62 protein-coding genes and 1 other annotated feature (1 of these 63 running past the window's edge) are annotated in these 57,671 nt (G+C 39.0%); of the genes, 23 read left to right on the top strand and 39 right to left on the bottom strand.

Going from position 1 to position 57,671, the window contains the following annotated elements; translation table 11 throughout:
* The 3 genes from J7E52_RS07870 to J7E52_RS07860 form a co-directional block, all read right to left on the bottom strand.
* Positions 1–892, bottom strand: partial view of a CitMHS family transporter gene (locus J7E52_RS07870; RefSeq protein WP_214744709.1) — the 5' portion only. Its footprint begins 401 nt before the window's first position; 892 of the gene's 1,293 nt are visible here — the first part of the coding sequence; its start codon is at positions 890–892; its stop codon lies beyond the left edge, outside the window.
* A 343-nt stretch (positions 893–1,235) separates the two neighbouring features.
* A complete protein-coding gene (locus J7E52_RS07865; protein ID WP_214744706.1) occupies positions 1,236–1,925 on the bottom strand; it encodes a response regulator in 690 nt (229 codons plus the stop codon).
* Between the two features lie 11 nt (positions 1,926–1,936).
* The gene (locus tag J7E52_RS07860) at positions 1,937–3,514 is read right to left on the bottom strand and encodes an ATP-binding protein (protein WP_214744704.1); all 1,578 of its coding nucleotides are present in this window, start codon (positions 3,512–3,514) and stop codon (positions 1,937–1,939) included.
* Positions 3,515–3,646: 132 nt separating this feature from the next.
* On the opposite strand from J7E52_RS07860, the gene J7E52_RS07855 reads away from it, so the two are divergent.
* Complete coding sequence (locus J7E52_RS07855; RefSeq protein ID WP_214744702.1) at positions 3,647–3,895, top strand: hypothetical protein; 249 nt, start codon at positions 3,647–3,649, stop codon at positions 3,893–3,895.
* Here the strand turns inward: J7E52_RS07855 and J7E52_RS07850 are convergent.
* The 3 genes from J7E52_RS07850 to J7E52_RS07840 form a co-directional block, all read right to left on the bottom strand.
* The gene (locus J7E52_RS07850) at positions 3,892–4,080 is read right to left on the bottom strand and encodes a hypothetical protein (protein WP_214744778.1); all 189 of its coding nucleotides are present in this window, start codon (positions 4,078–4,080) and stop codon (positions 3,892–3,894) included. The genes J7E52_RS07855 and J7E52_RS07850 overlap by 4 nt on opposite strands.
* Positions 4,016–4,399, bottom strand: a complete 384-nt coding sequence (locus J7E52_RS07845) for a collagen-like protein (protein ID WP_286197556.1) — start codon at positions 4,397–4,399, stop codon at positions 4,016–4,018. The genes J7E52_RS07850 and J7E52_RS07845 overlap by 65 nt, the downstream gene beginning before the upstream one ends.
* A gap of 181 nt (positions 4,400–4,580) precedes the next feature.
* Positions 4,581–5,507: a DNA-3-methyladenine glycosylase family protein gene (locus J7E52_RS07840; RefSeq protein ID WP_396020256.1), complete on the bottom strand. Its 927-nt coding sequence runs from the start codon at positions 5,505–5,507 to the stop codon at positions 4,581–4,583.
* A gap of 211 nt (positions 5,508–5,718) precedes the next feature.
* Here J7E52_RS07840 and J7E52_RS07835 point away from each other — a divergent pair, with 211 nt between their 5' ends.
* Both J7E52_RS07835 and J7E52_RS07830 read left to right on the top strand, forming a co-directional pair.
* Complete coding sequence (locus J7E52_RS07835; RefSeq protein WP_214744765.1) at positions 5,719–6,315, top strand: bifunctional transcriptional activator/DNA repair enzyme AdaA; 597 nt, start codon at positions 5,719–5,721, stop codon at positions 6,313–6,315.
* Positions 6,305–6,829 (top strand): methylated-DNA--[protein]-cysteine S-methyltransferase, encoded by a 525-nt coding sequence (locus J7E52_RS07830; RefSeq protein WP_214744698.1) that lies wholly within the window; start codon positions 6,305–6,307, stop codon positions 6,827–6,829. Before J7E52_RS07835 ends, J7E52_RS07830 begins: the two co-directional genes overlap by 11 nt.
* 61 nt (positions 6,830–6,890) lie before the next feature.
* On the opposite strand, the gene J7E52_RS07825 is transcribed toward J7E52_RS07830, so the two are convergent.
* The 3 genes from J7E52_RS07825 to J7E52_RS07815 form a co-directional block, all read right to left on the bottom strand.
* Positions 6,891–7,376, bottom strand: a complete 486-nt coding sequence (locus J7E52_RS07825; protein ID WP_396020255.1) for a DUF2690 domain-containing protein — start codon at positions 7,374–7,376, stop codon at positions 6,891–6,893.
* A gap of 42 nt (positions 7,377–7,418) precedes the next feature.
* The gene (locus J7E52_RS07820; RefSeq protein ID WP_396020254.1) at positions 7,419–7,880 is read right to left on the bottom strand and encodes a YjfA family protein; all 462 of its coding nucleotides are present in this window, start codon (positions 7,878–7,880) and stop codon (positions 7,419–7,421) included.
* Between the two features lie 866 nt (positions 7,881–8,746).
* Entirely contained in the window at positions 8,747–9,013 is a 267-nt protein-coding gene (locus J7E52_RS07815) for a transporter suffix domain-containing protein (RefSeq protein ID WP_286197555.1), read from the bottom strand.
* A gap of 262 nt (positions 9,014–9,275) precedes the next feature.
* On the opposite strand from J7E52_RS07815, the gene J7E52_RS07810 reads away from it, so the two are divergent.
* Positions 9,276–9,959, top strand: coding sequence for a copper homeostasis protein CutC (locus tag J7E52_RS07810; RefSeq protein ID WP_214744695.1), 684 nt, complete (start codon positions 9,276–9,278; stop codon positions 9,957–9,959).
* 697 nt (positions 9,960–10,656) lie between these two features.
* Here J7E52_RS07810 and J7E52_RS07805 read toward each other — a convergent pair.
* Both J7E52_RS07805 and J7E52_RS07800 read right to left on the bottom strand, forming a co-directional pair.
* A complete protein-coding gene (locus tag J7E52_RS07805) occupies positions 10,657–11,394 on the bottom strand; it encodes a MerR family transcriptional regulator (protein WP_214744693.1) in 738 nt (245 codons plus the stop codon).
* A 447-nt stretch (positions 11,395–11,841) separates the two neighbouring features.
* The gene (locus J7E52_RS07800; protein ID WP_214744691.1) at positions 11,842–12,696 is read right to left on the bottom strand and encodes a pentapeptide repeat-containing protein; all 855 of its coding nucleotides are present in this window, start codon (positions 12,694–12,696) and stop codon (positions 11,842–11,844) included.
* Positions 12,697–12,906: 210 nt separating this feature from the next.
* Between J7E52_RS07800 and yyaC the strand changes: the two genes are divergently transcribed.
* Positions 12,907–13,479, top strand: coding sequence for a spore protease YyaC (yyaC, locus tag J7E52_RS07795; protein ID WP_286197554.1), 573 nt, complete (start codon positions 12,907–12,909; stop codon positions 13,477–13,479).
* 175 nt (positions 13,480–13,654) lie between these two features.
* Here the strand turns inward: yyaC and J7E52_RS07790 are convergent, their stop codons facing one another.
* The 6 genes from J7E52_RS07790 to J7E52_RS07765 all read right to left on the bottom strand — a co-directional run bounded on the left by J7E52_RS07790 (position 13,655) and on the right by J7E52_RS07765 (position 18,778).
* Positions 13,655–13,801 (bottom strand): hypothetical protein, encoded by a 147-nt coding sequence (locus J7E52_RS07790; RefSeq protein ID WP_214744689.1) that lies wholly within the window; start codon positions 13,799–13,801, stop codon positions 13,655–13,657.
* A 51-nt stretch (positions 13,802–13,852) separates the two neighbouring features.
* On the bottom strand, positions 13,853–15,163 hold the full coding sequence (locus tag J7E52_RS07785) for a CitMHS family transporter (RefSeq protein ID WP_214744687.1): 1,311 nt from the start codon (positions 15,161–15,163) through the stop codon (positions 13,853–13,855).
* Between the two features lie 190 nt (positions 15,164–15,353).
* The gene (locus J7E52_RS07780; protein ID WP_214744685.1) at positions 15,354–16,058 is read right to left on the bottom strand and encodes a response regulator; all 705 of its coding nucleotides are present in this window, start codon (positions 16,056–16,058) and stop codon (positions 15,354–15,356) included.
* A 2-nt stretch (positions 16,059–16,060) separates the two neighbouring features.
* The gene (locus J7E52_RS07775) at positions 16,061–17,665 is read right to left on the bottom strand and encodes an ATP-binding protein (protein WP_286197552.1); all 1,605 of its coding nucleotides are present in this window, start codon (positions 17,663–17,665) and stop codon (positions 16,061–16,063) included.
* 13 nt (positions 17,666–17,678) lie between these two features.
* Positions 17,679–18,149, bottom strand: a complete 471-nt coding sequence (locus tag J7E52_RS07770; protein WP_214744681.1) for a VOC family protein — start codon at positions 18,147–18,149, stop codon at positions 17,679–17,681.
* A 131-nt stretch (positions 18,150–18,280) separates the two neighbouring features.
* Positions 18,281–18,778 carry a GNAT family N-acetyltransferase gene (locus J7E52_RS07765; RefSeq protein WP_309476862.1) on the bottom strand — a complete coding sequence of 166 codons (498 nt, stop codon included), beginning with the start codon at positions 18,776–18,778 and terminating at the stop codon, positions 18,281–18,283.
* Positions 18,779–19,152: 374 nt separating this feature from the next.
* On the opposite strand from J7E52_RS07765, the gene J7E52_RS07760 reads away from it, so the two are divergent.
* The 3 genes from J7E52_RS07760 to J7E52_RS07750 all read left to right on the top strand — a co-directional run bounded on the left by J7E52_RS07760 (position 19,153) and on the right by J7E52_RS07750 (position 22,477).
* The gene (locus tag J7E52_RS07760; protein ID WP_214744679.1) at positions 19,153–19,719 is read left to right on the top strand and encodes a sigma-70 family RNA polymerase sigma factor; all 567 of its coding nucleotides are present in this window, start codon (positions 19,153–19,155) and stop codon (positions 19,717–19,719) included.
* Positions 19,716–20,855, top strand: coding sequence for a DUF4179 domain-containing protein (locus tag J7E52_RS07755; RefSeq protein ID WP_214744677.1), 1,140 nt, complete (start codon positions 19,716–19,718; stop codon positions 20,853–20,855). The genes J7E52_RS07760 and J7E52_RS07755 overlap by 4 nt, the downstream gene beginning before the upstream one ends.
* A gap of 233 nt (positions 20,856–21,088) precedes the next feature.
* Complete coding sequence (locus J7E52_RS07750; protein WP_214744675.1) at positions 21,089–22,477, top strand: L-cystine transporter; 1,389 nt, start codon at positions 21,089–21,091, stop codon at positions 22,475–22,477.
* Between the two features lie 142 nt (positions 22,478–22,619).
* On the opposite strand, the gene J7E52_RS07745 is transcribed toward J7E52_RS07750, so the two are convergent.
* The 4 genes from J7E52_RS07745 to J7E52_RS07730 all read right to left on the bottom strand — a co-directional run bounded on the left by J7E52_RS07745 (position 22,620) and on the right by J7E52_RS07730 (position 27,904).
* Positions 22,620–23,822 carry a hypothetical protein gene (locus J7E52_RS07745; RefSeq protein WP_214744673.1) on the bottom strand — a complete coding sequence of 401 codons (1,203 nt, stop codon included), beginning with the start codon at positions 23,820–23,822 and terminating at the stop codon, positions 22,620–22,622.
* 145 nt (positions 23,823–23,967) lie between these two features.
* Positions 23,968–24,624, bottom strand: coding sequence for a phosphatase PAP2 family protein (locus J7E52_RS07740; RefSeq protein ID WP_214744671.1), 657 nt, complete (start codon positions 24,622–24,624; stop codon positions 23,968–23,970).
* Positions 24,625–24,854: 230 nt separating this feature from the next.
* Entirely contained in the window at positions 24,855–26,204 is a 1,350-nt protein-coding gene (locus tag J7E52_RS07735) for an amino acid permease (RefSeq protein WP_214744669.1), read from the bottom strand.
* 58 nt (positions 26,205–26,262) lie between these two features.
* Positions 26,263–26,499 (bottom strand) — a binding site (T-box leader).
* Between the two features lie 454 nt (positions 26,500–26,953).
* On the bottom strand, positions 26,954–27,904 hold the full coding sequence (locus tag J7E52_RS07730; RefSeq protein WP_214744667.1) for a hypothetical protein: 951 nt from the start codon (positions 27,902–27,904) through the stop codon (positions 26,954–26,956).
* 89 nt (positions 27,905–27,993) lie between these two features.
* On the opposite strand from J7E52_RS07730, the gene J7E52_RS07725 reads away from it, so the two are divergent.
* The 3 genes from J7E52_RS07725 to J7E52_RS07715 all read left to right on the top strand — a co-directional run bounded on the left by J7E52_RS07725 (position 27,994) and on the right by J7E52_RS07715 (position 29,762).
* Positions 27,994–28,218 (top strand): hypothetical protein, encoded by a 225-nt coding sequence (locus J7E52_RS07725; protein ID WP_214744665.1) that lies wholly within the window; start codon positions 27,994–27,996, stop codon positions 28,216–28,218.
* Between the two features lie 246 nt (positions 28,219–28,464).
* On the top strand, positions 28,465–28,872 hold the full coding sequence (locus J7E52_RS07720; protein WP_214744663.1) for an HTH domain-containing protein: 408 nt from the start codon (positions 28,465–28,467) through the stop codon (positions 28,870–28,872).
* Between the two features lie 512 nt (positions 28,873–29,384).
* The gene (locus J7E52_RS07715; RefSeq protein ID WP_214744661.1) at positions 29,385–29,762 is read left to right on the top strand and encodes a hypothetical protein; all 378 of its coding nucleotides are present in this window, start codon (positions 29,385–29,387) and stop codon (positions 29,760–29,762) included.
* A gap of 146 nt (positions 29,763–29,908) precedes the next feature.
* On the opposite strand, the gene J7E52_RS27360 is transcribed toward J7E52_RS07715, so the two are convergent.
* Positions 29,909–30,115, bottom strand: coding sequence for a hypothetical protein (locus J7E52_RS27360; protein ID WP_396020253.1), 207 nt, complete (start codon positions 30,113–30,115; stop codon positions 29,909–29,911).
* Positions 30,094–30,327 (bottom strand): hypothetical protein, encoded by a 234-nt coding sequence (locus tag J7E52_RS07705; RefSeq protein WP_214744659.1) that lies wholly within the window; start codon positions 30,325–30,327, stop codon positions 30,094–30,096. Before J7E52_RS07705 ends, J7E52_RS27360 begins: the two co-directional genes overlap by 22 nt.
* Positions 30,328–30,515: 188 nt before the next feature.
* Here J7E52_RS07705 and J7E52_RS07700 point away from each other — a divergent pair, with 188 nt between their 5' ends.
* Complete coding sequence (locus J7E52_RS07700) at positions 30,516–31,676, top strand: MFS transporter (protein ID WP_214744657.1); 1,161 nt, start codon at positions 30,516–30,518, stop codon at positions 31,674–31,676.
* Between the two features lie 520 nt (positions 31,677–32,196).
* The gene (locus J7E52_RS07695) at positions 32,197–32,382 is read left to right on the top strand and encodes a hypothetical protein (RefSeq protein WP_214744655.1); all 186 of its coding nucleotides are present in this window, start codon (positions 32,197–32,199) and stop codon (positions 32,380–32,382) included.
* A 512-nt stretch (positions 32,383–32,894) separates the two neighbouring features.
* Here the strand turns inward: J7E52_RS07695 and J7E52_RS07690 are convergent.
* The 6 genes from J7E52_RS07690 to J7E52_RS07665 form a co-directional block, all read right to left on the bottom strand.
* Positions 32,895–33,536, bottom strand: coding sequence for a response regulator transcription factor (locus tag J7E52_RS07690; protein ID WP_214744755.1), 642 nt, complete (start codon positions 33,534–33,536; stop codon positions 32,895–32,897).
* Positions 33,529–34,575: a sensor histidine kinase gene (locus tag J7E52_RS07685; protein WP_214744653.1), complete on the bottom strand. Its 1,047-nt coding sequence runs from the start codon at positions 34,573–34,575 to the stop codon at positions 33,529–33,531. The genes J7E52_RS07690 and J7E52_RS07685 overlap by 8 nt, the downstream gene beginning before the upstream one ends.
* Positions 34,572–35,318 carry a cell wall-active antibiotics response protein LiaF gene (liaF, locus tag J7E52_RS07680; RefSeq protein WP_214744651.1) on the bottom strand — a complete coding sequence of 249 codons (747 nt, stop codon included), beginning with the start codon at positions 35,316–35,318 and terminating at the stop codon, positions 34,572–34,574. Before liaF ends, J7E52_RS07685 begins: the two co-directional genes overlap by 4 nt.
* Before the next feature lie 158 nt (positions 35,319–35,476).
* The gene (locus J7E52_RS07675; protein WP_137018631.1) at positions 35,477–36,112 is read right to left on the bottom strand and encodes a PspA/IM30 family protein; all 636 of its coding nucleotides are present in this window, start codon (positions 36,110–36,112) and stop codon (positions 35,477–35,479) included.
* Positions 36,113–36,131: 19 nt separating this feature from the next.
* Positions 36,132–36,479, bottom strand: a complete 348-nt coding sequence (locus tag J7E52_RS07670) for a lmo0954 family membrane protein (RefSeq protein WP_063232490.1) — start codon at positions 36,477–36,479, stop codon at positions 36,132–36,134.
* A gap of 479 nt (positions 36,480–36,958) precedes the next feature.
* On the bottom strand, positions 36,959–37,573 hold the full coding sequence (locus J7E52_RS07665) for a TetR/AcrR family transcriptional regulator (RefSeq protein WP_214744649.1): 615 nt from the start codon (positions 37,571–37,573) through the stop codon (positions 36,959–36,961).
* Positions 37,574–37,746: 173 nt separating this feature from the next.
* Here J7E52_RS07665 and kynU point away from each other — a divergent pair, with 173 nt between their 5' ends.
* The 6 genes from kynU (at position 37,747) to J7E52_RS07635 (ending at position 43,855) form a co-directional block, all read left to right on the top strand.
* Positions 37,747–39,024: a kynureninase gene (kynU, locus tag J7E52_RS07660; RefSeq protein WP_214744647.1), complete on the top strand. Its 1,278-nt coding sequence runs from the start codon at positions 37,747–37,749 to the stop codon at positions 39,022–39,024.
* Positions 39,025–39,113: 89 nt separating this feature from the next.
* Positions 39,114–40,535 carry an amino acid permease gene (locus J7E52_RS07655; protein WP_214744645.1) on the top strand — a complete coding sequence of 474 codons (1,422 nt, stop codon included), beginning with the start codon at positions 39,114–39,116 and terminating at the stop codon, positions 40,533–40,535.
* Positions 40,536–40,593: 58 nt separating this feature from the next.
* Positions 40,594–41,439 (top strand): tryptophan 2,3-dioxygenase, encoded by an 846-nt coding sequence (gene kynA, locus J7E52_RS07650; protein ID WP_396020257.1) that lies wholly within the window; start codon positions 40,594–40,596, stop codon positions 41,437–41,439.
* 39 nt (positions 41,440–41,478) lie between these two features.
* Positions 41,479–42,105, top strand: coding sequence for an arylformamidase (gene kynB, locus J7E52_RS07645; protein ID WP_214744641.1), 627 nt, complete (start codon positions 41,479–41,481; stop codon positions 42,103–42,105).
* Between the two features lie 177 nt (positions 42,106–42,282).
* Positions 42,283–42,915 carry a LysE family translocator gene (locus tag J7E52_RS07640; RefSeq protein WP_214744639.1) on the top strand — a complete coding sequence of 211 codons (633 nt, stop codon included), beginning with the start codon at positions 42,283–42,285 and terminating at the stop codon, positions 42,913–42,915.
* A 286-nt stretch (positions 42,916–43,201) separates the two neighbouring features.
* Complete coding sequence (locus J7E52_RS07635; RefSeq protein WP_214744638.1) at positions 43,202–43,855, top strand: zinc metalloprotease; 654 nt, start codon at positions 43,202–43,204, stop codon at positions 43,853–43,855.
* Positions 43,856–44,051: 196 nt separating this feature from the next.
* Here the strand turns inward: J7E52_RS07635 and J7E52_RS07630 are convergent, their stop codons facing one another.
* Together J7E52_RS07630 and J7E52_RS07625 are read right to left on the bottom strand one after the other, a co-directional pair.
* On the bottom strand, positions 44,052–44,903 hold the full coding sequence (locus J7E52_RS07630) for an MBL fold metallo-hydrolase (RefSeq protein ID WP_214744636.1): 852 nt from the start codon (positions 44,901–44,903) through the stop codon (positions 44,052–44,054).
* A 132-nt stretch (positions 44,904–45,035) separates the two neighbouring features.
* A complete protein-coding gene (locus J7E52_RS07625; protein WP_214744634.1) occupies positions 45,036–46,463 on the bottom strand; it encodes a phospholipase D-like domain-containing protein in 1,428 nt (475 codons plus the stop codon).
* A 210-nt stretch (positions 46,464–46,673) separates the two neighbouring features.
* On the opposite strand from J7E52_RS07625, the gene J7E52_RS07620 reads away from it, so the two are divergent.
* Positions 46,674–47,102, top strand: coding sequence for a hypothetical protein (locus J7E52_RS07620; RefSeq protein WP_214744631.1), 429 nt, complete (start codon positions 46,674–46,676; stop codon positions 47,100–47,102).
* A gap of 507 nt (positions 47,103–47,609) precedes the next feature.
* Here the strand turns inward: J7E52_RS07620 and J7E52_RS07615 are convergent.
* Both J7E52_RS07615 and J7E52_RS07610 read right to left on the bottom strand, forming a co-directional pair.
* Positions 47,610–48,170 carry a peptidoglycan-binding domain-containing protein gene (locus tag J7E52_RS07615; protein ID WP_214744629.1) on the bottom strand — a complete coding sequence of 187 codons (561 nt, stop codon included), beginning with the start codon at positions 48,168–48,170 and terminating at the stop codon, positions 47,610–47,612.
* 212 nt (positions 48,171–48,382) lie between these two features.
* The gene (locus tag J7E52_RS07610) at positions 48,383–48,565 is read right to left on the bottom strand and encodes a hypothetical protein (RefSeq protein ID WP_137018620.1); all 183 of its coding nucleotides are present in this window, start codon (positions 48,563–48,565) and stop codon (positions 48,383–48,385) included.
* Between the two features lie 263 nt (positions 48,566–48,828).
* On the opposite strand from J7E52_RS07610, the gene J7E52_RS07605 reads away from it, so the two are divergent.
* Complete coding sequence (locus tag J7E52_RS07605) at positions 48,829–49,602, top strand: alpha/beta fold hydrolase (protein ID WP_214744627.1); 774 nt, start codon at positions 48,829–48,831, stop codon at positions 49,600–49,602.
* A 44-nt stretch (positions 49,603–49,646) separates the two neighbouring features.
* Positions 49,647–50,291, top strand: a complete 645-nt coding sequence (locus tag J7E52_RS07600; protein ID WP_396020252.1) for a DUF2238 domain-containing protein — start codon at positions 49,647–49,649, stop codon at positions 50,289–50,291.
* A 97-nt stretch (positions 50,292–50,388) separates the two neighbouring features.
* On the opposite strand, the gene J7E52_RS07595 is transcribed toward J7E52_RS07600, so the two are convergent.
* The 4 genes from J7E52_RS07595 to J7E52_RS07580 form a co-directional block, all read right to left on the bottom strand.
* Positions 50,389–50,841: a DinB family protein gene (locus J7E52_RS07595; protein ID WP_214744623.1), complete on the bottom strand. Its 453-nt coding sequence runs from the start codon at positions 50,839–50,841 to the stop codon at positions 50,389–50,391.
* A 168-nt stretch (positions 50,842–51,009) separates the two neighbouring features.
* The gene (locus J7E52_RS07590; protein WP_214744621.1) at positions 51,010–51,159 is read right to left on the bottom strand and encodes an FbpB family small basic protein; all 150 of its coding nucleotides are present in this window, start codon (positions 51,157–51,159) and stop codon (positions 51,010–51,012) included.
* On the bottom strand, positions 51,152–51,319 hold the full coding sequence (locus J7E52_RS07585; protein ID WP_214744619.1) for a Fur-regulated basic protein FbpA: 168 nt from the start codon (positions 51,317–51,319) through the stop codon (positions 51,152–51,154). Before J7E52_RS07585 ends, J7E52_RS07590 begins: the two co-directional genes overlap by 8 nt.
* Positions 51,240–51,851 (bottom strand): flavodoxin domain-containing protein, encoded by a 612-nt coding sequence (locus J7E52_RS07580; protein WP_214744617.1) that lies wholly within the window; start codon positions 51,849–51,851, stop codon positions 51,240–51,242. Before J7E52_RS07580 ends, J7E52_RS07585 begins: the two co-directional genes overlap by 80 nt.
* A gap of 285 nt (positions 51,852–52,136) precedes the next feature.
* Between J7E52_RS07580 and J7E52_RS07575 the strand changes: the two genes are divergently transcribed.
* Positions 52,137–53,078: a hypothetical protein gene (locus J7E52_RS07575; protein WP_214744615.1), complete on the top strand. Its 942-nt coding sequence runs from the start codon at positions 52,137–52,139 to the stop codon at positions 53,076–53,078.
* Between the two features lie 164 nt (positions 53,079–53,242).
* Here the strand turns inward: J7E52_RS07575 and J7E52_RS07570 are convergent, their stop codons facing one another.
* Entirely contained in the window at positions 53,243–53,893 is a 651-nt protein-coding gene (locus J7E52_RS07570; RefSeq protein WP_214744753.1) for a DsbA family oxidoreductase, read from the bottom strand.
* Between the two features lie 255 nt (positions 53,894–54,148).
* Entirely contained in the window at positions 54,149–57,184 is a 3,036-nt protein-coding gene (locus tag J7E52_RS07565; RefSeq protein WP_214744613.1) for an efflux RND transporter permease subunit, read from the bottom strand.
* Positions 57,185–57,671 lie beyond the last annotated feature (487 nt).

The raw sequence follows: 57,671 nt of genomic DNA, 5'->3' as shown, positions 1-57,671 counted from the left end.
AGACACCTGCTGCAAAAATCATCGAAATGACAGATAAAGCATTGTCCGCATAGTTTGCCACACGCTCTTTTTGATCACTGAGTTTCGGATAATTAACCGTAATGGCAATCGCAAAACCTATCATGAATAGAACCGCTGAAGGCATAAGTTCCATGATCAGCGCAACCAGCAGTGTAAGAGTCAATGCGTAATTGAATATTATCAATTTAGGACGCTTAAGATAAGCATCTTCCGTTGCAGCCGCCTGCTGTGCCATAACATGATAATCGACTTCTATGATCCCGATTCTTTTTCTTTCTTTTTTACCCAGGCAATATGCCATGAAAAGGACGAATAGGACTCCGCCGATCATCGCTGGAATGACAGGGGTGAAAACATCGGACATTTCAAGTTTTAAAGCGGTCATCACCCGTGCTGTAGGGCCTCCCCAAGGAAGAAGGTTCATGACTCCAGATGACGAAACGGCAATGCCTGCCAATACAAGCGGTCTCATTCCAATCCGTTTATATAGCGGAAGCATGGCTGAAATCGTTATCATATATGTGGTTGTACCATCTCCATCCAAGGAAATCAGCAAAGCCAGGACGGCCGTACCGATGGCAATTTTCACTGGATCTCCTTTTACGACTTTAAGGATCGTATTGATGATCGGGTCAAAAACCCCAGCATCGATCAAAATGCCAAAGAAAAGGATCGCAAATAAAATCATGATTCCCGTTGGCGCAACGTCTTTGATCCCTTCCAGCGCCATCTCACCCATTTTACCGCCAAACCCGCCAATAAGTGCAAAGGCACTTGGAACTGCAATCAATGCTATCATGGCTGAAAGTCGCCCTGTCATAATTAATATCATAAACGCTACTATCATCAAGTATCCTAATAAAGCGAGCATATCTATCACTCCTTATCTTCTAATAAGATAAATTGTATATGAAATCGCTTTATTTGTAAGCGTTCTCAATTTATTGTGTTTTAAAACTATTTTGTTAATTTTGTTCATTGTGTTCACGGAAGGTGTTCACGGAAGCGTTTTTTCGAGGCTGAACCAGCGCCACTCCCCGGGTAGAATGGCGGGTTCTTTAGGAGATGATTATGATTATTAAGAAAACTTCGACTATATCCTTATTGCTGGCAAAAGAATTGCTACACTAACTCGCATTGCTTTTTTTGAAATCTTTCAATCCATGCATGCATAAAAAAACACCTCCAATCTTGAAGGTGTTTCACACTTAATTCTATTGAATCTTATAATATCTTCGCTCAGGTCTTCCCACTACCCCATATACGACTTCCGCTTTACATTTCTTTACGGATATCAAGTATTCCAGATAGCGTCTCGCGGTTGTCCTGGAAGCGCCGATTTGGCCGCTCACTTGCTCAGCCGATAAACCGATATCGCTTGCTTTGAGCACCTCGATCACTTTCGCCAAAGTGATTTCGTCGACCCCTTTCGGTAAGGCCGGCCCATCGTTCGTTTCCGAAACCGCAGATCCCTTTTTCAAAATGAGATCAACAAAATCCTGATCTATCTCTTGTTTGGATTTCATCAGATGGACTTTCTTCAAATACTCTTCGATAACTTGGTTGAAGCGCTTCATTTCCACTGGTTTAATTAAATAATTCTCAACACCATAGTGAAGCGCCTTTTCAAGTTGGTCTTTATCCGTTGCCGCGGTAATCATGATGATATCCACATTCGGGAATTTTTTCCGTATGTCCGGAAGGAGGTCTGTACCAAGCTGATCTGGCATATAAACATCAAGCAAAAGCAGATCCGGGCTTTTTTGTTCCAAGATCCGAAGCGTTTTTTTGGCATTGACAGCTTTTCCGACCACTTCTATTTCATCAAAGTTTTTCAAGAATTTTTCATGGATATCCGCTACACGAAAATCATCTTCTGCGATGACTGCTCTTATCTTCAGCATTCTTTCCCTCCTCACTGTTCTTTAGGAAGATACACGGTGAATATGGTGTTTCGATCCTCGCTGTGAACTTCGATGATGCCGCCCAGCTCTTTGACGACATGATCAGCATTTGAAAGTCCATAACCACTCGGACTTCCGCTGTTTTTCGAAGTGAAACCCCGATCGAAAATATGGGCGATGGCATCCTCAGGTATTCCTTTTCCGTTATCACTCACTTCAAATACCATATCATTTCCGATATCTGTGGCGAAAAATTTCACGAGCGGCTCTTCCATGCCTGAAACCGCTTCAAGTGCATTATCGATAATGTTGCCTAGAATCAATGTTAGCTGTGACAATTTTATATGATCCGGGAGTTTCTCTAGGTAGCTTTGTGCGTCTATTTCAAAGATGATCTTCTTCTCCGATGCTTTCCCTATCTTACCAAGTAAAAGGGCTTGTACCTTTGTATCCTTTATCTGTTCGAACACGACACGGTTCAGGGAATGCAATTCGGATGTTTCGCTTTGAATCATTTCTATTGCTTCATCGTATTCCCCTAATTGTATCAATCCTGAAAGGACGTATAGTTTATTGGTGAATTCATGGGTTTGTGCCCTTAAATCCTCTGAATGCATCTTCACTTCCGATAATGTGTTGAGCATTTCCTCAATTTCCGTTCGATCTCGGAACGAAGCGACAACACCGCTTACACCTTCACTATCGAAGATTGGCGTACAATTGACAATGATGGATTTGTCTTTCCATGAAATCTCCTTATCCATTCGCGGTTCACCGGACTTCAGCACTTCGAATAAATATTTCGAAGGAAATAGGCCATCCACGTTCAAATGGCGAACGGACTCTTTAATATCCAGCAATTTTTTCGCCGGCTGATTCATCGAGGTAATCAACCCATTTTGGTCAATGGCCAGAATCCCTTCTTTCACCGATTGAAGCACTGCATTTTTTTCCTTATATAAATTGGCGATCTCAAATGGTTCCAGTCCCAGTGTATCTTTACGTATGCTTCTTGCCAGCATATAACTGCCAATGATCGATATCAGGATGGCCACTAAAGATACAACCATCTCTCTGGACAAATCCTTGAAAATTTGGGCGCGGACATCGTCGACTAAAAAACCGACGGAGACGATACCAATTATTTTTCCATCCTCATTGAATACCGGTGACTTCCCCCGAATGGAAAGCCCGAGTGATCCTGCCGCTTCGGAGACATAATATTCGCCTTCCCGAATGGCCCTGCTATTATCTCCGCCTTCCATCCGCTTCCCGATTTCGGAAGCCAGCGGATGGGAATAGCGAATTCCCTCTCTATTCCCTATAACGATGAACTCAGCCCCTGTTTCCCTGCGGATCTTTTCGGCAATCGGCTGGATTGTGGCAGCGGGATCATCCGTTTCAAAGGCCTCTGTAATTGTAGGCATGAAGCTAATCGTCTTTGAAAGTTCCAACGCCAATTGACCTTTATCCTTCGCTATTTGCCTTCCTTCCATATAGGAAAAAGAAGTCGTCAATAAAAGAATCAAAAACAGGCTCAACGATAAGACTAACCCGAGAATCTTGGTTTCCAGCGATACTTTCCTCATATTCAACAGCATCCTCTATTTTCATTTTCATTCACTAAATTTTATAGGAGCATAATGATTTTACCATTTCTATTAAATATTGAACATTGTTGGCCGTTTATTTCGCCACATTAACAAAAAAGGGAGTGCGAAATGAATTTCTGGATTCCTTTTCAAATGATTTATATGATCATCATCACCCTTTTGCTTATTTATGATTTCTTTCCAGTCTTTTTTCTGATATCGTTTCAGGGTTTATTTCGCAGTGTCCTTTTTAAGAAAGATCTTCACACCGATCATGGTGTGAGGATCAAGTCGCAATTGTTTTACACCATGTATCTCCTTTCCCTAGTCGGAGTGTTGACCGCTTTAGGGGGACGATCCACGGTAGGCTACCTTTAATAATGTTTTTCTTTGGATAGTGCTGCTTTTTTCTTGCTACCATATCTTTTCGTATTGAAAGAAAGCAAGGCAATCGGAAACATAAAATGCTCAAAGGAGACATTTCCTTTGAGCATTTTTTCAAAAACAGCTAAATGAATTGATTTGTCTTGAATCGATACCAAAAATTGTCCAGAACCTGCCATTCCACCTGAAGCCTGCAACAGAACGCGGACCGACGAAAATGGGATAATACCAGAAACGCGCACCATTGTTTAGCCATATAAAAGTATTCCTGAACAGACAAAACGAAATGGCACCTGGATCTACGGCAAATGTTGAAGCCGATTGCTGGTGGGGGATAAACGCTGGCGGGGGAGCTGTTGGTGCTTGCGAACCCGGCGGCGGCCCTGGCTGACCTGGAAATTGAGGTAATCCAGGTATGCCCGGAAAGCTGGATAGACCGGGAAACTGCCGTTCAAGAAAAGCTTGATCTTCATAATGATACGTTGGGTACATATACATGGTCATTCACCTCTATAAGATAAATGTAATAAGGTATGTTCCATGGACTTAAGGTGTGTTTGGGCTGGAAATGCATTTATCTCCGGAGATAGGAATATATCGACGAAACTTACTATTATATCTCCGAAAATAGAAATATATCGACGAAGTCTATAGTTTTATCTCCGAAAATTAATTCAAGTCAATATAGCATTCTCCATAAATAGAAGGTTGCATAGGATTCCCAATCGGCCCACGCTTCCGATAGTTTCAGGATTTCCGCTTTCGTTGGTTTTGCTTCCGTTTGCATGACCAGTTTCATGGAATTATGCAGACCGACGTCATCGATTGGAAAGGCTGATGGAAAATGTAAACAGCGCATCAAGACATAGTTCGCTGTCCACGGACCGATTCCCCGTATTTTGGTCAGCATTTTTTCAGCCTCTTTTACATCCTTTGCATTCAACAGCTTTTCTTTTGTAAGTTCCCCTTCTGCAATCAGTTGAGCTACACCTATTAAATATTCACACTTCTTCACCGTCATCCTCAAATCGGCAAAATCTTCGACCGTTAATTTCGCGATCACATCAGGCTTCGGAAACAGCCAATATTGCTTTCCTTCGAATTCAACAAAATCGCCAAATCCCTCAACAAGCCTCCGTTTCAAGGTATAGGCATAAGTCAAGTTAATCTGCTGTCCAAGTATTCCCCAGGCAATCGCTTCAAATAAATCAGGGATGCCCATATTTCTCAAACCGAAGAATTGGCTTACCGGCTTTTGCAATAAAGGATCATATTGCGCCAGCTCATAAAAAGGAAGCAGATTTGTCTCAAGATCGAACCAGTGACGAACGTATTGCGAAACAGCATCCTTTACCTGATTATCCATCGGTGCTGTTCTTCCTGGAAACCGAACGGTCAGCTCCGTTTCATTCATCGCACTGATTTCTACTAAAAGTGTCTCGTTTTCGACAACAAGTGCACGATAAATCTTTTGATCCACAATATCGAACAGACATTCATTGGAGGATCTTGATAAGTATTTAAGATTTTCCGAAAAACTAAACTCTTTTGGTGCACGAATTTTCAATTCAGTCATGCCTTCATCATTTGATAATGTCTCTTTCATTCCGCTTCCTCCTTTAGCTTTATACTAAAGAAAAATGGGTACGTTATCTTGCTCTTTTCTTTTTCATTCAACTCCCTTCAACTCCTTATTTTAACCAGCCAAATAGTCATCTTCCCTAACTTTATTAAATAATTACGTTATCTTGCTTTTATATTATCAAAATGTTTGTATATCAACCCTTTCTTGTATACTAAAAGGTGAGGTGAATGTGGTGAATCCGAAAAAAGCAGATTTCCCGAATGAATATTGGAAAGCTATTATAGATTGTGATGCCGCATATGATGATCATTTTTTATACGGAGTAATTACGACGGGCGTCTTTTGCAGGCCTTCCTGTAAATCCAGGGTACCTAATAAGGAAAACGTGAAAATTTTCAAAAATGCCATGATGGCTTTGGAAGAAGATTTCCGGCCTTGTAAACGATGTAAACCTGAAGGACTTAATTTGCCGACAGAAGAATGGGTTGAACAAATAGCCGAATGGATCGACATCCATTACAGGGAACCCATCACATTGAACAAATTGGCTGATATTTCCCACGGCAGTCCCTATCATTTACAACGATCATTCAAGCGTGTGAAGGGGATATCGCCCACTGAATACATTCAAAGGCTTCGCCTTGAAAAGGCAACGTGGCTGCTGGAAAACTCTGAACAGCCGATTACTGAAATAGGCTTGGCTGTCGGGTTCTCTAGTACACCCTATTTCATGACGCTATTCAAAAGAATCATGGGGAATACCCCTTCAGGATATCGGAAAGCTTATCTCGAAACTCGAGATTTGGAGCGTGAAGAAAATGAAGAATGAAAAAGAACAAACCATTGACTGGGCCATCTTGAATTATGATAAGTGGCAATTATATGTGGCCAAGACGGAAAAAGGACTTTGCTATGTTGGCTCTCCCGGTCAAACGTATGAAGAACTGAAGTCTTGGCTACAAAAACGCTTTCCAATGGCGAGCCTTGTTGAAAATGAAAAAACATTAACACCATATCTAAAAGAATTACAAGAATATTTCGAAGGAACCCGGCAGACTTTCTCTCTTCCGGCAGATGTAAAAGGCACGCCCTTTCAACAAGAAATTTGGTCAGCGCTGAATCAAATACCTTACGGAAAAACCTGTTCCTATTCCGATATTGCACAAATCGTCCAGAGACCTGCAGCTGTTCGGGCAGTCGGTACGGCCATTGGTGCCAATCCTGTTCTGATCACGGTGCCATGTCATCGGGTTATCGGAAAAAACGGAGCCATTACCGGTTACCGGGGAGGTACGGAGATGAAACGATATCTGCTTCAATTGGAAGCGGAAATGAAAGCATGAGTTAATTTGACAGCAAAAAAAGCATCCGACTATAAGGATGCTTTTTTTGCACTTTTGTTTTTTAGTACCAAATGGTCACCGCTTTTTTATATGCATCACTATTAGGGATCGCATGTATCCCTTGGGCCTGTGCTTTTCGCGGGTCATAATCATATACCATTGGTGTATAGCATGAGGTCTGCCCGATATTCACAACACCATTTCCCCCGGAACTGGAGCATGTATAGGCCTTACCATCAGTACTTCGGACGATCCTGGCATCCGCTTCATGGTTGTATACGGCGGGGCGTGTTACGGTCACTTTTGCCCAGGCGGTTTTACAGACAGTACTGAATTTCAACTCTACATACGAATTGGAATCGATCCATTTTTTATCCTTCGTTACCGCCGAACTTGCACAACTATTATAGAATGGACTTTTCCCATCATAAGTATGTGTTTCGGCCAGTGCCTGATTTTTTCCAAATCCAAAGTCGACAAGAAACATCGACAGTGTCATCAACATGGATAAAACTATCATTTTAAGCTTTTTATTCAATTCATTCATCCTTTCTTTCCATAAAAATAGATGAAGGCTTTTCCTGTTTCATTAATACCAGTCGGTTTCACCTGCTGTATATGGCCAAAAAGCGACCGCTTTTGCTTTTCGCGGATCCAAATCATATACCATTGGTGTATAGCATGACGTTTGACCTTTATTTATTTCACCATTTCCTCCAGGAGATGCACAGCTAAATTGTTTATTATCAGTATTTCGGACAACCAATGCCGTTGCCTCCCCATCTGCTTTAGCCGGTCTGCTTAGAGTGAGCTTTGCCCAAGCCGTTTTACAAGTTGTGCTGAATTTCAACTCCAGATTGGCAGAAGCACCGTTGGCATAAATTTTCACGGCCTTCTTTGTTACTGCGCTATTCGCACAACCATTATAGTAAGGACTTTTTCCATCATAGATGTGTGTTTCTGCTGATGCTTTGCTGGCAAAAAGATCAAGGGAGCCAAAAAGGACTAAAGAAGCTACAAAAAATGAAATGATTAAAACCATTTTTTTCATTATTTCACTCATCCCCTTAACAAAATTTGTACACTGTTCATCTTACAATTTTGTCATATTCTTACAAGTGATAAATTCCCTAGTTCATGAAAAACTACATCCCCACCTTTAACTTGCAGGCCTGACATCACTATTACAGTCTGGTATGTCTCGCTTTATCAACTGAATCACCACAGAGACAAAGTCATTATCCCTATGAGCAATTCAGGACAAATAAGGTAACAACTAAGGACATATTCGTGTCTCGCTGAAACAAAACGAGCCAATAGGCTGCCGTTGACCGGGAAAGATACAGGTCGATTTACTTAATGTTTTTTCAAGAAAAAAGAAAAGCCCCAACAAAACTCGAATCGTTTTGTCGGGGCTTTATTTTCATTTAGCATGGTTTTCTCTGATCAATCTAATGATGCTTCTAAAATAGGAAAGATAATGTATCATCGCGTCCAACAAACCGGTCGATCATCCTATAGCCTTCGTGATTCATTTCAAATCCCTTAATATTCACTTTGTCCTTCGCTTCGATCCAAAAAGCTCTTCGAAGTCAATCAGTACAACCTTCACCATCCCGAAAACCTCTTCTTGCTGCAGGGTGAAATCATCGAAGCCATGTGCACTTTCATATAGTTCTTTGTCGATGTAATCTCAAAGGAAACGTCAATGCCTATTTGTTCTTTAGTCTCCCGACTCCTTCGTATACCGTTCATGAGCCAGTAAATGGCCGGCAGCCGTAAATTCGGATAATCTTTTTTCATCCACACCGATGTTTGTCCCAATCTATACACTTCATCATGCACGATCTGAATCGAATACTTTCAACACCTCAGTTTCCATGGAGCTTCACACCTAGCAATTTATATAAAACTGCTTCACCCTTTTTCTTTTCTCCAATTTTTCGGGTTTAAATAGCCTTTATATTTAGCTGCCACTTCTTTCCCAACCAAAAGCGCGCCTGCCCAAAACATGACTTCCGCAAAGACGATCGCACCTGTTATGACCCCTGCTTTAACCGCAGTCGAAAATGGCGTAAAAGGTGCTACGACAGGAATGATCCAAGTAAGAAGGGAAATGATCAGGAATCCCATCCCTACTTTGTAAAACTTCGATTTCTTTACTTCCTTACTTTCTTTATCCAATTAAATAACCTCCGTCATGATGATTTTCATTTAATTACCCCGCCAATCATTCCACTTTCAAATATACCATTGAATATATTCTTTTTTTATACGTTTGAATGTTCATTTCGTTTCATAAATATGAGAAATAAATAAATTCCATTTGAGGAAAACTAGAGAAGGTTTTTGATAGGAGGTCATTGTATCTATTAATGAATTGACTTTACTATTCTTAATGGATTTAATAATCTTATAACACTTGCATACAGGAAAGGAAAATCCAATGTACATTGAATTCATTGCCACAACGATAGAGGATGCCATATTAATCGAAAAATCGGGAGCAGACCGAATCGAGCTTGTCAGTTCTTTAGCCGAGGGGGGATTAACTCCCAGCCACGCCCTAATAGAAGCTGTCGTCAATTCGGTAAGGATACCAATCAACGTAATGGTAAGGCCTCATAGCCAGTCGTTTTGTTATACGCAAAATGATTTGGAAATAATGAAAAAAGATATCGAAATCATTCGATCACTGGGAGCGAACGGGGTTGTATTGGGTGCATTAAATGAAAATAATGAAATCAATCTTCCATACCTCGAAGAACTATTGACGGTATGTGAAAGTTTGGAGATTACATTCCACCGAGCCATCGATGACACAAACGACCCAGTCATTTCAGCTGAAATGCTAGCACAATATCCAGAAATCACAACGATATTGACCTCAGGTGGACATGGTGATTTCCCCAGCCGCATGAAAACGATTCAACAAATGAAAAGAGTCTGCGGCGACATAGCGATACTGGTTGGAAGCGGCCTAAATAAGGATAATATCCTTCCTATCCATTCCGAACTGCATACCGGTCACTATCATTTCGGTACGGCTGTTCGAAAAAATAACAGTATCATTGAAGGAGTTTCATTAGAAAAAGCTAAAGAAATCGTAAACATGCTAAAGAAAAAATAATGTTGGAAAGGGACCACATCACTGGTCCCTTTCATGATTCAGATTTCTTTTTTTGTAAAAAGACTGAGTCCCAAAACCAAAAAACCAGTGCCGCAGAAAGGCTTATTGCATAGTAACACGATAATGCCAAGCACTCCCCAGGAACCCCAGCTAAAAATAACCAACACCGTAGAAAGCGATAGAGACAGGATGAGACTAGACTAAAAAAATAATAAGGAATCACATCGCTTAGCTCCGATACCTTTTGACTCATTTTCCAAGTTCCATTTTAACCAGCACCTCGCTATAACGCAGACGGACAACACAGCCTACAATAATATAATGGGAATTTTTACATATTCATTATGCTATATAATTACCACTAAAAATTAAATCGATAAACAGTATGAGAATATCTCTCCTGTGCCTGACGCATACTGGGATAAAAATTCAGCCTGGGTTGACACTATGACTGATTATTATTTATGGTCCTTTTTAATAATTCTCCTATTCATCTATTTTAAATGGTTCACAAGTGTAGAAAGTAAGGAAGCGAAGGGATGAGTGATAGTTAGCTTCATTCCATCAATGGCCCTTTTTTTACTTTTCATTTTCATACGGGTACAGGCCATAGGGGTTGGATATTGCCTGACAATCAGCTCCAAAATAAGAAGGTTGCCGCAGCAACCTTCCATCATGAAATTTCTAATCTTGGGATTTAATTTTTGTTAGCGTCAGCAAAATGACCCATCGCATCACACATGAATTTTGCTAAACCATCACCATATTGGTCGATATTTTTGGTGAAGCGTTGATCATCCACGTACATTTGACCTAATCCTTTGAAAGCCTCCAGTGAGTATGTGCCGAAGTTATTGTTCAAACAATCATACCATTCTTTAATTAACTCTTGTGCCTCCGCCGATTTGGGCGAGGCAGTACGGATTGTCGCAAGTTTTAAATAGATCTCCGATACAACTTTCTGTGCATCTTTGGACATTCCCGCCACTTTAGCCTTCGACTCATCGACAGCCTTATCCCCCCAAAGCTTGCGAGCTTCTTCTTCATATGGATTCTGACTGAAGTCAAATCCTTCAAATTTTTCTTTGTCCGTCATTTCAATTTCCCCTTTCATATGTTTAATCGATTTTTCGACCGTCTTAATTAATTTATCGAGCTGACTTCGTTTCTCCAGTAATATTTTTTGATGTTGCTTTAATGCTTCTTGTTTATCAAACGAAGAGCTGCTTATCATTTGTTTTATTTCCTTTAACGGCATGCCAAGTTCCCTGAAAAACAGGATCTGCTGCAACATTTCAAGATTATCATTCGAATAAAGGCGATAACCTGCATCGGTTATTTCCTCTGGCGATAATAACCCGATTTCATCATAATAATGCAGTGTCCGCACACTAATGCCAACTAAATCGGCTAGCTCTTTCACTTTCATCGCCACTGCTGCTTACCTCCTTTCGATATCTTTTACTCTAAGGCATTACGCAACGTCAGAGTCAAATGGTAAAATGAAAATTTCCCGCCCAATTTTAAAAGACGATCCTTCCTAATGAAGAATCGCATGTTAGTCAGTGTTCAATCTTTGTAAAAGCTTTGGATTAAAGCAAATCTATGTATTAAAATTTCCAATTACTTGTGATTTGGATGTATTTACTTGTGAGTTTGGCGCTTTTACTCGTAAATTTGGGCTTTACTCGTGAGTTTAGTGCTTTTACTCGTGAGTTTAGCACTTTTACTCGTGAGTTTAGCACTTTTACTCGTGAGTTTTACGCTTTTACTCGTGAGTTTTACGCTTTTACTCGTGAATTTAGTGCTTTTACTCGTGAGTTTAAACAATTATCTTATTTGAAGCCTTTCATGAAAGCTAGCTCCGATCTTAGCTATACTTCTACCTCCAATGATTGGGAATGCTTAATGAAAGCGGTAATTTTGTCTTCATATCGCCTTTAGCCGAATTGATCTGTGCTTGTGTGATAAAGAAACTTCCGGTGAGATCGGCACCGCTTAAATCAGCGTCCCTAAAGTCTGCACCGATAAGGTCAGTCACTCTCATGTCAGCCTCTCTGAGGTCAGATGCAATAAACAAAGCTCCTCTTAAGTTCGCTCCCCTAAGGTCAGCACCTCTCAATTTTGCACCGATAAGGTCACTTCCCCTACCTATTTTGTTCTGTTTTTTTGAATTTTTATTTTTCTTAATTGGAACCTTTGCACGTACGAGTTCACTTGTGCGCAGAAGTAAATCATTTATGATCGCTCTATGAGCTGGTACATTCAGGTCCATGATAGACTTTGGACTTTGCTTAGTGAGATATTCCGTGTCTTCAAAAGCAGCCTGCAATTCTCGGTGAAGAGGTTGCGCATCTTCTAAATTCAGTGCTTCATTTAAGTAACAAAGCATTTCATGAAGTTGTTGCATAATAGGAAATACCTCGAACATCTCCTTTGCTGACGCTGGGTTGTCTCTCCAGTCTTCTCCATTATAAGTAAGTTGAGATACTTTTTGACCGGCCCCGAAGCATTCATATACCGTGCAGCCTCGAAATCCTTTTGCTCTGAGATTTTCATGGATGCCGCAACGATAATCTGATTGCAGGTTGGAACATGGTGTACCTCCATCTTTATCAAATGCAAAATCAGCAGATTTTGCATAAGGCAAAGCTACACAGCACAAACCAAAACAATTCTCACAGTCTGCACGTAAATGATCAAGTATACTATCGTTATTCGTTAATTGATTAAACAATACTTACACTTCCTTCTATTAAAAATTGGTTCTATAAAACCAATCGGTTCATACTAGTAGATTTTTTGTTCTCTTCTATTTTATCAAAAATTCCAGTAAATCTATATATTAACAAAATACAAGTAAACAAACGAGATAATGAAATTAATCATGTTATAATTTCTACAAGATGTCACAGGACTCTAGTGAATAAGATAAGGGAGTGTAGGCATGAATCCTTTTAATGGCAGAAAAAAAGGGGAGACAAAAAAAGAAATGCAGTATTGCAACTACACGTTGGAAACAGAGGCAGAAGGAGATATAGACGAAATGTCTTTTCAAATCGCAAGAATTCTTCGGGCAACTTCCAATGAGATCATTTTTTTATGTATTGGTACAGATCGTTCTACAGGAGATTCATTCGGCCCTTTAGTGGGGACGATGCTAAGAGAAAAACAAGTCCCTTATCATGTCTTTGGAACACTCGCAGAACCTGTTCACGCCCTTAATTTGAAAAGTGTTTTAAAAGAAATAAAAAGGCAATTTAAAAATCCCTTTATTTTTGGCATCGATGCTTGTTTGGGTGGTTATCATCAAATCGGTTCCATTTTTCTGACAAAAGGTCCTTTTAGCCCTGGCGGAGCCATGAATAAATCCTTACCTGAATTGGGTGATTATCACCTAAAAGCCGTCGTGAATTATTTAGATCCCCTTTTCCCCCAACAATCCTTAAATGATACGAGACTGGATTCAGTCATGAATCTAGCGAAGATTACCACAAGAATCATTGTTAAAACCGTCTAAAATAATAGTAAAACCCCAATAAAGCCTAAGCTTTTTCGGGGTACACTTAAATGCATAGTCTTGAAGGATACTCGGAGGTTTTGTGTTTTAACCATCATATAAAGTTCCGCTTCCAATTTCGAATAACCCTTTATTGTCAACTAGCCATAAATACCTCTACGATTCATTGCTATCACTATGCTAAACCTGGGTCATTAAAATAAATGATTTCTGAAAGAACCTTATTGCCCTGAATATTCCAAAAAACTTCCCTTGCTGCTTTTTCTGTTTCAAATTCATACATTACAATATCTCTGTTTTTATAGAGTGTGATGACCCACATTGAAAATCCTCCAATTTAAAAAATATCGTTGCATGATCGGCAAGATAGTGACTATATGACTCCCAAGATTATCGCTGCTATTGTCATAACAGTGACAGTCCCTAATGCCCATTTCACGGCAAACCGCTGTAAATCCCCAAAGTCAGTGCCCACTAAACCTATTAGCAAATGTGCTGCAGCTACCAAAGGACTCAATACGTGTATCGGTTGCCCTATTAACGAGGCGCGCCCTATTTCTGCCGCGCTTATTCCATAAGCATCAGCGGCCTGAGCGATAATTGGAAGTACGCCAAAATAGAATGCATTATTAGACATAAAGAAAGTAAAAGGGGCACTTGCATACGCTACAATAACCGGTAAAAATGGTCCTAAAGGTTCTGGAATTAGCGAAACCAACGTAATGGCCATTGCATCAATCATTTTCGTTCCAGACATGATGCCGGTAAAGATCCCGGCTGCAATGACAATTGAAACAACGGCCAATGCATTTTTCGAATGAACGGCGATTCGATCCTGCTGATCTTTCAAATCAGGATAATTGACCAATAACGCAACGGCGAACGCAATCATGAATAAAATGGTCAAAGACATAAAATCAATGATTAATGAGGTCATGAGCACAATCGTTAAAATGAAGTTGAACCAAACCAATTTCGGTCTGCGATAATCACGGGAGACCGTTGTTGCGGCTAATTCAGAATTAGCCTCCGAATTCATTTCTTTTGTGTGATTATGCTGGATCTCCACTACGCCTAATCTCTTTCGTTCCCCTTTTCCCAATATAAAAGCCGCGACCAGAACCCAAATGAGGCCGAAACCCATGACCGGAAGCATTGGCAAGAACAATTCCGATGCATCAAGATTTAACGAAGCCATTGCCATGGCGGAAGCTCCCCCCCACGGTGTCATATTCATTACACCCATGGATAACATGGCTACAGTCGCTAATATTATTTTGTTCATGCCCAGACGCTTATAAAGGGGTAAAAGCGCTGAGACGGTAATGATGTAAGTAGTTGTCCCGTCCCCATCTAATGCAACAGTCATTGAGAGAATAGCGGTTCCCAACACTATCTTTAAAGGATCTCCTTTTACTATTTTTAATATTTTGGAAATTAGAGGATCGAATAAACCGGAATCTATCATTATTCCAAAATATAAAATCGCAAATAAAATCATTATGGCTGTGGAAGCTATTCCTTCAACACCATCCTGCATCATGGGTCCCAGTTCTGTAAAAAATCCTCCGATCACTCCAAATATGATTGGAACGAGCATAATGGCCACTAATGCCGATAGCCGCTTCGACATAATTAAGTACATGAATACTGCAATCATGGAAAATCCTAAAATGGATAACATCTTCTAGCTCCCTTCTGTTTTCCACCATCTTATTTGACAGCGCTTTCTTTAGAGACTATCATCCAATAAACCTTATTCACATATAAAGAAAGTAATAAGAGTTTTTTTTATAAATGGAGTTTTATTCATTTTTTTCACGCCTGAAAAAGAAAAACCCCTGTTGATGAAAGCAAATTTCATCAACAGGGATTTATAGTTGTTTTATTTTGTATTTTCTTTCAGGCCTACCTACACTGCCATACAAAACCTCGACTTCCATTTCATTACAGGAAACTAAATACTCCAGATATCTGCGCATGGTCGAATAGCTAATTCCAACGAGTTGACCAAGTTCATCAGCGCTTAAACTGCCATTGACGTTTTGAATCTTACTTCTGACCATTTTCAAGGTATGTTTGTCAATTCCCTTGGGAAGAGGATTTAAGTGGACATCATTTGCTTTAATTGGGTTACTTATGGTCCGAAAAAGAGTATCCACATTATCTTGATTTACTAAGTTGTTATTATGCAGCTGCTGTCTAGTCAGGTCGTATTGGTTGAGCGTCGCTAAAAGCTTATCGATAATGATGGGTTTTATTAGGTAACCAAAAGCCCCACCCCTAATCGCTTCACTGACTGTTTCGGTATCATTCGCGGCTGTGATCAGAATTACATCAATCCCCCGGTATTCCCTTCTAATTTCCCGAAGAAGGTCAATTCCATTCATATCCGGTAAAAAGATATCCAATAAAATCAGGTCCGGCTGTGCGGCATGTAATATATTTAATGCTTGCTTGCCAGTGCTGGCTGTAGCAATGACAGTAAATTGATCTAGTTGATTCGTAAAGTGTTTATATATATTCACTGCATTCTCGTCATCTTCAACAATGACGACTGTAATCGGTCCTTTGGACATTCTTACGCCTCCTTTTCAGCTTTTAAATCCTTCGGGAAGACGATAGTAAATCTTGCTCCGCCCAAATAACTGTGATCAATATAAATTTCACCACCTAAAAGACCAATGGAGTTTTTTACAATGGCCAAGCCGATCCCATGATTATCCCCATTTTTAGTCGTATAACCATCTATAAAAATAATATCTTCCATTGCATGAGGGATACCTGGACCGTTATCCTCGATATCAAATATAATTTCGTTTCCTAAATCCGTAAACGAAACTTTGACCTTTCCCTCATTTTTGTTTTTATGCCGTGCTGCCTCCATCGCATTATCGATGACATTACCAATAACGGAAACCAAGTGATGGGAATCCTCAGGCTTTAATGAACTGTTTAAATTGCTTTCCTGTTCTATTTCTAATATAACCTGCAATTCTTTTGAACGGTTTATCTTTCCAAGTAAACAGGCGGCGATTAACGGATCTTTAACAGATGACATAAGAAACGAAATGATATCTTGCCTCTCCCTCACTTCAGAAGAGATGATATTCAATGCCCTATCATATTGTTTTAAACTAAGTAATCCATAAATGGTATTTAATTTATTTAAAAACTCATGGTTTTGTGCCCGCATATTTTCTGAAAAGGCCTTGATTTCTGAAAATTCATCTGTTAATTGTTCAATTTCGGATACTGTTCTTATTGTTAAAACGATGCCCCTGACGTCATTATGATTTAGAATTGGGGATAAATCCAAAATGTATAGCTGTTGGCCTAAAAGTAACTTACGATTGAACTGCCCCTCCTTTGTGCTGATTACCATTTTGATAAGTTGTACTAAATGCTCATTCACAACCCGCTTTCCCACCATAAGCTGATGATCATGAAACAATTCACGTGCTCTTTTATTCATGGAAGTAACCTGTTTTTCTATATTGATCGTAATGGTAGCATATCGGATGGCATCAAGTGTCGCTTCCCTTTCTTGAAAAAGAAAAGAAATTTCCTCCGGCTCCAAACCTAAAATAAGCTTTTTTAAGCGTCGTGCTATAAATATTGCCCATACGATTCCTACACCGATTGGGATAAGTGACAAATGAATGATCTTCATTTTATAATTGGATAGTTGATCTTGCACATTCTCTACCAAAAACCCTACAGATGAAACACCGATAACTTCGCCTTTATCATTCCAGATGGGCGCCTTAGCTTTAATCGCTGGACCCGATATCCCATTTCCTTCATAAATAATTGATTTGTGTTCATTGAGTACTGCATCATTACTAGTAGCCGTAGGCTTCCCAATATAGTCTGGATTAGGATGAGAGTAGCGAAGTCCTTTATCGTTCGCAATGGTTACATAATCGGCACCCGTTGTTTTACGAATCATTTCTGATGCGGGTTGAATCACCTCTGATGGCTGATCATCGTTAAAACCCTGGATGATGGTTGGATTTTGAGCCGCTAATTTTGCCACCGTCATTGCTTGCTTTCCCATATTTTTTTCGACGATGTCTTCGAGCAGTGTAGAGAATAGAATGCTCACAAGCAAGGTACTGATAAAAACAACGAATATGATAAGTAATGTTATTTGAGTTAATAAGTTCACTCTAATTTTAAACATCCGCATTTATGCTCTAAGCCTTTCCGTATTGAGTTAATAGTTCTTCCCATTCTTCAAGTGAAAGTTTTTCGTTCATATGCTTATATGCATCAGGGACTTTTACCGAACACATAAGTTCCAGACTATTGCCATCAGGATCATTGAAATAGACGGAAGCGTTTCCTTGGTTCGGACGCACAAAAGGTTCAATCGTTGTCCTTTTTCCAAAAGGGACGACTTCAATTTTTAGAGATTGGAGCCAAGTTAATGCATTTTTCATATTATCATAAGTTACCCGAAATGCGATATGCCTTAGTGAAGGGTGGTATGTAGTTTGATATTCCTTCCCTTCCCACAAGCCTACCCAGCTTTTGTTTTCCTCCATCCAAAAGAAGGCCGTATCTTCATCCCTCCAAGCTAGTTTCAAGCCTATTTTCTTATAAAAATCCATTGAGATGGCCAGGTCCTTGACGGGTAAATGGGCTTCATATAAACCTTCTATCATATTACATTCTCCTTTTTCCGTTTAAGTAAATGAACTCTTTTGTCGGGAAACTATCTCGCGATTATTTCTTCATTGCTATATCTCTTACATCCTTTGCAATTTATGCGGTATATTAATAGAAGAAAATGGATTTATAAGTTCTTACTATAATGGTAGAATATTAGCTTTTGACCCGTATCCGCACTATTTTCCTCATTAATCGAAATCCGTTCAAAACCGTTTTTCACCAATACCTTTTGGGAGGCAATATTGTCGATTGTCGTTTTGGCATGTATTTGAGTCACATTCAATTCCGGCGCCAGAGTCACCAAAAGCCTTAAAGCTTCATTCGCAATCCCTTTTTGCGTAAACGCTTCACCGATTCTATAGCCGACAGAAGCCGTACCATTAATGGGGTCAATATCCACAAGATTGATCCTGCCGACGAAAATGCCTGAACCATCCTTAATCAAATAAAAAGAGGAGATAGCATCTTCTTGTTCTTTTAATAATTCCTTATGCCTGATCTCAAACGTTCCAAAGCTATAATAATCATCTCCCCGGCCTGGGACCGTTTGCTCGAAAAACCTTCTATTATTGCATTCAAATGCAAATAACGCTTGTGCATCCTGTTCATTAAGCCTGTCAATATATATCCATCATTCCTTCACCCTTTCAAAAAAAACGCTAAGCATATACCGCCTGATATATCATTCAAGAAAACCAAGGGCTTATCCTTCCTGATGAATATTTCTTCATTCAACAGTCTTTAGCAGCAATCAAGTGTTTTTGTTAAGGAATCTATTTTTAATCGTTCGATTTTTGCCAACAAACCGTTTATATGGATAACACTGTCGCATACTGATAAAATTTGATACCCTCAATACCGTATCATTCCAAGTGCGAATGGAACCATCATACCCACTAATTTCTATAAAAACCCAAAATTAGTTGAGAATAAATCTTTTTACACACGTTGTATTAAGTGTAAAAGCTTTTACAAAAAAACAAGGGGAATCATGTCATGAAGTCTACTGATATAAATTTTATCGAGCGGTTGCAACGCCAAGAAGAAGACGCATTGGAATTTATAGTGGATACCTATTTGCCACTAATCAAGGGGGTTACATATAAGGTTCTCTCTCCTCTTAGGAACGACGGTGTCATGGAAGAATGCATCAATGATATCTTTCTTTCAATCTGGAACAATTCAAAAAAGTTCCATGGGGATACATCAGATTTCAGAAAATGGATTTGTGCGATCGCTAAGTTTAAAGCGATTGATTATTACCGAAAAGCCATGAAGAAAATGGAGCTTACATCAGGTTACACAGAAGTAGATACAGAAAAATCTGCAGAAGACGAACTAATTATACTGGAGGACAGAAAAGAACTACTTCAGTTAATTGACCTTTTAGAGCCTGTAGATCGGGATATTTTTATCATGAAGTACTTTCTTGGTATAAAAAATGAGGATATTTCGATAAAACTTGGGTTGACCAAAGCATCAATAGATAATCGAATTTATAGGGGAAAAAAGAAGCTAAGTCAAAAAGCTACGAATCTTAAGTTAGGAGGCAGTGTCGTATGAAGGATATTTATGAATTATTAAATGATATAGACATAGACGAAACTGAATTTAAGGAAATGGAAGTATCCGAACTAGAAAAAGCTAAAGTCAAAAGGTCCCTAAAAAAATCAATAAGCAAGAAGAAAAAAATGAAACGTTGGCAAAAGAATGTTCTGGCTGCTTCGATTATATTCGGGTTATCCACCGCAACGATTGGTTTATCGTTCACGGCTTCTGCTAAAAGCATTCCTTCGATGGGAGATATTTTCAGCTATTTTAGTAATGAAAACTCAGGTCTCTCCGAGGATATCAAGAATAATGGAAAGGGTCTTTATAGTGATTATAAGGCCTACTCTAACGAAATTGGCTTTACCGAAGAAAGCAATGGACTTACTTTCACGATAAATGACGCCATTTATGACGGAAAAACGGTAACCATCACTTATACTATTGAAAGCGAAGAAGATTTGGGTGACGGATCATTCTATGTTCCCAGCCCGAATATAAAAGAAATGAAAGCACAAGGAGGATCGGATGGAATTTCAAAAGTAGCTGATAAAAAATATGTAGGCTTATTAACGGTTAGTAACTTAGAAGATCTTAAAGTAGAAAAGGTAAATATAGACTGGAATATAAACAGCATTAGTATTACCGACATGGATAAAGAGATAAAAGGAAATTGGGACTTTGCCTTCTCTCTAAAGGCAATTGAAAGTAACGAGAAGGTCATCAATAAAAGTGTGAATCAACATGGTGTAAAAGTATCCGTCGAAAAACTATCGATCTCGCCAATGTCCTTTGTGGTTGATTATCATCAAGAAGTGTCCGACTCAGTTAAAAACAAATGGCATGAAGCCTATGTGGAGTTGTCCATTAAAGATGACTTAGGAAATGTGTATGCTGGTCAAGGTAACGGAGGAAGCGGTATCGATTCTTATAATTTGAACTTCAGCAAAACATTTCAAAAAATCGATCCAAACGCTACGAAACTGATTGCGACACCACATGTAACATTACGTAATTTCACTTCAGAGAACCACGGAGAAGTAACCATAACGGAAGATGGTGAAGAAAAGGTGTCATCTTTCCCAACAAAACCGAGTAGTGCTCCAAAAGAGTTGGTATTGGATGATATCGTGATTGATTTGAAGAAATAACAATATTACCTTCAAGAGGTATACTGAACCCTAGATCCCAGAGTGGAGAAAGGTTCATGTATATCTCTTTTTTGTGACTTCTTATTCAGTCCATGAATAGAGATAAATACATGAATTCCTTCAAAAGTCAAAAATAAATTATTTTCTTCTGGTAAAAAATCAACGGATGATGTATCATAATCATCAGATATTTATTATTCTCATTTGGTTAATCGGAATTAGGAGGAATATATATGATTGGTTATGTGTTTTTAAATCTTGCCATAATGCTCGTTCTTTTAGGCGTTTTATTTTACATGAATAAGAAGCATGTTTCCTTTACAAAAAGGGTCTTTACTGGACTTGGTTTAGGGATTGTATTCGGACTTCTTTTGCAGTATTTCTATGAACCTCAGTCAGAAGCGATCGTTAAATCGGTCGATTGGTTTAACATTGTAGGTTCAGGCTATGTCAAGTTCCTGCAAATGATCGTTATGCCGCTTGTCTTCATTTCGATCTTATCAGCATTTACAAGATTGAAACTAACCAGCAATATCGGAAAGATCAGTGTCCTGATCATCGGAATCCTGCTTGGAACGACTGCGATTGCAGCAGCCGTCGGGATCACCTCGGCAACTGTGTTCAATTTGGAAGCCGTTCAAATTGACCAAGGGGATGCAGAGTTAAGCCGCGGGGATGAAATAACGGAAACTTACGGTACGATTCAGGATAAAACGATGCCGCAGCAAATCCTTGAATTGATTCCGTCCAATCCGTTCCTTGATTTAACGGGAGCACGACCGACATCAACCATTTCAGTTGTGATTTTTGCCGCATTTCTTGGGATTGCCTATTTAGGGGTCAAAAGGAAGCAGCCTGAACAAGCTGAATTTTTTGCTAAAATAGTAGATACATTGCACAGCATCACCATGCGCGTAGTCACATTGATCCTTCGTTTAACACCATACGGAATCTTGGCGATCATGACGAAGACAGTAGCTACGAGTGATTTGGATGCCATCCTGAAATTGGGGAAATTCGTCGGTGCCTCTTATGTCGCCCTGATTGTCATGTTCCTCATCCATTTGTTATTGCTGACGATTTCAGGATTGAATCCAATCGTATATTTGAGAAAAGCTTTCCCGGTATTATCGTTTGCCTTCACTTCGAGAACAAGTGCAGGAGCACTTCCATTGAACATCCAAACACAGAAACAACTAGGGGTGTCCGAAGGAATTGCCAACTTTGCCGGATCCTTCGGCTTGTCGATCGGTCAAAATGGCTGTGCCGGCATCTATCCGGCCATGTTAGCGGTCATGATCGCTCCAACGGTAGGAATCGACCCACTATCGCCTTCCTTTATAGCCATGTTGATTGCCGTCGTGGCCATTAGCTCTTTCGGGGTTGCAGGTGTAGGTGGAGGAGCAACATTCGCTGCCATTCTAGTATTATCTGCAATGAACTTGCCAATCGCTTTGGCTGGTATTTTGATTTCCGTCGAGCCATTGATCGATATGGGAAGAACAGCTGTGAATGTCAGCGGTAGCATGACTTCCGGTATTCTGACAAGTAAAATAACTGGTGACCTGGATAAAGAACAATTCAGCGAAGAATCATCTTTGAAAATTGAAGCAGAAATGTAAAATAAAAAAGCATCGGACTTCCTGTCATGGGAGGTTCGATGTTTTTTTTTTCATGGGCTGAACATTCAATTCAGCCAAAATTCTTGGTGCAAAAAATAATACGGGAATGATGATTGAAACCCAAGTTAAGATAAAATTCATTTTAAATAAGTATATGCAAGATATTTTCTTGCTTCTTATATCTTCCCTTTATTTCTCCAACACCATCAATTGTAAGCGAATCAATGTTTTCAATGGGTTTATTCTCTAATATAAGGTGTAATTTATTTATGTTTTGAACTCCATCATCGACATGGTCAATAACCTGTTGTTGAATAAGAAAATCTTGATTGTTCATTCTTACTTTTATAAAGCTCTTATGTAACAGTCTATCTTCTAATGGGATGATATTCATCGGGTCAAAGGATACAGCAGTTATTTCCCCTTCAATATATAGATGAATACCTGCTTGTTTATTAAACTCATTAAATGCTTTAATTCTCTTTTCTATAGCAAAATTAATGACTTCCTCTGTTTCAGAACTTATTTGCACATCAGCTATTGAATAATCCATATAATCACAGGACTGCTGTTTTAATAGGTCATATAATATATCTTCTCTATCAAAAAAACATTCCATCCAGCCTGGTGAAAGCTCCTCCAGTAACAAACACATAAGCAAACCGGAACTATAACAACTTCTTCTAATACTAGAAGTAGATTCATATTTGTTTATTAGTTGTTGTGCATACTTTTTTAAAACTGAATGGTAACCAAGCGGGCTTTTTTCCGAGTAAGCCCTCAATTCGACATACCACGCAGGTCCCTCAATGGTTTCAATCAATTTCTCATATGTTAGGTACTCTTCAATCATGGCTGCTCTTTTTTCCCTTAGGACAATGAAAGCATTAAGGTATTGTTTCTTCTTAATTATGTTATTTTCCAACAAGGCACGATAAAGATTTGTTCGTTCCTGATTTCGTAATTCCACATTTTCTTTTGACAACGGATATGTGATTCCCATCATTTCATCAGGAAACCGTTTTTCATCCTTTATATACTGATAGCCGTGAAATATTTTATGAACCAGTATTGAATACAAATCTTCATATTCCTCATAGTAATCCATATTAACAATTGCAGTGGGATATTCTTCATACATAATGATTGTGTCACCAGTAAACTGTACATCCCAGCTTAAAGTATGATATGTACATTGTGAATTGTTACTTAATTTAGGATGATTGAATAGATAAACATTGCTCTTATCATATAATGCATACGCAACAAGTTCAAAACCCGGCCAATAATTTTTCAACTTTGCTTTAACCAAGTCTTCAGCAATCCGATTAAGATGATGAGGCATTCTTTTTCTCCCCTCCATTAGGTTAAAAACATAATACCATATATAATTTAACATAAATATCCAATTTTCGATTGAAACAAAAAAAGCCACTGTAACATATCAGCTCATGGGAGCGAATATTCTTACGGTGGCTTTTTTCATATGGTCACTTTTTAATTTGCCTCGCTGCGTAATGATTGGCCTGAAAAGCCGATAGCGCTTGGAACATATACTGGACAGCTGCATATACGCCACATGCAAGGAGTATTCCTGCGAGTACATCCAATACAGCATGCTGTTTCGTAAATAGCGTGGAGAGGATGATCAGTGTTCCGAAGGCAGTGACACTGGCATACTCCCATTTGTGCTGTTCTTTCCGCTTATGGGCGACGATCATCATGATGAATGTAGTCAGTACATGTATGCTGGGAAGACAGTTGACAGGTTGATCATGACTATAGACGAATCGCATTAACTGGGCAAAGATATCATTGCCCACCACTTCTGGACGCGGAACTGTCGTTTGCCAAAGGCAATATACAAGAAAACAGAAAAGTTTCCCCGATATCAAGCAGCCTAATCCTATGAAATACTGCTTTCGGTCAACGAAACAGTAGTAAATCAGCAATCCATAAATATACGGATACCAAAGTAAATAAGGAACAACAAATTCTTTAATAAAGGGAATCTCCCCATCTATTACAGTCGTAACATCGACAGCATGACCTGAAGATTGATTGATGATTGAATAGATGGAACTAGTAATCACCAAAAGTATTAAATAATATAACGGGTGAAAGGATAGTAAGGAATTGTTTTTCATAGCTCGCTCCGACTTTTCAATATATTGGTTTTTTCCAAAGATTATTATACAACATTTTTCACTAGATTAACTCTTTAATTGCTAAAGTTAATGATTCCCATGAACTAGTAAAATGGTTATCTCTTACTTTTCATGAGGCCAAGAATACATGAAGAAAGCCGTGGCAAACATACCACGGCTTGAAACGGAAACTTATATGTGAGAAGGCAAAAGTATTATCGCCGCTTTCTCTAGATTTGGTTATGGCGTTTTTTCCATACAAACGTTAAGGAAATGAAGATGTAGATGCAAAGTGTAATGACCGTAACGATTATGGAAGTCGTGAAAATGATTCCGATCAGAATCGTTATTAAAGCGATGATCGCAGCCCAAGTCGTATAAGGGAACCATTTTACCGAATAGGCACTTGTTTTTCCGGACTGTTGTTTACGTGATTTCAAATGGGCGAAAGCAATGATCAACCAGATGAATAACACGGTATATCCCAGCGAACCCATTAGGAAATCGAAGGTCTTGCTTCCAGCAAATAAGGAAATCAATACACCGCCATATAAAGCGGAAGTACACATCAATATTGCGGGAACAGGTACTTTCTTCTTGGATAAACGGGAAAAGATTTTCGGAACGCGACCATCCACGGCTTGTGTATACAGAACGCGGGATGAACCATACAACCCGGAGTTCATCGATGATATGATCGCTAATAGAACAACGGCATTCATGATATGGTCGGCACCTGGAATCCCGATCATTTGAAAGACCATTACAAACGGGCTTTCCTTCACCCCGTTTACTTCGTTCCAAGGAATTAAGCTAACGATGATGAAAAAAGGAATGATATAGAAAGAAATGATCCTGACCAATGTACTGCGAACGGCCTTTGGAACCACTTTTTCAGGATTTTTCGTTTCAGCTAATGTGACCCCGATGATTTCCGTACCGCCATATGAATAGATTACCACCAGCATCGCCGTGATCAAACCTGTCGATCCATTCGGAAAGAAACCGCCATGTTCGGTCAAGTTAGAAAAACCGACCGCGGTATGATCACCAAAAGTAACGAGCAGCAACAATAATCCAGCCATGATGAACACAATGATGACCGTAATCTTAATTAAAGCAAGCCAGTACTCCGTTTCAGCAAAAACCTTTACCGACAGCAAGTTAACCGCAGTAACTAAAACCGAAACAGCTAATGCCAGTATCCAGATTGGATATCCAGGCAGCCAATATTGAATGAAAATCGCTGCAACCACTGATTCGGCCGCGATATTCAATACCCACATTTTCCAATAGATCCAATCCAGGAAATAGGCAGGATACTTTCCTAAGATCGATTGGACCAAATCCCTGAATGTTCGTGCACCGCTATTGCGGACCGCCATTTCAGCTAAACCTTGCATGATGAATAATAGGATGATTCCTCCTATCAAGTACGCAATGATTACGGAAGGGCCTGCCATATCAATGGCTGAACTGCTTCCTTTAAATAAACCTGCCCCGATTGCACCGCCTAATGCCATCATCGTAATATGCCTTGAAGTCATTGTCCTCTGTAAATTCCGTTTGTCCGTTTCCATATCCTTACCTCCCAAAAATCAAAAAAGCATATCGTCTCTTCCTTCATAATCAAATGAAGAAAGAGACGATATGCCTTAAGCTTACCGCGGTACCACTCTTATTGGCTCTTTAATGAACCCTGCTTTAAAAACCTTGTAACGAAGGTTAATCGTTAAAACAAAAGAATGGAATCATTCCTATCTTTCGCTTTACCACTCCCAGGCAAGTTCAAAGTATCATTGGACTGCGTTGCACCAACCCGCAGCTCTCTTCACCGAATAATGAGCTTTTACTACTCCTGTTCATTGCGTTTCAAAAATTATATCTGAATATTTTTAATAATATCCAATACTATACGGACTCAAGGTAAATTTGTCAATAACTTTCTTAGGATAATATTTTTAAAGAAACAAATCATGGGAAATCGTGGTGATCCGGCCATATGGAATTAGAAAATTCTATTTAAAAGAAAGCCACTTTCCGTCTTTCTTATTGCGCTAATGCACCCGTTAGTTTAACAATGTTGACCTCTGGTATAATTGGTATAAAAAATAAGAAAAGTACGAAAAAAAAATCAATAAACTAAAATCCACCATCATTAAATCGGTGTTTTTTTTATAATTTTTTTCCTTTTTTTGAAGGTTATTTAGTCACCTTTCTATATTCCAACTACCTCTCATTCGCAAAAGAATTCAAAAAGAAATAGACTCCCTTCCTTTGAGGAGAGAGGTCTATTCTTTGGTTAGATCTCGTATTACTTATTTAATAGTTACTTTCTCTTTATAAATTTATTACACGCATAAAGCCCTGCGACACCAGTTATTTCTGCTGCTAATGATTTAAGAGCAGATCCACCTACTCTCAGTTTTTCCTCCCAAGTTGTAGCTCCTGTAATAAGCTTTGCTGTTTCTTTGAAACCACCTAATGCATTTATATATTTTTTTACTTTAATAATCTTTGCCGCCACGAAAAGATTTGAACCCACAAACCATGTTAAAGCCGCAGCACAAGCCCCAATTGCAACCCAATCAGGATCTGCTAATACAGGAAACGCTGTATTTTTGTTAAATTCAACTACTTGTATTAAAGAATTATCTATAATTTCATAATGAGTAGGTACATCATTACCATTAGCATCTTTAGCCCATGCTTCTCCAAATATACTTTGAATGATATTATTTTCATCAACTACAAAAACCTCTTCAATATCATCTTCCATTGCTAATTCTTCTCCATAATAGTCGGAAGAGAATACTAATTTATGACCTTCTGGTAAATCTAGTTTAAAATCATATTTATTAGGTGCATTCTCATTATTAATACTAACAATACTTCTTACTCCACCTTCAGTAGGTTGAATTACTAAGTCTACATTCTCTTCACCATTATATTGATAGCTGCCATCCTTTGTTACTACTGGATTACCAAGCTTCATTTCATTTGGTATACCAATTTTAATATCTGGTTCATTTTTAGGGTCACTACTTACAACAATTTCATTAAGAAATTGATCTGGTAGTTTAATAGTATTAATTTCATTATTAATAGAACCATCATCATCTGCTTTTACTAATTGTTCTGTTCCAGTAATTTCTTCAGCTGCTTTTGCTGCATCAATTCCATCAGCTGTTATTGCTTGTACATTTGAATGAATAGAGACTATCGCTGTAAATAATACTAAACTCAGGAATACCATAAAAATCCGATTGGAATTTTTCATTACTCAAAATACCTCTTCTCATGTGTTTGTTTTAATTGTATAATAATGGATGTATGATGTAAATATTTCCCTTAGAAAAGGTGGTAAATATGAATAGAATTTTTAATTACACGACTGTATTAACATTCTTTCTTTTAATTTTATTTAGTGCGAATATGATTAAACAAACAACTTTTGTAGTTCTATTTATTCCTTTAGGCCTTTGTATGTTAGGAGTTGGAATAATTCAATTAAAAAAAACTATAAAAAATAGAAATAATATTGAAGAAGAAGCAAGTACATTTAAAGCTTTATTAGAAAAAAGAATAAAATAACCACACCTAAAAAAAGTGGAAGAAACCACACCCTTTTTTAGGTGTGGTTTTTATTTTTCCACCTTTGTTAACTACCTGGTCTCAATAGTTAAAATAAGGGTATTTTTCAGGATTTTTCTTGTTATTCCAAGAAAAGAAGAATCGTACATTTTGTTGTAAGGCCTCTGGAGAACTGCTGTTTCACGGTTTATTGATTCTTACTCTTAAAAGTATAATAGAGTTAAAAGTGAAAGAGGGTTATTCAAGATGATTGGTCATGAACCTAAAGAGTTATTAAGGACTCTGCTAAATGATTATAAAATGCCCGCAGCATCATTAAGTAAAATTACCAGAATATCTGAGCAAGTCATACTAGATTTTGCAAATGGTGAAAATATTCAACCCGCGATAACTCAAACAGAAATGATGGACCTAATAGATATGGCCGGCCTTTTAGTTATCGGGGTGCCTTCAACCGATGCAAATGAAAGGGTCTCCGCCATAACTCAAGCACTGAACAATGAACTTGGTATACCAGTGGAGACGATTTCCTTATTCTCTAATCTTGACTGTGAAGATATCGAAGAATTCATAAAAGAAAATGATTCTCTGTCAATTGAGAAAAGATACAACCTTGCAGTAACAGTCCTTTTTTTGCAATATATATTTAAATGATGATTTATTTATATATGAAACACTTACCCGGGTTTGGCTTTTACGCAACGGAGCTTTTCCAGGGCTAACAAAACGTTTCAGTATAATGCTTAAGTAACTCCCCCTTTTCACTATCTGAATATTCACAAAACCACAACACCCCAATGCTCGATACATGAGGGTGACAACTGCAAGAGTGAGCAATCACTTTTCTAATCAGTTTAATCTTGGTCAGAACCAAGAACCACTACTATTTTGGGAGGATGAGTGGTTCTTTTTCCGTTTCTTGGCGAACGCAGACAGGATTAGATTGTTTCTACTGTAATAAATATCTCTTTACCATTTCTGAATTAAGTTCAATAAGAAATGTATCATATGGTCTCCTTCCCCATCTATTATTAGATGGAAAGGCAAAACCGTGACCTCCCACTCTATCCTATTTGTCACTCTGTTTTATCATATATTTCCTGTTATAGTATTTATATGAAGAAAACAAATCTAACGTATAACTTAATATCTGATTGGAGGACATAATGAAAAAGACGTTAATTATTATGATTATTTTATTATCTGTTTTGGTTGGGTGTAGTAACGGTGATAAATACATAAAACTTTCTGGGGAGAGCAATAATTGGAAGGGAGAGTATGTTGCAACCGCAACCGAAGATTCGGAAAATGGAACTTTCACTTTTAAATATAAAGATCTAGATAGCGAAGTGTTTTTCAAGAATTTGGAGATTTCAATTAATGATGGTGAAACTAAGCAGAAAACGACAAACCATAAAGAACCAACCGTTGAAATTCAAACTTCATGTAGCGGCTGTTCAGTTACTAATGAGAGTATGCCGATACATATAACAATTAATTGGGATGGTAATGAAGAAATCTTTTATTTGGAGCAAAGCAAATAAAAAGAGTGCGTAATTGCCCACCTTCAACTCTAGCCGAAATTAATTCCCGCAAGTGCAGCTAACATCTGAACTAGACCACCGAAATGAGTAGCCAACGTATAAGCAATGACGAAAAGGCTTCCCCAATAACAACTAAAGACACCGTTCTATTTCAATATAGGATATACAACTTCTAATATCCTATATTGAAATAGAACCGATATATCCGGAATGACGCGGCCTTTAAAGGTCATTTTCCTATCCATCATCAATAATTCCGGCTGAAAAAACCCCACAATTAACACAACTCCTGTTTGCCTAATCAAATCAATATATTCATAAAAGCCTAGGCTTAAAACTCCTTCCCTAACCATGATGCAGCCACCATCAGAACACCAACGACAATCACTATAACCGGTCCTACAACAATTAATCCAAATAGCAGTGAGCCTACTGCGTCCAGGAAGATTCGAAATGGTCCTGCTTTTTCCTTTTTATTCTGTTGCTGCGTTAATAAGTCTTCAAGATGACCTACTTTTTGATTCAATTGCTGCAACTCTTGAATCACTTTTGTGTCCTGGTCCATGAATTACCACCCTCTCAAATTAACAATAAGTGTCAATTCTATCATTTACATCCATTTTTTAAAAGTGAGATTTAACCTCGAAACCAAATCTATTTTAAAACTATTTTTTCAAATTCTGTCATCAATGATACAATAACATGGTCTGAAATCAATCCACTCTATAGAACACGTGAGGTATCATATTTTTTATGAAAGCAATACGATTATTAAAGAGTTTTAACTTTTTATATTTTGGACTGCTTGCCATTTTCATTCCGTTTCTCCCAGTCTATCTGGCTGATCAAGGTTTGCGTCCAGCCCAAATCGGATTCATCATCGGTACAGGAGGTTTTGTCACCCTCATCACCCAGCCTTTATGGGGAATGATCAGCGATAAAACAAGGACTATACGAAAAGTCCTGCTGTTACTCATCTTTTTCTCGAGCGTAATCGGTTATTTCCTCTATGATTCAAGCAGTTATCTTCAGCTCATCCTGTTTGCCATGCTGCTATATTTCTTTCTGATGCCGATCGATCCCCTGACGGAAAGCCTCAATTTTACGATGGCAGAGAAATCCGGGATCAGCTACGGCTCCATCCGGACATATGGTGCATTGGGTTATGCGGTCATATCGCTGATCACCGGCTATGTTATGTCATATTTCGGAGCGAACAGCCTTGCGTTCCTTTTTGCAGGCATAGGTTTGATCAGCTTCATTGTCAGTTGGATGATGCCTGATGCTCCCGTTTCAGGGAAACCTGTCACCTTAAGCAGCCTTAAGCATTTTTTCAGCAATAAAGAGACGCTTCTCTTTCTGTTATTGGTCTTTATCTGTGCTGTTCCAGCAAGGATGAACGATACCTTCCTTGGAGTATATATCCGGGAACTTGGGGGAAGTGCCAAGCTTGTAGGCTTGACCTGGTTCTTGGCTGCGGGAAGTGAAATCGTTGTATTCGCCCTAAGCTTTTGGTGGCTGCGCAAAGGTAAGGAAATCATCATCATTTCGTTTGCAGCAGCGTTTTTCTTTATCCGTTATTTCGTCTCTGCGTGGATTACCGATCCACAGCTATTAGCTTATTTGCAAGTCATGCAGCTATTGACTTTCCCGATTTTCTACTCGGCGGCCATCCAATATCTTTACCGGATTGTTCCGGTGGAATGGCGTGCCACAGGCCAGACCGTACTGGCGCTGCTATTCTTCGGGGTTTCGGGAATCATTGCTTCTTATATAGGTGGAGCCATATATGGAGCATATGGCGGGAAGACCCTTTACTTGTTCATTTCCTCCATCTCCTTTATAGGAATGGTATTCGCTTTGGTTCTTTATCGGATATACGGAACGAGGCTCGATACCGCAGAGGAAGCTTGATTTAATTCTACGGATTCTCTGAAACAGAGTCATTGTAGAAAACACTGAATTGTCTACACTTATCTGGCCAGATATTTTAAGGGCAGTTACAATAACTAACTACAAATAAGTCTAGACGATTCAAACCATCCAACTAGTTCGTGAGGTAGACGGTAAGCAATAGCTTTTCCATTCAACAAATAAATAAGCATCTCAAAACAGCAACGCCCCATTTCAAAATTGGAATTTCGTTCCTCTCACTTTGTATTACTATAAAGTTATGAATTAAAATATCTATTAAACACAAAGTGAGCTTAAACTTGCCTTTGGAAGGGGAATGTTCGTGAGAAGTAAAACTTTAAAAGCCTTATTGTCCGTTATCCTATTAACCAGCATGTTTAGTATTACATCACTGGCAAAACCATAACCGGCAGCAGCATGTTATCCTGCATATAAATGTATGAAAGTACCTCCAAAAGACTATTCATTGGTCTACCAAAATTCAGATAGGCGTAAAGGTCTGATTATTGGTGGGGTTGTATTGGGTGGTGTAGGATTTTTAGGGACTACTGCAGGTGTCGGCTCTTTTGCAGTTGCTACATATACTAGTTGGAAAGAGTTATATCATGGTAGTCTTTCATTTAGAAACTACATTAAGAAAAGTGACCTTAAAGCTTATAAATTTAAGTCAAAAACAGTATACTATGAAATTCAACTACAAAGGTAAGACTACGACTAAGTACAAGTATCACAACTAAATAAAAGAGGTGTTTTGATGTCAAAATATCGTTTATTCCACACTCTTATCGTGGTCATGTTCTTCGAATGCTTTCTATATGGTGTCACCACCAGAACACCTGAAAGTTTCACAGTAACCATTATTGGTGGGTTTGTTGGAATAGGTTTATTGTTGGCTAATCATAAGATGAATAAAAAGTGTGAAACATAAAGACTGGGGCTACAAGGTAATGTCCTTTTGAGACCCCAAGAGGGTCTTGGTACAGCAGCGAGTCTATCAACTCCTTATCCTCTCCCGTTCACAGACGTAATATGGCGATTTCTCGCCTTCTCTAGTCTCTGCCCAGAACCATAGAAAAAGGGGGCTGTCTCATAAGTCCAATTTAGACTTATTGACACCCCATCTTTAAAATCAAGATGTTGATTTAACAGCATTCTTGATTTTTTTATTTGCTTCTTTTTGGCTGGTTTTATCCTTTTGGGACAGCCCCTTTTTTTGCATCATTGTTCGTCATGAACGAGCGAATGCTTAAATGCGTAAATCACTGCTTGCGTGCGGTCCTGTACCGCAAGCTTGCTTAATATATTGCTGACATGCACTTTGGCGGTTTTCAGGGCTATGTATAGTTCATCGGCAATTTCCTGATTCGTCTTCCCTTGTGTCATCAGCAGTAAAATTTCCATTTCACGGTTTGTCAATTGATCATGAAGCTGGGTGATTTTTGGGCGACGCAGCTTTTCCATCATTTTTCCCGTCACTTCAGGTTCAAGTACGCTTTGACCCTGGAAAGTGGAACGGACGGCTCTCGCAATCTCGCTGGCCTTTGATGTTTTCAGCATATAGCTCGTCGCTCCGGCTTCCAATGCCGGGTACACTTTTTCATCATCCAGGAAGCTTGTCACAATGATGATCTTTGCTTCAGGCCATTTTTCGATAATTCGTTTCGTCGCTTCTATGCCGTCCATTTCCGGCATCACCAAATCCATCAAAATGATATCCGGACGCAATTCCATTGCCAGTTCGACAGCTTTCAAGCCATTGTCCGCTTCCCCGATCACTTCGATATCCGATTGTGCGGATAAATAAGCCGATACACCTATCCTTACCATTTCATGGTCATCGACAAATAGTACTTTAATCATCATGATCACCTCCAGCATTTAATAATGGGATTTTCACTTCAAGTTTCGTTCCTTTATTCGGAACGCTTACAAGTTGCATCGTTCCGCCTAATTCAACAGCCCGTTCATGCATGTTTTGCAGACCATATGATCCCGTTTTCGACTCCTCGACGTTAAAACCGATGCCGTCATCCGTTATTCGTAAAATGATCATCCCATCACGAACGATCAATAGCACTTCAAGCGAGTTCGCTTTTGCATGTCTCAGTGTATTGGAAATCGATTCTTGTAAAATCCGAAACAGATGGTCCTCAATCCCCTTATCCAGAGTGACAGGCTCCATCTTCCAATTTATATCCATCGTCACTTTTTGGGCCAATTCCAAAAGAAGCTCCTTCATTCCTTCATGTAAAGATTTTCCCTTTAATGCAACAGGTCTCAAGTGAAGCAATAACGCCCTCATTTCAAGCTGGGATTGATGGATCATTTCTTCCACTACCTTGAATTGTTTCATTTCCGTTTTTTCCATATCGGATTGAGATTCGGTGATGGCCGACATGAACATCGAAGCGGCAAACAATTGCTGGCTCACCGAATCATGCAGTTCCCGCGCCAAGCGGTTTCGTTCCTGGGAAACGATTTCCTGGATCTGTTTCTCCTGATCAATGGCCTTTTCATTCGCCATTTTTTGCGATAATTTTGTCTGCTCATTGATTTGCTTATGGATTAGTTGCATCCGTTCCGCCATTTTAGCCATCTCTTGGACGGGATACGCCTCCTGTTGCGAAGGCAAACGGCCCTGTTCAAGTAAATGCAGCCCTTCATCCACCCTTTCGAGCTGCCTCTTCCAAAACATTCCCGAAACGACTCCATAAATCAGCCCTACCGTCATGACCAGGCTTGGCAGGAATATGACGAAGGGTAACCCCATGACCACTTTCTCCCACAATAAACTCCAGTCGGATAAAGGGAAAATGAAGAAAACCGCCGCCGGCAAGGTTAGGGAAAGAACGAAAGCAACACCAAGGGCAGTCAATATCTGCCGTGTCAGTATGCTCATATCCGCTTCACCTCTAAATCGCCAACTAAGATTGAAGTGATGATATGAACCTTGTGATCCGTTTCATTGAACCCTTCCGTTTGGTAGGAATAAATTTGATTAAAGACCCTGGATTCAGGCTTATTTTCAAAGATCCGCGCTCTGCCTGCAATGACAGAATGATGGACCTTGATTTCGATGCCATACGGTACAAGCACAGTGATATTGCCAATGATATTCCTGATGGAAATGACAGCGTCGCCTTTCGGTAAAATCGTTTTGCTTAAATCGATAACCGTATCACCGACCCCGCCCTGAACATTCACGGAATTCCATTCATACACATGTTCGGACGTTTGTTGATGACCGAACAGCTTATTTTTAAATAAATAATCGGTTTTCAGTAATCGTTCTTGATTGATCTTTTCTTCGTCCGAATCATCATTGGTTAAAATGGGACTGACCCAATCAGGATTCTTTTTGGACTGATAATATAAAAGCAAAAGATAAATGAGGATCGCCATTAGGAAAAATCTAAACACGAACATATTCAAGACTGTGATAATAAGGGAAATCAGCCCTATAAAAAATAGGATTTTCCCGATTGTACGTTTTGTGAATTTCCTGCCTAAATAGATACATCCTATTGAAAAAGCGATGGAAAAAAGGAGACCTCCACCCGTAAATGAAATCTCTAAAAAAAGCAGGACGACTCCGATGAGAAGTATCCATCCCATATAGTCCGTCTTCACCTTGTTCAACATCGGTTCGCCTCCCCTGTATATGATCATGATATTCTTAAAAGGCACAGAAACCCGTGCCTTTTAAGAATACCATGAAATTATCACGTTCTGACAGCCTGTTTTCCCCCGCCCTCCATTCCAAAAGGCCAGGGGATTAACAGCGATGCCTTACAAAACCTTTACGCTTCTTTCTGTTCCAATTCTTTTTCAAGCTGGACAATCCTGGCATCGATCGTATGCCGATTATAATCTGTATGGACCTGGTGCTCGATGCGATCGATATAATGCTCCATTTCTTCAAACATCGCTACAGGTTTGGCTTCGGAACTGCCTCCGTCCAAAACCCGATTAATCCGGTTGTTTGCCCGGGCAATATTTTCCCTGCCCATCAGTTCCAACCGCTTTAGATGCATATCCTTCAGCTTATGCTTCATTTCTTCATATTTCCGCTCCAGTTCAGCTAACTGAACTTCTGCACTTTTATGCGCCTCTTTCAAGCTTAGAGCCCGATCTTCATAGTGCAGGCTTTCCTTGACAGCAAATTCCATTAAATCGGTTTCTCCCGACTGCTTAGCAATCTCAGCCTGATGCTTACGTTTTTCAGCTAGATTTTGCGCTTGATTATATTCACGCGTAAACTCTTCTTTCAAAAGATATTGACGTTCAAGCAGCTTACCGACTTTTTCTGTCTCCTGCTCACATTGACGCAAATATTGATTTAACATTCCAATTGGATTTTTTTGCTCCTTCTTATCCAACAAGTCATGAAAATCCGCTGAAATCGTTTGTTTCATTCTTGAAAATAAATTACCCATTTCAATTCCGTCCCTTCTATTAGTTCTTATTCAACTCTTTCCACTCTCTTTCAAAATTTGAGAATGGGTCATTTTCTTTAGATGATGCACTTTCATCATTTTCATTCCATTTTTTATAAACCAGGTAAAGAACATAAGCTGCCACCAGTCCCAATATTGCCGGGATATGGGAAATAGAAACGATCAGCACGATAATGGAGACTGATCCCCACGCAATCTTCGCCCCTGTCGATTCGGACTTCATGAACTGCTTGAACCCAAAGTATAGGATCGCCAAGCAAATCGCCAGGCTGATCAGTGGACCAACGTTCGCCAGTAACAGGAAAAGTGCGATCAGTCCTACAATAAATAAACCAAATTTCTTCATTGTTTTCGTCCTCCTTTCTATGTTTATATCTTATCTACTTTTACAAGTTCGTATAATGAGCCTTAGCTATATTTTCTAGTAAGACTTAAGGCGTAGACGCTGTAAGTCCCACGCTAATGAGGGCGTTTTATTCATGTGTTTGAGTGCTTTAATCGTGGGTTTGGGCGATTTACTCGTGAATTCCGCTGTTTTACTCGTGAATTTGAGCGGTTTACTCGTGAGTTTGACGTTTACTCGTGAGTTTTGATGATTTACTCGTGAGTTTGGGCTGTTTACTCGTGAATTTGGCGTTTACTCGTGAATTCCGCTGTTTTACTCGTGAGTTTTGATGATTTACTCGTGAGTTTGGGCGATTTACTCGTGAGTTTCGACGATTTACCTGTGAATTCAGTGTTTTTGTTATAAGGGATTAATTCTGTAAAACCTTGAATAAAAAAAATCTTCCGATATACCGGAAGATTGGTGAACTGCATATATCATTACAAATACAAGCCTTCGACGTAAACTGAGGTGATGGTTTGAGCAATTTCTTCGACAGAACTTTGATGCTCGTTTCGGACAATTTCCCACAGATACATTTCATTTGTGAAAAACCACCCTCTTGCCACAAGCTCATGGTTTAGTTCAGCTCTTGCCAGCCCATTGTGCTGTGCATAGGCGACGTCCTTTGAAATTCGCTGAATGAACTTCATGCGGATCGCTTTCCATTTATCTGAAATAATGGTCGATATCCCAATGGCCTGTTCGAAAACTTGCATCATATTGCGTTCAGCTTCTGCCATTTTCAAAAAAGCATTAGCTTGTTTGTTTATGATATGTTTTGCTTCGTCTTTTGATTTTGGAAAGAAAGAGGTCTCGGCAATTTCATAGAATTGCTCCATTACATTTTCCATTAATACAATTAACAGATCCTCTTTCCCTTTAAAATGAACATAGGCCGTTCCGTATCCAATGTTTGCCCTTTTGATCATTTGGGAAATAAGCGCAGCTTGATAACCTTCTTCAAGAAATATTTCCTTTGCAGCTTCTAATAACTTTTGACGTGTCATGATCGAGCGTAAGTGCCGTTTATCCCCTACTTTACCATTTTCCATGCTTATTCCTCCCCTTATCTTCTAGAATAAAGGATTTCCATAAAATAAAAAACATTTGTTGGAAAGATTGATTCAATGTTTATAATTTTCTGAATTAACTTATTGACACCATGTCATATTCTTTGGTACGATTCTCCTAGAAATATTTAGAATACTAATATAGGAGGATGATTATGGTTTCTGAATACACATTGGATCACGCTAAACAAATGGATGAGAATGATAGTCTTAAAGGTTTTCGAGAAGAGTTTTATTTAAAGCCGGATTCCATCTATATGGATGGAAATTCATTGGGGCTTCTTTCGAAAAGGGCTGAACGAACTCTTTTGGAATCTTTGGAAGATTGGAAGGAACATGGGATTGATGGATGGACGCAAGGGAATCACCCATGGTTTTTCATGGCAGAGAAATTGGGTGCGAAGATGGCCCCATTGGTCGGAGCTTCTCCTGAGGAAGTTATCGTAACCGGCTCCACAACTGTAAATCTGCATCAGCTTGTTGCCACTTTTTATAAGCCTGAAGGTACGCGCACAAAAATTTTAGCAGATGAATTAACCTTTCCGACTGATATTTATGCTCTTCAAAGTCAGCTGCGTACACATGGATATGATCCGGAAACAGATCTCATCCGCGTCAAAAGCTCGGATGGCAGATTTCTTGAAGAGGATGACATCATCGAAGCAATGACCGATGACATCGCTTTGATCATCTTGCCAACAGTCCTGTATCGCAGCGGTCAAATATTGGATATGAAACGATTAACTGATGAAGCTCATAAAAGAGGAATAGTAATCGGATTTGACGGATGTCATTCTATCGGTGCCATTCCGCATTCATTCAGCGAATGGGATGTGGATTTTGCGTATTGGTGCAACTATAAACATTTAAATGGCGGTCCTGGCGGTGTTGGCGGTTTATATGTAAATCGAAAACATTTTGGAACGATGCCTGGATTGGCTGGATGGTTCGGCTCCAAAAAAGATAAACAATTCGATATGGAACATACGTTAACACCAGCTGAATCAGCAGGCGCGTATCAAATTGGCACGCCGCATGTGTTAAGTTGTGCACCTTTGATTGGGTCTTTGGACATTTTTATTGAAGCGGGAATCGAGAATATTCGTGAAAAATCCCTGAAAATCAATCAATATTTAATGGATTTAGTCGAATCCGAATTGGCAGACATGGGATTTTACATTGGAACTCCTAGAGAAGACATACGCCGCGGTGGTCATGTAAGCCTTGAGCATAAAGAGGCTGCACGGATTTGCAAGGCATTGAAAGAGAACGGTGTCATTCCTGATTTCCGAGCACCTAACATCATTCGTCTCGCTCCGGTTGCACTATATACTTCCTACGCAGAAGTTTGGGAAGTTGTACAAATACTCAAGAAAATCATGTCAGAAAAACAATATGAAAAATTCAAGAATGAGCGTGAAGTGGTCGCATAACATGGAATTCCGCCAGATGGGGCCCATCCCTCAAATGGTTAGTTAATTAGGGCATGATAAAATCTTTTTTGATAAAAAGGGGATGAACTATGGAGAACAAAAATACTCAATTGAACTTTAAAGATGAGCCAGAAAAAGGATTAAAACGTGAGCTGGAAACAAATCAGCTTTCCATGATCGCAATGGGCTGTGCCATCGGGACAGGGCTATTCCTTGGCAGCGGGCTTGCCATTCAAGCGGCAGGGCCAAGTGTATTGCTCAGCTATGCACTCGGGGCGTTCATTGTTTTACTGTTGATGGGCTGTTTAGCCGAAATGACTGTTGCCCATCCCACTTCAGGTTCTTTTGGGTCCATTGCTGAAAAGTACATGACTCCGATGGCTGGCTATCTTGTCCGCTATTCTTATTGGATTGCCAATGTTTTGGCTGTTGGGGTTGAGGTAAGTGCAGTCAGCGTGTATATGAAGTATTGGTTTCCGACCGTGCCGGGAATCGTATGGATTTTGGTGTTTGCAGGTGCCCTTATTTATGTAAATGCTACTAGCGTGAATACATTCGCTACATTTGAGTATTGGTTCTCCTTCATTAAAATAAGTGCCATTGTTGGTTTTATCCTTCTTGGATCCTATGTGCTATTCGGTTCTTCCGATCAGCCACATATAGGATCTGAGAACTTTGTAAATGAAGGCGGTTTTTTCCCATTTGGCGGGTGGGGAATGTGGGTAGCCGTATTTATTTCTTTATTCAGCTTTCTCGGAACCGAAATGATAGCGGTTACATCAGGAGAAGCAAAAGATCCGGATGCAGCTGTTCCAAAAGCCTTAAAAGCGACCGTGTTCCGTTTATCCACCTTCTATGTGTTGACAATCGGCATCATGTTGATGATCGTTCCGTGGAAAACGGCTGGGATTGAGGAAAGTCCATTCGTCAAAGTAATGGAAATCTTGAACATTCCTGGTGCATCCGGGATCATGAACTTTATTATTTTAACGGCCGCTTTATCTGCCATGAATGCCCAGCTCTATGCTTCAACACGTATGATGTTTTCATTGGCTCGTGGAAAACATGCGCCTAGCTTTTTAGGAAAGTTAAACAAAAGGGGCGTTCCGGCAAAAGCACTTGCTGTCTCTACAACTGGGATTTTCATTGCTGCAGGCGTTCATGCTTTACTTCCTGGTTCATCCTATGCATTCATGATGGGGATTTCCATGTTCGGTGCCATGTTCACATGGCTCATGATCTTCATTTCCCATTTGTTTTTCAGGGTTAAATGGGAGAAAACCGGCGGACGCAAATTGCCGGTAAGGATGATCGGTTTTCCCTATTTAACGATACTGGGAGCCGTTCTTCTATTCAGCTTAATGATTACAACATGGTTTACAGATTTCAAGATCATGCTTCAATTCGGGATACCTTGGTTACTATTTTTAACTGTTGCTTATTTTATTTCAAAAAGAAGAAATATTAACCATAATGTAATGGAAGAATCCCTGGAAAAGAAGATAGAATAGAATGACAGAATAAATAGTTTTGCATATGGAAAAGTGAGGGGATTGCGGAATGAAGAATATGGATAACAAAGAACAAACAGTAACTGGTCTAGAGAAAGAAATTCAAACCGATTTTCAAAAATCGATGTCTTACGGAGATTATCTCCACCTTGATAAGATTTTAACTAGTCAACATAGATGTTCCGATCATCATGATGAAATGCTATTCATCATTATCCATCAAGCGAGTGAGCTATGGATGAAGCTCATTTTACATGAGTTGACAGCAGCAACTGAGTCCATCCGCCAAAACAAGTTGGAACCTTCGTTTAAAATGCTGTCGCGCGTTTCGAGGATCCAGCAGCAATTGATCCAGTCATGGAATGTCCTTTCAACTTTGACGCCGGCTGAATACATGGAGTTCAGGGATAAACTGGGACAATCTTCCGGATTCCAATCTTATCAAAATCGTTTGATTGAATTTGCATTAGGAAACAAAAATGTCCATACGCTATCAGTCTATCAGCACCAGACAGATTTATACGAGCAAATGCAGCAGGCCCTTCATGAGCCAAGTATTTATGACGCGGCGATCAATGCACTTGTGGCGCGCGGATTACCTATTGATCAAGAAGCCATCAGCAGGGATTGGTCACAAAGATATGAACCAAATGCCAGTGTAGAAGAGGCGTGGCTGACAGTTTACCGCGATGTTGAGCAATATTGGGACTTATATGAGCTGGGCGAGAAGTTAGTGGACATTGGCCATCAACAGCAATTATGGCGTTTTAATCATATGACCACAGTGGAAAGAATTATTGGTAATAAACAAGGTACTGGCGGATCATCAGGGGTAACGTATTTAAAAAGAGCCCTGGATCAACACTTCTTCCCGGAACTATGGAGTCTAAGAACGAAGCTTTAAGATTTTCAAGAAACAGCCAGTAGAGATGGAGGTAAATGCATGGGGACATGGATTGATATTTCACAACGTCTGGATGAAAATGTTGCAGTTTGGCCTGGAGATACACCTTTCTCATACAAAGTCAATTGGAGTAAAGAAGAAAGTGGATCTGTCAATGTAGGTCAAATCAATATGAGTATCCACACCGGTACCCATATTGATGCACCTTTTCACTTTGATGACGATGGAAAAAGAGTGATTGATTTGGATCTCGACTTATATATGGGAAGTGCCCGAGTTATCCATTTACCTAACAAGACAAGCATCGGTGTCAATGAATTATCCAGTATAGACCTACAAGGCGTTACCCGTCTGTTAATTCGCACGGATGCATGGAAGAATCGGAGTGTGTTTCCACAAACGATTCCTCATATCCAACCAGAATTAGCGGCATATCTTTCAGAAATCGGCGTTCGTCTTATTGGTCTTGATTTACCATCAGTGGATCCACTGGATAGTAAAGAACTGTCTGCACATCATGAACTTGCCGGTCATGGAATTCACATTTTGGAAGGACTTGTACTAGACAGTATAGGACCGGGTAATTATGAGCTGGCAGCCCTCCCACTTCCTTTAGTTGAAGCAGATGGAAGTCCGGTACGTGCTGTGTTGAAAAAGTTACCTTAACAAAATTTTTTCAATAAAACGAGCCAGATCATAAAAAATGATTTGGCTTGTTTTTTTGTTCCGTTAGATTGACTCCTTTGTATTGAGATAATCATGACTTTCATATTTATCTCCCTAATCCAAGTACATCTATGTTATAATTTTCAGAATTCATCGTCTAAGAGTGGAGGTCCTAATATGGAAAACTTTTATTTGTTCATCATCATGTGCATTCTTCTCATCATCTTACCTGGTCCAGATACAGCAATAGCCACAAGGAACACTGTTACCGTAGGGACGTCGGGAGGTTTTAAAACGATGTTCGGTACGTGCTGTGCCCTGCTTATTCATACATCAGCTGCCGTGTTCGGACTTTCGGCAATCATTGTGAAATCCGCTTTCCTATTTTCCATCTTTAAATATGTCGGTGCCGTTTACTTGGTATATCTAGGCTTCAAGACCTTATGGGGATTAAGAAATAAGCAAGTTGCCGCAGCGGCGGAAACGTCAGTCAAAAGTAAGTACGAAAACCAGTCTTGCTTTAAGCAAGGGTTCCTTACCAATCTGCTTAACCCTAAAGTGGCCGTCTTCTTTTTAACATTCCTGCCTCAGTTCGTGAATCCAGGCAAAGATACGTTTTTACCGTTCCTGATCATGGGCATAACGTATACCGTTTTAACTGCGATGTGGTTTGTATTTTATATCTATCTGCTGAACCAAATCAGCGCTTTCATGAAAAAGCCTAGAACTCAAGCGATTTTCGAGGGTATAACCGGGACGGTCTTGATTGGTTTCGGGATAAAACTAGCTCTGGAAAAAGCTCATAATTAATCTGAACTGCACCCTAATTGTTAGACAACACCTAACAATCAGAGGTGCAGTTTTCTGCAGATGCAGGATATAAAAAACCATAATTTGTTGTTTTAATAAAACATAATGCTCACGAGTAAATTTTCTTGTTATCTCTTTCTGGAATGGACAAATAAATAAACTCCCTTAAGGGAGCTTTTTATATTCTTTGGTCATTCAACTTTTTGGATAGGGTTGTCCAAACATATTGAGGAATTAATGCATTTATTAATATGTGGGAACTTTATCAACAAAAAGGATGAATGCTGTGTCAAAGAATAAAGATAAGAAAACCAGTAAGAATACGAGTCTGAACGCCAACGGTCAGAGCATTCGGTATACAACCGATGTTTGTGTTTTCATTTTAGGTGACGCCGCTGGAGTGAGGGAAGAAGATATAATAACACAATTTAAATACGCAAGTGACATATGGGGAATTGATTTTCGGCCGAATATTTGTGATTTAAGAACTAGAGAAGGAGCCCGGAAGTGTGGTTTAAGTGTTGATGCCACTTTAGCAAGGATCTCCGTACCTTTGCAGGTGCGGAAACGAGAGAAAGTTTTTAAAGCATTAAGAAAAGGTAATTGTGGCCGTAAAACTGGACTTGCTGTGTTTTACATTAATGCACAAGACCTTCAAGATGGAAAGGCCATTGGTAACGTCAGATGGGATAATAACGGAACTCGAGGTAATATTGTAATGACATATGCTACATTCCAACAAAAAAATATGGATATCTTGGCTCATGAATTTGGACATGCCTTGTTAGTCAATGCACGGCATTCAGATGACAAAAACAACATTATGTATCCCTCAGGAACAGTAATTGTATCACCAATCTCACAAAGACAACTAAGGTCCATGACTACCTCCAAACAAAGAGCAAAAGCCTATAAAAGACCTTATGTTAATAAAATTTAAAAGAAGCCCAGAGAGGTTCCAATTGGTTGGAATCCTCATTTGTGATACATGTACAAGCTATATAAAAAAACTCCCCAAAGGGAGCTTTTTCATTTTATTAAGGCTTATAGATCCACCGTCCGTGTTAGCATTCGTATATTACTTTTTTGGTTAGGATCGTACTCAGGTAGTGTACTTTCTTTTCCTTGTGCACATATCACTCAACGTAACCATTCACGAAAAAGCCAATCGTTTCAAGCTCGCCCTCAGTTAGATCCCGCTTTAATTCTTTAGCCAATTCCTGCTCCATTAAAGCTCGGTTTCCCCGATGTTCGACCACCGCTCTGGTACATTCTTTCATTAGCTTAAGCTCCGTCTCCATTTCCAGTCTCGTGCAAGGCTGATCATGATGGGAAAGTATATATGTTTCGGCATCATAGGCTTCAATTTTCTTAATGAGCAGCGAAGCCTGTTCTGCCGTATAATTCCATTTTTCAGCATATAGATTGGCATAAAGGCAGTCTCCCAAAAATAATGTTTTTTCCTCTTGTACATAGATGATGCAGGAATCTTTGGCATGGTCGCCGCCAACATGTTCAATGACACAGGTTATATTGCCGAGATCGATCGTCATCGTTTTTTCAAAGATGATATCGGGCAGGGGAAAGGTAATCTCTCTATTTGTCCCATGTTCCAATTTGATTGCATCGGCACAAAAGGGAATCTCGGTCCCTTCTTCGACCCGTTGATCGAGGGCCTGATCTTCCCATGAAAGCTGCTGCATATCTTTAATGTTGATGTATGTTTTTTCCTGACAAATCACCGGAATCCCGATATTCTCCAGTCCGAAAACATGGTCCCAGTGTGAATGGGTAAGAACGAGGAAATTCCCGCTTATATCATTCCGAAGCAATTCGTCCTTAAAGAGCTGTGCATGCCGGACAGAGTTACCGGCATCGATGATGAGCGTTTTCTTGTTTCCCATCACGGCGGCAAGAACCGGGCGATCCGTTTCCTGAACTGGCGGCAGGTAGGCAATATGTTTCGATAGGTGCTGTAATGTTTGCATGTTTCTGTTCTCCTTGCGATAGTTGTGATTAGGTTGCTCAAGTATAGCAAATTACACCTGTTTTCATAAGATAATCTCCGCAAAAGGCTAAAAAGACAACAATCACCGCGATTGCTGTCTTTTCGTCATCATTCAAATGAATCTATTCCAATATACTGTAATTTTCGAGAGGGCATTTAAAAAGGTGGCTTTAAAAAAAGACTCTTCCTTTTTCTGATCTTCAGGCGGTTCTATATATTTTTTATTGTCGGCAACGAGTGTACTTTTTGAGATTTTCGATTCGATTGCTCCTATCAACTGTGCTGCAAATGCTTCACTATCAATGACCACCATCGATTCTGTATTTAAAAAGGCAGATCGAGAATCCAAATTATAGGAACCCACTGCACTTAATCGTTGATCATAGACAACCGATTTACCATGCAAAGAATAAGGCTTTGAATATTCGTAAAGCCTTGCCCCCGTCTCAACGATACTATCCCTAAGCGCCAAGTAACCGGAAAAAGCGATCATATTGGGGGTTGATGCCGCAGAGTTGGTAAGTAGTGTCCAATCAGCCTTTGAATCCATCTCTTTCGGTACATATTTCTTCAGAGCATCCGCAGGAACAATATAAGGACTTTGGATTAAAACCGATTGATTGGCGTTCGCAGCTATATCCACTAGAGATCTCCACACAATAGGGTGTTTGTTGTAACGTTCGATTGGATTATGAATGAAGGACACTTTTTTAGTAGGTGTTGTAGCCTTGCTCCAATCGATGACTGGGTTAACGAAATCGGTTTCAGTGCGCAAAGCTTTACTGTATTGTTTCGCTAATTCATCTCTTTCACGTTTTCCTTTTTCCGTTTGCCTTTTTGAGAGATCCGAAAAAACATCGCTCGTATAAGGATGAATCCATAACTCATTCAAATAGTCCTTCATTTCAACGATTACACTATCTTTCTCCTCTTTAGCATTGAAAATGAGTACATCCCTGTCATAGACAAAATTCCTTGGCGGCTTGCTTGCTAAATACTTATCTGCGATATTTCTCCCTCCGATGATGCCTAACTTTCCATCTACAATGATGATCTTGTCATGAAGGCGATTATGCCAGGTCCACGGCTTAAATGGCTTCAAGGTTTCGTAATATCTTAATTCAATGTTTTCATGCGAAGCCAATGCATAACGGGCACTGCTTAATTGACCCCTGAGTCCATGAGATATTCCATCCAGGAGGACTTGGACTTTGACACCTCGGTCAGCCGCATCGATCAATGCTCCAAGAAAAAGCTCGGTTGATTTACCTTTCCCAAAAGCATAGTAGGCAATATCGATTGACTGCTGTGCATCCTGGATCATACGCATTCGGGCGAGTCCCGACTCATAGCCGTCTTCGAGAAGCAGAGCACGATCCACGGTGGCTTCCTTCTCTCCCATATATGCACTTACTTGTTTAATCGGCCTATTATCTTCTTTTTCTTCTTTGGGGAAAAGAACCACTGCCGTCACTGCTACATAAAGGAAATAAAATAGAAGAACGAGCAGAACTCCTTTAGTTGCCGTTTTTACAGTCATTGAGCACTCCCCCCTTTACGCGATATTTTATTACTATTCGTAATATGCAAAGACTCTATTCAACATCTGCAGGCTTGATAAATCTGACTGGTTAGCGAGCGGTGCCATTTACTATCCTGGGTGGTAATGGTGTATTTATTTTCCTTTTAAATGTGACAAAGTGGTGAACATGAAAGCAGTTGCATAATATGATATAGAAGGAGGGATTTCATGCTTAAACAACCTGATAGAATAAGTATCTTTAATTATTGTTTTGCATTAGGGGTATCGGAAGTTTTCTTTTTATCCAGCTTTTATCTTTCCATTCTTGGCGTTTCATTATTTGCGATCGCTTTACCATTTTCCGCATTATTTCTAATGTTCTCCCTGTACCTGTTCCTTCGAACGCACAAAGCAGCAAAGACCTTACCCAATCAAGATGAAAGAAGAAGGGAAATTCATGCATTCTATCATCAATCTTTCGGGATTTTTACGATCATTTTTTTCACTTTACTTTTTGTTGCTTTAGCCTATATTCCCTTACTGGAAAACGGAGGGCATTTCTATCTTCTTTATTGTTTACCGATGGCCTTGCTTTGTATGATTCCTTCGATTGTATCTTATAAAGGAATGAAGAACTGGAAGCCGGCAGGAATTTAACGAAAACCTAAGAATCAATGCTCTTCCCATGTTTTTTAGTTGAATGTATAGGTAAAATGAGGATATAATAATGATAACTAACAAATATAAAAAAAGACACTGGTTAAACCAGCGTCTTAATGAACAGCAAACTGCATAAAGAGCAGCGGCTTTCTGTGGTAAGTCAGAAGCTACTCAATCATGAAAGTAACCCTTTTCCTACATACATCTGGCCGGAGGTATGGAGGGGGTTACTTTTTTAATGTAACCGCGATTACTGCGACGATTAAAGAGGCGAATGAAATCATTAGCATCAGTCCGTCCATAATAGAAATCACCAGCGACACCCCCTTTCTGAAAAGGAGTGACCGCTGCCCACTATACCAAATTGCTGTCCATTTATTATTATATCTGTATTTACTTGTTATTTATAGCCAAAAATAGATGTATTTAGTCATCCTATAATATCCTTGCTTCAAAAAAAAAAATCACACTTAAAGTGAGAACATTTTTTGCATGTATATCCCTTTATTGTTCCACTACACGGCCATCTTTATAAATGTGGAACCACCCAATCGTTCCTGTCCCGCCTTGATCTATCCAATCTTTATTAGCTGCTTTATATTTGTAATATGCTTTTCTTTTGCCATCTTTCAGCAATCTGCCATCACCGCTGAATATGATCTTATTACCCAGCTTCTTCTTCCCTAACGCGATTGCGTCTTTTTCCGTGAACTGTTTTCTTTCTACCTTATTTTCATCTAAAGCAGCCCATGTCAGCGGACCGACGATACCATCCGAACTCAAGTTATGATCCACTTGAAATTCCCTTACCACATTTTGTGTTTGGGTACCGAAAATCCCATCAACGCCTACATTATACTTTACATCTTTAAGGCTTTGCTGTAAGTCTTTTACATAACTCGAACGTGAGCCTTTCCTGAGGGTCGGGCGCGTTTCCGCCTTAGTTTCGAATTTCTGGGTTTGACTGCCCTTTGATGCTGCTTGGGTAATTGAAGTTCCCGTCCCTAGAGGGGCCAACATCAGGGCAACTGTTGGAATAATGACTAATAATTTTTTCTTCAACACAAATAACCTCCATTCATATAATCACTCCTGCAGGTTTCTGACTGACTTTCCTTGGAGCCCATTCATTATAACGTATGAAGTTATTTATTTGGTGTTTTATTACTTAAATTATAAAAAATGGTAAATAGTATCCATGGAGTGCATTAAGCTTACATGATGGAGACCACGTTTCTTGAATAAAAACAAAAAAATCCCCTTAAGGGGATTTTTTTTTATTGATAATCTGACTGTTGTTGATTCTGCCCTTGCATCCCAGTACCCATTCCCATCAAATTAGTGGCAAGCGGCACCATATTTTTCATTTTCCCGCCATTTCCACTCAACATTTGATAAGTAGCGATACCCACTCCGACCGAAGCGACTACTGGTAAAATTTTATCCATGTTTGCTCTCATTTACATCACCTTATTTTATATATTTTTGTTCATTTCCTGAACTCTTATATCTTGTTCAAAAGAACCCAAAAAATTCAAGATGTTTGTTACCAAAACAATTAGTAATAAAAATACGTTTTAAAGGGAAAATTCTTTTAAGAAGGATATTAGCACTCTTCGAATGGGAATTTCATTTTTATTTCATCGGTCTGCTTATATAACAATTCATGTTGACCTGAATAAGAATGATTGAAAAAGATTTAAGATAGTTGAGGTGAATCTTCATGCCCATGTTAGATGTGGACGGTATTAGCTTGTATTATTCTGTTAAGGGAAAAGGGGTTCCTATTGTTTGTATTCATCCTCCTGTACTGACTAGTGTGAATTTCCAATACCAAATAGAGGAATTATCCGAGGAATTCAAAGTAATAACCTTTGATATCAGGGGTCATGGAAGAAGTCAGTATTCAAGACTGCCAGTAACTTATCCCCTGATTATAGAAGATATCAAACATCTGTTGGATCATTTGAAAATTAAAAAAGCAATCATATGCGGATATTCAACCGGCGGCTCTATCGTAATGGAATTTTTGCTGAGTTGTGCCGATAGGGCTCTAGGAGGCATTGTTATAGGTGGAATGTCTGAAGTGAGGGATAAATATTTAAAGCAAAAGATTTCTTTAGGAATATCACTTGCAAATAAAGACGCAGTTCCAATACTAGCGCTTTCCATTTCATGGAGCAATTCAAATACAAAAAAGTTGTTCAACACAATGTTTAATGAAGCCCTAAAAGGAGATGCCAGAAATATTGAGCAGTATTACCGTTACAGTTTGCATTATAACTGTACCAATCAGCTAGAGAAAATCAGCCTTCCCATATTACTTGTCTATGGTAAAAAAGATAAACCATTGCATCAATACGCTAAGTTATTGCACGAAAAATTGCCATGTACGGAATTAAAGTTCATTGATCAAACAAAACATCAGATCCCTACAAAAGCGGCTAATGATTTAAATGAAAGCATTAAGCATTTTATCCATTCACAGATTGTTTGATTTTTCCGAATGCAATTCAATTATACAAAACCTAAATTTATGGAGTGAAAAAATTGGGAAGAGATAAAAGTACACTGATTCATTTAATATTACTATTGCTAGTATCTGCAGTTTTGATTTGGTCAGTTATTAAGCCTGAAGGATACTTGATATGGACAATGGAAGTACTTCCTGCCGTTGTGTTTCTGATTTATGTAATGGCTACATATAATAAATTCCGCCTTACTACATTATCCTATTTCGTTATTGCCGTTCTTTCAATCATCATGTTCATCGGTGCCCATTATACGTACTCAAAAGTCCCTCTGTTTAATTGGTTAAAAGATCATTACGACCTAAACCGGAACCACTATGATCGGTTTGGACATTTTATAAAAGGTTTATTAGCGATTGTGATTAGAGAAATAGTAATACGTAAAACCCCTCTAACAAAAGGACCCTGGTTATTTGCTGTCACATTAAGCTTTGCGCTTGCCATTGGAGCCTTATATGAAATCATCGAATGGATAGCTGCCCTCATTTCAAAAGGCGGAAAAGCTTCAAAGGACTTCTTAGGAACTCAAGGTGATATTTGGGACGCACAATGGGATATGTCGTTAACATTAATCGGCTCTATCCTTGTATTGGTTACCTTGTCCAAGCTTCATGACAAGCTGTTAAGAAAAGTGAAAAACAGAGTAGAAAAATAGTAATTATGTGTCCGAATTAAAACTGTATACCCTCCCACTTTCCTTAAAATAAGGCTCTGAAAAACGATAAATTTAAAATAGTGACCTAAATAGATCACTATTTTTTAATTAGAATTTGATTGTTAATATGATGTTCCATATGTTCTAGATAATCTTTTATTAGCCACTCCAATGATTTTTGTTGATTATTTCCTATATCACAAAGATTAGAAAATCTATCATTTGGTGTATTCGTTATTATATGTATGATTTGCTTATTTAGAGCACAAAAAAGGTTAACTATCTCATCCATTGGTCGCTCCTGATAATTCTGGACTAATACCCATTGGTCTTGATTATATGATTGTATAACATATGGCTGTTCTTCGTACTGAATCTTGATAAACCTATTCATATTGTTCAATGCAGAATCGCATAGATGACCTAAAATCTCTTTTTTGGACCATTTGTGTGGCATTGGTCGATGATTTAATTCTTTTTCTGTCATCCGGTTGTACTCTTCAGGTATAAAACCTATCCAATGATTGATTCCATCTATTACATTTTCCATGTGGTGCTCCTCCTAAGTTTTTTGCGTATGGGTTTTTATTCGACAACCAATCGGAAAATCCCTTCTTTCAACTAACCTGCACGGTTTATTGAATCAACAGCATTCAATAACGGACCCAAAAGAAAAAACCGAAATCAAAAATGGATTTCGGTTTTCATTTTTAACCAATCATGATTGTACTAGCTTACTGCCCTTTTTTTCATTGATAGCTTTTTGATCGATTTTTGTATAGATGCGCTCCACTTCAATTTTGTCATGCAACAGAAGTTCGCGGTTTTCTTTTAGCAGTTCAGTATAAGATTTCCTTCTCCTAGACATTTTTTAATTCACCTCTCAATTGATTGAATTCCTTCTGTAAAATAACTATTGGAAGCTCGTATAGTTGTTTATTATATTTTTTAAAAATCCCGAATTTCAGAAGTTCTTGTATAAGTTCCTCTTTTTTTGCTTCTCCCTTTGCACTTAATTGGGTAATCATCAAGGACCCTCCTTAACAAAAATACAAACTTTTGGTATTTGGGGCTGCCTAGCATCCGATCCCATATGGAGAATCTCCTCTTCTTCCTATTGCTTCCCCATATAAGGGCATGCTCTGCAAAGTCTTCACATTTCCTTAATTGTTCGTATGTAGTGCTTTCCTGGTGTAATTTCAATACTTGATCATATACATCAAATCCAAATTGCTTCATTTTATCGGAAAGGATATCTATCGCGGCGCACGGTTTCGAATGGGTCAAGTCGCCGGCACCAAAGAATGCGACTTTCACTCCGCCAAAGTCCACTTGGTCAATTTCTTCATAAAACTCTTTTGCTTCATACGGTAAATCTTCAAGATTCCATGTATATAAACCAATAAAGGCCAAATCAAAATCCTTTAAAGCATCAACCTCAACAGTATCCAATCTTTCCATATATACTTCACAGCCGACAGCCTTCATTCTATTCTTTATGTTTATAGCCATTTTCTCGGTATTACCGGATAAACTGACATAACCAATGAATACCTTCATCTATATCACCTTCCTAATTGAGAATTACTTTCATTACACATTTCACTATAAATGAAAATGATTCTCATTGTCAATTATTCACCTCTGTTAATTATATTAAACAGTCCGTCTTAGCCTTGAATATAGTATAAATATCCTGTTAATTAAGTAAAATAATCAAAATATTTAGGTAAAAAAGACTACTTTTTATAAAAAGCCATGATATAATATGTGATAATTCAACTATATAGGTAGATGTAAGGAAACAAAAAACACCGTCCAATTTCATATCTACCTTTCTAGTTTTTGGCTTGGACAATACAAGTTGGTGGAGATGTAATCGCTTATAGCAATGTAAAAGTTACAATACAAAAACATCACGGATTTCTTAATGGCGGTTGGAAAAATTATAAAACCCACAACTTCAGCTATCCTATAAACCGACCAACTTCCACAATTAGAAATGAATCATCTGACCGATTATCTGCTGGAAAATACCGTGCAAAACTAGGTGGAACGTTCAGGACAGTAAAAAATGGCACTTATTCAGCCATTGCAAATAGTTATAGTTATTTTGAATTAAATAAAAACTTACTAGGTGGGCTACTAATGGAATGGTTGAAACCTTTTGAAGCTACTAATCAGTTCGAAGACAATACAGACAGTTTTTCAGATTTCAAGATCAGGGAATTTATCCCCAATTCAAAGGTCCAAAAAAAATATTCACTATTAACTCAATTCTTTTTACTGTTAAGTTATCAAGATGAAAATAGTGTTACTTCGTTATTTGTCGATAATAGAATTGATAATCAAGTAATCGAAGAAATTATGATGCATTTTGACAACACGAAGATTGTATTAGAAAACGAATTACCATCAGAAATAATGTTAAGTAAGCCGAATCAAGAATCTCTCTCCTTGATCAGGTCAAATAATTTAAATCCAATAATAAAAAATCTATATGGGACAATTAGCAAGACACAATATGAATGGAAACCTCAAAAATCATACAAGATAATATCTGAATTTATAGAGAAATACGAAGATATGGAGTTCGATAAGGTGTTAGATTGTTTAAAAAACACATCAAAGGGGCCTTTAATCTCTCTCTCCTTATACAATTGGACTTTAGAAGATTATTTAAAAGATACTTTTGCCATTAGATATTTCACGCATAAATGTAGTAATGTTTATTTATGGATTGATGATTCTAATATTGTTACTACAATTCAACTAGAATTACATTAAAATCCCCCCTTTATATTAAACAGTAAATGGAAGGGATTTATTGTTTTATAAAAGGGGGTTTTCTGTAATATTTAAGTATTCTAAAATTAAGCCCTAATGTAAGGAGTAATCTAAAATGAGTTTAACATTGTATATCAGCATTTCCATGACAGTTCAAAAGGCCTTTAGCAATTCCCCTTACCATCACATTGCAAGCCATCAAATTCATTCCGTTTATTTTTTGCTTCTTCCTTCTCAATGACTTGCGCTAACCTTTCTTTGCTGGCTAGACCTTGAATAACTTCATCACCAATAATAAACGTTGGGACTGCCCTGATATCTGCTTCTTCATAAGCATGTTTAAGTGCTTTTTGGTGCACTTCCCGATACTTTCGTGACACTAATGCTTCTCTAAAAGCATCTATAGGAAGCTCAACTTCACCCGCTAATTTTGACAATACTTCAATATCTTCAATATTTTGTTCCTCTTGAAAGAACGCTGTAAATACTCTATTGTGGAATTCGTTCCCTTTTCCGTGCTCCTTTGCAAAATGGCACCCTTCGAACGCCAAATGTGTATAGGGATGCGGGGATACACGGGGTAAACGCATATCAACCCCTAGCTTCTTCGCAGCAGGAAGAATGTAAGAATCCCATGAATTCAACTTATCTGGTTCTCTCCATGGATCAATTTTGGAATATGGACTCGGACGCAATTCAAATGGCATCCATTCCACTTCTACATCCTTTTCCTTCACGATTTCGTCCAAAGGACCTTTACCTAAAAAACAAAATGGGCAAATAAAATCAGAATACGCTTTAATTTTCACTGTCATCATATATTCCCTCACTTTTCATCATTAGCTAAACCTGTAACCTAGTTAGTTACAATTCAGAACAAAAAAATATTTATATAAGAACATAGCATTTTTAGTAACTACACAGTCGATTGTATCACCCTCTGATGTAATCATTTTAGTTACAGGTTAAAGGAAAGTCAACCATTATTTTAAAAAAACTATAAAGCATGCACTATATTACAGAAAAAAGTTTGCAGGGAAAGCGTTGCTTTCCCTGCAAACTTTTTATTATTACATCTCGATTTGTTCGTTAACGGGTTCCCTCTTTTTCTTTCTCTGTTTTTTCGATTTTTTATAGTACAGCAATTCGTATATACATGGAATGACGATAAGTGTGAGAAGTGTAGACACAGCTAGCCCGCCAATGACAACGATCGCTAAACTTTGTGAAACCAGGCTTCCTGTTTCCGCCTTTTTATATAAAAGCGGCAGCATGGCACAAATCGTTGCTACAGCCGTCATTATGATCGGACGGAATCTTGTAGCAGTCGCTTCGACGATCGCATCACGGATAATCATTTTTTCTTCGTTTTGTTTGACTCGATCCAGAAGAACAATCGCGTTTGTCACAACAATTCCAATCAACATGAGAGCACCCAGCAGTGCTGTAATATCCACTGGAATTCGACTGATAACCAATCCTAGTACCGCTCCAATGGCAGCGAATGGCAAGGAAAATAGAATGGCAATCGGTGCTTTGATCGATTTGAATGTTATAACCATGATTAAAAAGACAATGCCGATCGATATTAACATCGTAAGGAACAAATCGGAAAAATCATCTGTCTGCTGAGCACTGGCTCCCCCGACTAAAACTTCTACATCATTCGGAATATCAAGGCCTTTGTTCTCTTTATCTCCAAATATCTCAAGATTTATTTTGCTTGCAATATCGGAAAGCATAGTCGGGTCGACCGTTGCCGTCAATTGAAGATACGTTTCCCCATCTTTATGGAACTGCGTTGTTGCACTCTCTTCGCTCTTTAAAAATGCAACCTTAGACACCGGAGCTAGACCGCCGTCTGTCATAATTGGAATACTTTTTAAATCCTCTGGTTTTTTAGGATCTAAGATTGGTTCAAGGACGACAGGTGTCTGCTTATCCTGCAAAGTTATATTGCCGATAGGGGTTTTATTGAGCATGATACCTAATTGTTGACCGATTTGTTCTGTATTGCCTTTAGCTGGATCTACCTTGAATGAATAAATGGTTTTCTTTTCGTCTTGGTTCGTTGTAACACTTTCAATTCCTTTAATATCCTGAATTCTTTCTTTGACCTTATTGGCCGTTGATTCCAAATCTTCAACATTACTGCCGATCACATCTATCGTAATGTTCGTCTTTGATGCGCCCATCATAAATGATGAGGCGGTGGCTTTAAGCTTCGCATCAGGATAGTTTTCTTGTTCCTCTTCCATTTTTTCCAGGATTGTATCTACATTTGCTTTATCCATCACCAGGATGCCGAAAGTTGCTTCTGTAGGTGATGTGACTGCGCCATATTGTGCCGTCTCGGCAGAGTTTCCTAATTGCATGAAAGTATTATCCACTTCACTCATATCCTGCATCGTTTCCTCGAGTTCAATCGCTTTTTCCTTTACTTTCTCATAGGGCTGATCATTTGGATAAGTTAATGTCACGGAGACATAGTCTGCTGAAGAATTATCAATCGCCCCTTTTGGCATGGCAAAATATGTACCAACGGAACCGACAAACAACAGCAAAGCAACAATTAAGACTACCCATTTATGATTCAATGACCAAGTAACCAGTTTGGTAAAACGCTTGGCCGGTAGATGTTTTGGCAGCTCCGTCCTTTTCAGCAATCCTGCGCTCATTAACGGAACAACCGTTAATGCCACAATTAAAGAGGCCAGCAAAGAATAAGTGACCGTCAAAGCGAAAGGAAGAAGAAACTCTTGAAGCCCTCCATTCAATAAAGCAACCGGCAAGAAAACGGCTACAGTAGTAAGGGTTGAAGCTGTTATCGCCACTCCCACCTCTTTAGTTGCATCCATCACCAATTCGACTGAAATCTTCTCCTGCTGCATTTTCCGGAAAATATTTTCAATAACAACAATACTATCGTCCACCAAGCGCCCGATCGCTACAGCGACACCGCCCAGCGTCAAAATATTCAGCGTCACTCCCGACAATGACAGCAAGAATAACGTAAAGCCAAGAGATAACGGTATGGAAACGATTGTAATGAATGTAGATCGTACGTTCCGTAAAAAGACCATGATTACAATCGTAGCAAATAGCGCACCTAGCAGAACTTCTTTTACCATCGCCTGAACGGAAGTCTCCACCATATCAGCTGTAGATAAATAAATGGTCGATTTCTGGTCACTATACTTTTCATTAATTTCCTTTGCTACTTTTTCAACCTCTTTACTGATTGTGACAGCATTTGATTGACTGTCCTTGATAATGCTTAAGTCAATGCTTTCCTTTCCGTTAAAACGACTGATGAGATTACCAGCCTTCGCTTCTTCAACTTTTGCTATCTCTCCAAGGGGGACATTTGGAGTGACCTTTAACGCTTTTAATTTTTCAATACTTGTTAAATCCCCGATAACCTTGATGTTGCTTGCCTTCCCATCAATCACTTTTTCGCCTACGGCCAGAGCTGCATTCTGACCGTTAAGGACGCTCATGACATCTTGAATCGAGACTTTCTTTTTAGCCAATTCTTCATTATCCACTTTGACTGAAAGAATAGATTGCGAAACTCCAAATGTCTGTACATCCGAAACCCCTTTAATATCTTTATACAGAGGCTCTAATTCTTTCTTGGTAAAGTCTATATTTTCAGCTGTTAATCCATCCTTGAAAGTAACAGCAACAAATGAAATGGGAATCATTGATGTATTTAACTGTGTAACAGTAGGCTTTGCCATGCTTTGCGGCAATGCTACACTGCCTAAAGCCTCTTGTACATCAAGTTTCGCTTGTTTCATATCCGATCCTGCTTCAAAGAATAGATCTACTTTTGAAAACCCATCTCCAGTGGTGGAGTATATTGAACTCTTTCCTTTAACTCCCGTAACTGCCCTTTCAATCGGATCTGTAACTTGTGCTTCCATTGTTTTTGAATCGGTGCCCTGCCCCATTGTGATAATCGTAACTTGTGGATTATCGGCAGATGGTAAAAATTCCATCGGCAGTTTAAAATAACTGATAACTCCTAACAACAAAATAAATATGGTTACCAATGAAACGGCAGCCTTATTCTTAAACGACCACTTAGTAAAAAACTCCACGCACTAATCACCCCTGAATAAAATTTATAAGAAAATAATCCCATTTAAAACATTACCATATATTGATAATTTTGGATTGTTAAATTTTTATTGATTTTTATATTTTTGTATGCCTCTCGATGCACACAAAAAAAGGCTGCACAGCAGCCACCAGATTTTAGACAAAAGGAGTTCTATCTTACTGTTAAAACAAAGTTGATTGCAACGGAAGGTACGAGACTCCTGCGGGAAAAGCGTGGCCAGGGGAGACCCCGCAGGCGCGAAGCGTCGAGGAGGCTCCCGGACCGCCCGCGGAAAGCGAGTGCCTGGAGTGGAAATAAACATTCAAATTGCACAAACCTAAAAAAAATGTAAACAAACTCGATTTTCATCGAGTTTTTTTACCATTCCGAGCATCCAAAACCGATGGTCTTTTTGCTAGTCATCTCCGGGTTCATTCATTCAACAATGATATCTCACTAAACAACATTTCCATTACGAAACTTGA

It is taken from the genome of Bacillus sp. ISL-34, assembly GCF_018613325.1.
Lineage (GTDB): Bacteria > Bacillota > Bacilli > Bacillales > DSM-1321 > Peribacillus.
Note: the sequence above shows the minus strand (reverse complement) of the source record. Positions and strands in the feature narration are given on the sequence as shown.

Bases quoted from the DNA above. Each gene is read 5' to 3' on its own strand.
- J7E52_RS07760 (WP_214744679.1), top strand. From the start codon at position 19,153: ATGAAGTCTACTGATATAAATTTTATCGAGCGGTTGCAACGCCAAGAA.
- J7E52_RS07790 (WP_214744689.1), bottom strand. From the start codon at position 13,801: ATGTGGGTCATCACACTCTATAAAAACAGAGATATTGTAATGTATGAA.
- J7E52_RS07610 (WP_137018620.1), bottom strand. From the start codon at position 48,565: ATGAGAGCAAACATGGATAAAATTTTACCAGTAGTCGCTTCGGTCGGA.
- J7E52_RS07620 (WP_214744631.1), top strand. From the start codon at position 46,674: ATGCTTAAACAACCTGATAGAATAAGTATCTTTAATTATTGTTTTGCA.
- J7E52_RS07685 (WP_214744653.1), bottom strand. From the start codon at position 34,575: ATGAGCATACTGACACGGCAGATATTGACTGCCCTTGGTGTTGCTTTC.
- J7E52_RS07785 (WP_214744687.1), bottom strand. From the start codon at position 15,163: ATGTTATCCATTTTAGGATTTTCCATGATTGCAGTATTCATGTACTTA.
- J7E52_RS07860 (WP_214744704.1), bottom strand. From the start codon at position 3,514: ATGAGGAAAGTATCGCTGGAAACCAAGATTCTCGGGTTAGTCTTATCG.
- J7E52_RS07705 (WP_214744659.1), bottom strand. From the start codon at position 30,327: ATGGACCAGGACACAAAAGTGATTCAAGAGTTGCAGCAATTGAATCAA.
- yyaC (WP_286197554.1), top strand. From the start codon at position 12,907: ATGAATCCTTTTAATGGCAGAAAAAAAGGGGAGACAAAAAAAGAAATG.
- J7E52_RS07775 (WP_286197552.1), bottom strand. From the start codon at position 17,665: ATGTTTAAAATTAGAGTGAACTTATTAACTCAAATAACATTACTTATC.
- J7E52_RS07655 (WP_214744645.1), top strand. From the start codon at position 39,114: ATGGAGAACAAAAATACTCAATTGAACTTTAAAGATGAGCCAGAAAAA.
- J7E52_RS07580 (WP_214744617.1), bottom strand. From the start codon at position 51,851: ATGAAGGTATTCATTGGTTATGTCAGTTTATCCGGTAATACCGAGAAA.
- J7E52_RS07845 (WP_286197556.1), bottom strand. From the start codon at position 4,399: ATGTATATGTACCCAACGTATCATTATGAAGATCAAGCTTTTCTTGAA.
- J7E52_RS07585 (WP_214744619.1), bottom strand. From the start codon at position 51,319: ATGATTACCCAATTAAGTGCAAAGGGAGAAGCAAAAAAAGAGGAACTT.
- J7E52_RS07750 (WP_214744675.1), top strand. From the start codon at position 21,089: ATGATTGGTTATGTGTTTTTAAATCTTGCCATAATGCTCGTTCTTTTA.
- J7E52_RS07665 (WP_214744649.1), bottom strand. From the start codon at position 37,573: ATGGAAAATGGTAAAGTAGGGGATAAACGGCACTTACGCTCGATCATG.
- J7E52_RS07595 (WP_214744623.1), bottom strand. From the start codon at position 50,841: ATGGAAAATGTAATAGATGGAATCAATCATTGGATAGGTTTTATACCT.
- J7E52_RS07590 (WP_214744621.1), bottom strand. From the start codon at position 51,159: ATGTCTAGGAGAAGGAAATCTTATACTGAACTGCTAAAAGAAAACCGC.
- J7E52_RS07640 (WP_214744639.1), top strand. From the start codon at position 42,283: ATGGAAAACTTTTATTTGTTCATCATCATGTGCATTCTTCTCATCATC.
- J7E52_RS07720 (WP_214744663.1), top strand. From the start codon at position 28,465: ATGATTGGTCATGAACCTAAAGAGTTATTAAGGACTCTGCTAAATGAT.
- J7E52_RS07855 (WP_214744702.1), top strand. From the start codon at position 3,647: ATGAATTTCTGGATTCCTTTTCAAATGATTTATATGATCATCATCACC.
- J7E52_RS07780 (WP_214744685.1), bottom strand. From the start codon at position 16,058: ATGTCCAAAGGACCGATTACAGTCGTCATTGTTGAAGATGACGAGAAT.
- J7E52_RS07810 (WP_214744695.1), top strand. From the start codon at position 9,276: ATGTACATTGAATTCATTGCCACAACGATAGAGGATGCCATATTAATC.
- kynB (WP_214744641.1), top strand. From the start codon at position 41,479: ATGGGGACATGGATTGATATTTCACAACGTCTGGATGAAAATGTTGCA.
- J7E52_RS07840 (WP_396020256.1), bottom strand. From the start codon at position 5,507: ATGAAAGAGACATTATCAAATGATGAAGGCATGACTGAATTGAAAATT.
- J7E52_RS27360 (WP_396020253.1), bottom strand. From the start codon at position 30,115: ATGGTTAGGGAAGGAGTTTTAAGCCTAGGCTTTTATGAATATATTGAT.
- J7E52_RS07670 (WP_063232490.1), bottom strand. From the start codon at position 36,479: ATGAAGAAATTTGGTTTATTTATTGTAGGACTGATCGCACTTTTCCTG.
- J7E52_RS07755 (WP_214744677.1), top strand. From the start codon at position 19,716: ATGAAGGATATTTATGAATTATTAAATGATATAGACATAGACGAAACT.
- J7E52_RS07605 (WP_214744627.1), top strand. From the start codon at position 48,829: ATGCCCATGTTAGATGTGGACGGTATTAGCTTGTATTATTCTGTTAAG.
- J7E52_RS07865 (WP_214744706.1), bottom strand. From the start codon at position 1,925: ATGCTGAAGATAAGAGCAGTCATCGCAGAAGATGATTTTCGTGTAGCG.
- J7E52_RS07850 (WP_214744778.1), bottom strand. From the start codon at position 4,080: ATGGCAGGTTCTGGACAATTTTTGGTATCGATTCAAGACAAATCAATT.
- J7E52_RS07690 (WP_214744755.1), bottom strand. From the start codon at position 33,536: ATGATTAAAGTACTATTTGTCGATGACCATGAAATGGTAAGGATAGGT.
- J7E52_RS07725 (WP_214744665.1), top strand. From the start codon at position 27,994: ATGAATAGAATTTTTAATTACACGACTGTATTAACATTCTTTCTTTTA.
- J7E52_RS07745 (WP_214744673.1), bottom strand. From the start codon at position 23,822: ATGCCTCATCATCTTAATCGGATTGCTGAAGACTTGGTTAAAGCAAAG.
- J7E52_RS07625 (WP_214744634.1), bottom strand. From the start codon at position 46,463: ATGACTGTAAAAACGGCAACTAAAGGAGTTCTGCTCGTTCTTCTATTT.
- liaF (WP_214744651.1), bottom strand. From the start codon at position 35,318: ATGTTGAACAAGGTGAAGACGGACTATATGGGATGGATACTTCTCATC.
- J7E52_RS07825 (WP_396020255.1), bottom strand. From the start codon at position 7,376: ATGAATGAATTGAATAAAAAGCTTAAAATGATAGTTTTATCCATGTTG.
- J7E52_RS07675 (WP_137018631.1), bottom strand. From the start codon at position 36,112: ATGGGTAATTTATTTTCAAGAATGAAACAAACGATTTCAGCGGATTTT.
- J7E52_RS07700 (WP_214744657.1), top strand. From the start codon at position 30,516: ATGAAAGCAATACGATTATTAAAGAGTTTTAACTTTTTATATTTTGGA.
- kynA (WP_396020257.1), top strand. From the start codon at position 40,594: ATGGATAACAAAGAACAAACAGTAACTGGTCTAGAGAAAGAAATTCAA.
- J7E52_RS07740 (WP_214744671.1), bottom strand. From the start codon at position 24,624: ATGAAAAACAATTCCTTACTATCCTTTCACCCGTTATATTATTTAATA.
- J7E52_RS07730 (WP_214744667.1), bottom strand. From the start codon at position 27,904: ATGAAAAATTCCAATCGGATTTTTATGGTATTCCTGAGTTTAGTATTA.
- J7E52_RS07570 (WP_214744753.1), bottom strand. From the start codon at position 53,893: ATGACAGTGAAAATTAAAGCGTATTCTGATTTTATTTGCCCATTTTGT.
- J7E52_RS07630 (WP_214744636.1), bottom strand. From the start codon at position 44,903: ATGCAAACATTACAGCACCTATCGAAACATATTGCCTACCTGCCGCCA.
- J7E52_RS07820 (WP_396020254.1), bottom strand. From the start codon at position 7,880: ATGAAAAAAATGGTTTTAATCATTTCATTTTTTGTAGCTTCTTTAGTC.
- J7E52_RS07770 (WP_214744681.1), bottom strand. From the start codon at position 18,149: ATGATAGAAGGTTTATATGAAGCCCATTTACCCGTCAAGGACCTGGCC.
- kynU (WP_214744647.1), top strand. From the start codon at position 37,747: ATGGTTTCTGAATACACATTGGATCACGCTAAACAAATGGATGAGAAT.
- J7E52_RS07830 (WP_214744698.1), top strand. From the start codon at position 6,305: ATGAAGAATGAAAAAGAACAAACCATTGACTGGGCCATCTTGAATTAT.
- J7E52_RS07735 (WP_214744669.1), bottom strand. From the start codon at position 26,204: ATGGAAACGGACAAACGGAATTTACAGAGGACAATGACTTCAAGGCAT.
- J7E52_RS07715 (WP_214744661.1), top strand. From the start codon at position 29,385: ATGAAAAAGACGTTAATTATTATGATTATTTTATTATCTGTTTTGGTT.